General features: G+C 44.3%; 61 protein-coding genes and 2 pseudogenes (1 of these 63 running past the window's edge). 22 read left to right on the plus strand and 41 right to left on the minus strand.

Translation table 11 applies throughout. From position 1 onward, the window contains the following. Window positions 1–230 precede the first annotated feature (230 nt). Both FS736_RS05445 and FS736_RS05450 read right to left on the minus strand, forming a co-directional pair. Window positions 231–437: pseudogene (locus FS736_RS05445) on the minus strand (ABC transporter permease); the annotation flags it as partial. A 200-nt stretch (window positions 438–637) separates the two neighbouring features. Continuing rightward, on the minus strand, window positions 638–871 hold the full coding sequence (locus FS736_RS05450; RefSeq protein WP_144475340.1) for an ABC transporter: 234 nt from the start codon (window positions 869–871) through the stop codon (window positions 638–640). A gap of 165 nt (window positions 872–1,036) precedes the next feature. On the opposite strand from FS736_RS05450, the gene FS736_RS05455 reads away from it, so the two are divergent. Further along, a complete protein-coding gene (locus FS736_RS05455) occupies window positions 1,037–2,776 on the plus strand; it encodes an ABC transporter ATP-binding protein (RefSeq protein WP_144475341.1) in 1,740 nt (579 codons plus the stop codon). Window positions 2,777–3,078: 302 nt separating this feature from the next. On the opposite strand, the gene FS736_RS05460 is transcribed toward FS736_RS05455, so the two are convergent. Next, window positions 3,079–4,314, minus strand: coding sequence for a helix-turn-helix domain-containing protein (locus FS736_RS05460; protein ID WP_186326673.1), 1,236 nt, complete (start codon window positions 4,312–4,314; stop codon window positions 3,079–3,081). A gap of 198 nt (window positions 4,315–4,512) precedes the next feature. Here FS736_RS05460 and FS736_RS05465 point away from each other — a divergent pair, with 198 nt between their 5' ends. The 3 genes from FS736_RS05465 (at window position 4,513) to FS736_RS05475 (ending at window position 7,854) form a co-directional block, all read left to right on the plus strand. Continuing rightward, window positions 4,513–4,875, plus strand: coding sequence for a hypothetical protein (locus FS736_RS05465; RefSeq protein ID WP_144475343.1), 363 nt, complete (start codon window positions 4,513–4,515; stop codon window positions 4,873–4,875). Continuing rightward, on the plus strand, window positions 4,875–6,440 hold the full coding sequence (locus FS736_RS05470; protein WP_251543348.1) for a sodium/solute symporter: 1,566 nt from the start codon (window positions 4,875–4,877) through the stop codon (window positions 6,438–6,440). The genes FS736_RS05465 and FS736_RS05470 overlap by 1 nt, the downstream gene beginning before the upstream one ends. A gap of 184 nt (window positions 6,441–6,624) precedes the next feature. Further along, complete coding sequence (locus FS736_RS05475; RefSeq protein WP_144475345.1) at window positions 6,625–7,854, plus strand: DUF438 domain-containing protein; 1,230 nt, start codon at window positions 6,625–6,627, stop codon at window positions 7,852–7,854. A 37-nt stretch (window positions 7,855–7,891) separates the two neighbouring features. On the opposite strand, the gene FS736_RS05480 is transcribed toward FS736_RS05475, so the two are convergent. Beyond that, complete coding sequence (locus tag FS736_RS05480) at window positions 7,892–9,139, minus strand: MFS transporter (RefSeq protein ID WP_313959705.1); 1,248 nt, start codon at window positions 9,137–9,139, stop codon at window positions 7,892–7,894. A 383-nt stretch (window positions 9,140–9,522) separates the two neighbouring features. Here FS736_RS05480 and FS736_RS05485 point away from each other — a divergent pair, with 383 nt between their 5' ends. The 5 genes from FS736_RS05485 (at window position 9,523) to FS736_RS05505 (ending at window position 11,534) form a co-directional block, all read left to right on the plus strand. Continuing rightward, on the plus strand, window positions 9,523–10,020 hold the full coding sequence (locus FS736_RS05485; protein WP_144475346.1) for a DUF2269 family protein: 498 nt from the start codon (window positions 9,523–9,525) through the stop codon (window positions 10,018–10,020). Between the two features lie 64 nt (window positions 10,021–10,084). Next, a complete protein-coding gene (locus FS736_RS05490; RefSeq protein ID WP_144475347.1) occupies window positions 10,085–10,453 on the plus strand; it encodes a PH domain-containing protein in 369 nt (122 codons plus the stop codon). Between the two features lie 339 nt (window positions 10,454–10,792). After that, on the plus strand, window positions 10,793–11,008 hold the full coding sequence (locus FS736_RS05495) for a DUF1659 domain-containing protein (protein WP_144475348.1): 216 nt from the start codon (window positions 10,793–10,795) through the stop codon (window positions 11,006–11,008). A 36-nt stretch (window positions 11,009–11,044) separates the two neighbouring features. Further along, the gene (locus tag FS736_RS05500) at window positions 11,045–11,263 is read left to right on the plus strand and encodes a DUF2922 domain-containing protein (protein WP_144475349.1); all 219 of its coding nucleotides are present in this window, start codon (window positions 11,045–11,047) and stop codon (window positions 11,261–11,263) included. 70 nt (window positions 11,264–11,333) lie between these two features. Continuing rightward, window positions 11,334–11,534, plus strand: a complete 201-nt coding sequence (locus FS736_RS05505; protein WP_144475350.1) for a YvrJ family protein — start codon at window positions 11,334–11,336, stop codon at window positions 11,532–11,534. A gap of 125 nt (window positions 11,535–11,659) precedes the next feature. On the opposite strand, the gene FS736_RS05510 is transcribed toward FS736_RS05505, so the two are convergent. The 15 genes from FS736_RS05510 to FS736_RS05580 all read right to left on the minus strand — a co-directional run bounded on the left by FS736_RS05510 (window position 11,660) and on the right by FS736_RS05580 (window position 25,755). Then, window positions 11,660–12,274: a LysE/ArgO family amino acid transporter gene (locus tag FS736_RS05510; RefSeq protein WP_144475351.1), complete on the minus strand. Its 615-nt coding sequence runs from the start codon at window positions 12,272–12,274 to the stop codon at window positions 11,660–11,662. Between the two features lie 313 nt (window positions 12,275–12,587). After that, a complete protein-coding gene (locus FS736_RS05515; protein ID WP_144475352.1) occupies window positions 12,588–13,448 on the minus strand; it encodes an AraC family transcriptional regulator in 861 nt (286 codons plus the stop codon). Window positions 13,449–13,699: 251 nt separating this feature from the next. Further along, on the minus strand, window positions 13,700–14,428 hold the full coding sequence (locus FS736_RS05520) for a YwaF family protein (RefSeq protein ID WP_144475353.1): 729 nt from the start codon (window positions 14,426–14,428) through the stop codon (window positions 13,700–13,702). A gap of 212 nt (window positions 14,429–14,640) precedes the next feature. Further along, window positions 14,641–15,042, minus strand: coding sequence for a hypothetical protein (locus tag FS736_RS05525; RefSeq protein ID WP_144475354.1), 402 nt, complete (start codon window positions 15,040–15,042; stop codon window positions 14,641–14,643). Window positions 15,043–15,084: 42 nt separating this feature from the next. Continuing rightward, window positions 15,085–16,698 (minus strand): hypothetical protein, encoded by a 1,614-nt coding sequence (locus FS736_RS05530; RefSeq protein WP_144475355.1) that lies wholly within the window; start codon window positions 16,696–16,698, stop codon window positions 15,085–15,087. Window positions 16,699–16,700: 2 nt separating this feature from the next. Next, window positions 16,701–17,480 carry an ABC transporter ATP-binding protein gene (locus FS736_RS05535; RefSeq protein ID WP_144475356.1) on the minus strand — a complete coding sequence of 260 codons (780 nt, stop codon included), beginning with the start codon at window positions 17,478–17,480 and terminating at the stop codon, window positions 16,701–16,703. 151 nt (window positions 17,481–17,631) lie between these two features. Then, on the minus strand, window positions 17,632–18,030 hold the full coding sequence (locus tag FS736_RS05540) for a PepSY domain-containing protein (RefSeq protein ID WP_144475357.1): 399 nt from the start codon (window positions 18,028–18,030) through the stop codon (window positions 17,632–17,634). 60 nt (window positions 18,031–18,090) lie between these two features. Beyond that, window positions 18,091–18,825 carry a sulfite exporter TauE/SafE family protein gene (locus tag FS736_RS05545; protein WP_144475358.1) on the minus strand — a complete coding sequence of 245 codons (735 nt, stop codon included), beginning with the start codon at window positions 18,823–18,825 and terminating at the stop codon, window positions 18,091–18,093. A gap of 616 nt (window positions 18,826–19,441) precedes the next feature. Next, a complete protein-coding gene (locus FS736_RS05550) occupies window positions 19,442–20,419 on the minus strand; it encodes an aldo/keto reductase (protein ID WP_144475359.1) in 978 nt (325 codons plus the stop codon). Between the two features lie 112 nt (window positions 20,420–20,531). Next, window positions 20,532–20,798: a hypothetical protein gene (locus FS736_RS05555; RefSeq protein WP_144475360.1), complete on the minus strand. Its 267-nt coding sequence runs from the start codon at window positions 20,796–20,798 to the stop codon at window positions 20,532–20,534. Between the two features lie 25 nt (window positions 20,799–20,823). After that, complete coding sequence (locus FS736_RS05560) at window positions 20,824–21,363, minus strand: GNAT family N-acetyltransferase (protein WP_260983530.1); 540 nt, start codon at window positions 21,361–21,363, stop codon at window positions 20,824–20,826. 352 nt (window positions 21,364–21,715) lie between these two features. Further along, a complete protein-coding gene (locus tag FS736_RS05565; RefSeq protein ID WP_144475362.1) occupies window positions 21,716–23,041 on the minus strand; it encodes a hemolysin family protein in 1,326 nt (441 codons plus the stop codon). A gap of 154 nt (window positions 23,042–23,195) precedes the next feature. Then, window positions 23,196–23,951: a TerC family protein gene (locus FS736_RS05570; RefSeq protein ID WP_395883504.1), complete on the minus strand. Its 756-nt coding sequence runs from the start codon at window positions 23,949–23,951 to the stop codon at window positions 23,196–23,198. Window positions 23,952–23,985: 34 nt separating this feature from the next. Then, window positions 23,986–24,129 (minus strand): FbpB family small basic protein, encoded by a 144-nt coding sequence (locus tag FS736_RS05575; RefSeq protein ID WP_144475364.1) that lies wholly within the window; start codon window positions 24,127–24,129, stop codon window positions 23,986–23,988. A gap of 399 nt (window positions 24,130–24,528) precedes the next feature. Then, the gene (locus tag FS736_RS05580; protein WP_186326674.1) at window positions 24,529–25,755 is read right to left on the minus strand and encodes a globin-coupled sensor protein; all 1,227 of its coding nucleotides are present in this window, start codon (window positions 25,753–25,755) and stop codon (window positions 24,529–24,531) included. A 467-nt stretch (window positions 25,756–26,222) separates the two neighbouring features. Between FS736_RS05580 and FS736_RS05585 the strand changes: the two genes are divergently transcribed. From FS736_RS05585 to FS736_RS05615, 7 genes are all read left to right on the plus strand, one after another. Then, entirely contained in the window at window positions 26,223–27,365 is a 1,143-nt protein-coding gene (locus tag FS736_RS05585; protein ID WP_144475366.1) for a glycosyltransferase family 4 protein, read from the plus strand. 25 nt (window positions 27,366–27,390) lie between these two features. Next, window positions 27,391–28,374 carry a metal-dependent hydrolase gene (locus FS736_RS05590; protein ID WP_186326675.1) on the plus strand — a complete coding sequence of 328 codons (984 nt, stop codon included), beginning with the start codon at window positions 27,391–27,393 and terminating at the stop codon, window positions 28,372–28,374. 97 nt (window positions 28,375–28,471) lie between these two features. After that, window positions 28,472–29,863: a UDP-glucose dehydrogenase family protein gene (locus tag FS736_RS05595; protein ID WP_144475368.1), complete on the plus strand. Its 1,392-nt coding sequence runs from the start codon at window positions 28,472–28,474 to the stop codon at window positions 29,861–29,863. Further along, entirely contained in the window at window positions 29,832–30,356 is a 525-nt protein-coding gene (locus tag FS736_RS05600; RefSeq protein WP_144475369.1) for a phosphatase PAP2 family protein, read from the plus strand. The genes FS736_RS05595 and FS736_RS05600 overlap by 32 nt, the downstream gene beginning before the upstream one ends. Window positions 30,357–30,437: 81 nt before the next feature. Then, window positions 30,438–31,592 (plus strand): glycosyltransferase family 4 protein, encoded by a 1,155-nt coding sequence (locus tag FS736_RS05605; RefSeq protein ID WP_144475370.1) that lies wholly within the window; start codon window positions 30,438–30,440, stop codon window positions 31,590–31,592. A gap of 137 nt (window positions 31,593–31,729) precedes the next feature. Continuing rightward, window positions 31,730–32,467 carry an EAL domain-containing protein gene (locus FS736_RS05610; RefSeq protein WP_144475371.1) on the plus strand — a complete coding sequence of 246 codons (738 nt, stop codon included), beginning with the start codon at window positions 31,730–31,732 and terminating at the stop codon, window positions 32,465–32,467. Window positions 32,468–32,486: 19 nt separating this feature from the next. After that, window positions 32,487–33,470, plus strand: a complete 984-nt coding sequence (locus tag FS736_RS05615) for a diguanylate cyclase domain-containing protein (RefSeq protein WP_144475372.1) — start codon at window positions 32,487–32,489, stop codon at window positions 33,468–33,470. A 103-nt stretch (window positions 33,471–33,573) separates the two neighbouring features. Here FS736_RS05615 and FS736_RS05620 read toward each other — a convergent pair whose 3' ends face one another. The 7 genes from FS736_RS05620 to FS736_RS05650 form a co-directional block, all read right to left on the minus strand. Beyond that, window positions 33,574–35,508, minus strand: a complete 1,935-nt coding sequence (locus FS736_RS05620; RefSeq protein ID WP_144475373.1) for an ABC transporter permease — start codon at window positions 35,506–35,508, stop codon at window positions 33,574–33,576. Continuing rightward, window positions 35,498–36,259, minus strand: a complete 762-nt coding sequence (locus FS736_RS05625) for an ABC transporter ATP-binding protein (protein WP_144475374.1) — start codon at window positions 36,257–36,259, stop codon at window positions 35,498–35,500. Before FS736_RS05625 ends, FS736_RS05620 begins: the two co-directional genes overlap by 11 nt. Before the next feature lie 99 nt (window positions 36,260–36,358). Further along, on the minus strand, window positions 36,359–37,360 hold the full coding sequence (locus FS736_RS05630) for a sensor histidine kinase (protein WP_144475558.1): 1,002 nt from the start codon (window positions 37,358–37,360) through the stop codon (window positions 36,359–36,361). Beyond that, the gene (locus tag FS736_RS05635; protein ID WP_144475375.1) at window positions 37,360–38,049 is read right to left on the minus strand and encodes a response regulator transcription factor; all 690 of its coding nucleotides are present in this window, start codon (window positions 38,047–38,049) and stop codon (window positions 37,360–37,362) included. Before FS736_RS05635 ends, FS736_RS05630 begins: the two co-directional genes overlap by 1 nt. A 99-nt stretch (window positions 38,050–38,148) precedes the next feature. Further along, the gene (locus FS736_RS05640; protein WP_144475376.1) at window positions 38,149–38,439 is read right to left on the minus strand and encodes a hypothetical protein; all 291 of its coding nucleotides are present in this window, start codon (window positions 38,437–38,439) and stop codon (window positions 38,149–38,151) included. Window positions 38,440–38,460: 21 nt separating this feature from the next. Continuing rightward, window positions 38,461–38,754, minus strand: a complete 294-nt coding sequence (locus FS736_RS05645; RefSeq protein ID WP_144475377.1) for a hypothetical protein — start codon at window positions 38,752–38,754, stop codon at window positions 38,461–38,463. 74 nt (window positions 38,755–38,828) lie between these two features. Next, window positions 38,829–39,191 carry a hypothetical protein gene (locus FS736_RS05650; RefSeq protein WP_144475378.1) on the minus strand — a complete coding sequence of 121 codons (363 nt, stop codon included), beginning with the start codon at window positions 39,189–39,191 and terminating at the stop codon, window positions 38,829–38,831. A gap of 203 nt (window positions 39,192–39,394) precedes the next feature. On the opposite strand from FS736_RS05650, the gene FS736_RS05655 reads away from it, so the two are divergent. Then, entirely contained in the window at window positions 39,395–39,835 is a 441-nt protein-coding gene (locus tag FS736_RS05655; RefSeq protein WP_144475379.1) for a YtoQ family protein, read from the plus strand. Window positions 39,836–40,480: 645 nt separating this feature from the next. Here the strand turns inward: FS736_RS05655 and FS736_RS24170 are convergent. Together FS736_RS24170 and FS736_RS05660 are read right to left on the minus strand one after the other, a co-directional pair. Further along, on the minus strand, window positions 40,481–40,648 hold the full coding sequence (locus FS736_RS24170; RefSeq protein WP_186326676.1) for a hypothetical protein: 168 nt from the start codon (window positions 40,646–40,648) through the stop codon (window positions 40,481–40,483). 29 nt (window positions 40,649–40,677) lie between these two features. Further along, on the minus strand, window positions 40,678–41,334 hold the full coding sequence (locus FS736_RS05660) for a L,D-transpeptidase family protein (RefSeq protein ID WP_260983531.1): 657 nt from the start codon (window positions 41,332–41,334) through the stop codon (window positions 40,678–40,680). Between the two features lie 200 nt (window positions 41,335–41,534). Between FS736_RS05660 and FS736_RS05665 the strand changes: the two genes are divergently transcribed. Next, window positions 41,535–42,029 carry a hypothetical protein gene (locus tag FS736_RS05665; protein ID WP_144475381.1) on the plus strand — a complete coding sequence of 165 codons (495 nt, stop codon included), beginning with the start codon at window positions 41,535–41,537 and terminating at the stop codon, window positions 42,027–42,029. A 179-nt stretch (window positions 42,030–42,208) separates the two neighbouring features. On the opposite strand, the gene FS736_RS05670 is transcribed toward FS736_RS05665, so the two are convergent. Genes FS736_RS05670 through FS736_RS05680 form a run of 3 tightly spaced genes read right to left on the minus strand, consistent with a single transcriptional unit; the run spans window position 42,209 to window position 44,027 of the window. Next, on the minus strand, window positions 42,209–42,745 hold the full coding sequence (locus FS736_RS05670; protein ID WP_144475382.1) for a ferric reductase-like transmembrane domain-containing protein: 537 nt from the start codon (window positions 42,743–42,745) through the stop codon (window positions 42,209–42,211). Then, window positions 42,742–43,716: an FAD:protein FMN transferase gene (locus tag FS736_RS05675; protein ID WP_144475383.1), complete on the minus strand. Its 975-nt coding sequence runs from the start codon at window positions 43,714–43,716 to the stop codon at window positions 42,742–42,744. The genes FS736_RS05670 and FS736_RS05675 overlap by 4 nt, the downstream gene beginning before the upstream one ends. After that, window positions 43,638–44,027 (minus strand): hypothetical protein, encoded by a 390-nt coding sequence (locus tag FS736_RS05680; RefSeq protein ID WP_144475384.1) that lies wholly within the window; start codon window positions 44,025–44,027, stop codon window positions 43,638–43,640. The genes FS736_RS05675 and FS736_RS05680 overlap by 79 nt, the downstream gene beginning before the upstream one ends. 224 nt (window positions 44,028–44,251) lie before the next feature. Between FS736_RS05680 and FS736_RS05685 the strand changes: the two genes are divergently transcribed. Then, window positions 44,252–44,497 (plus strand): DUF2164 domain-containing protein, encoded by a 246-nt coding sequence (locus FS736_RS05685; protein WP_144475385.1) that lies wholly within the window; start codon window positions 44,252–44,254, stop codon window positions 44,495–44,497. 1 nt (window position 44,498) lies between these two features. Here the strand turns inward: FS736_RS05685 and FS736_RS05690 are convergent, their stop codons facing one another. From FS736_RS05690 to FS736_RS05715, 6 genes are all read right to left on the minus strand, one after another. After that, window positions 44,499–45,872, minus strand: coding sequence for a sensor histidine kinase (locus FS736_RS05690; protein ID WP_260983532.1), 1,374 nt, complete (start codon window positions 45,870–45,872; stop codon window positions 44,499–44,501). Beyond that, the gene (locus FS736_RS05695) at window positions 45,862–46,536 is read right to left on the minus strand and encodes a response regulator transcription factor (RefSeq protein ID WP_144475386.1); all 675 of its coding nucleotides are present in this window, start codon (window positions 46,534–46,536) and stop codon (window positions 45,862–45,864) included. Before FS736_RS05695 ends, FS736_RS05690 begins: the two co-directional genes overlap by 11 nt. A 115-nt stretch (window positions 46,537–46,651) precedes the next feature. After that, a complete protein-coding gene (locus FS736_RS05700; protein WP_144475387.1) occupies window positions 46,652–47,242 on the minus strand; it encodes a hypothetical protein in 591 nt (196 codons plus the stop codon). Window positions 47,243–47,262: 20 nt separating this feature from the next. Beyond that, window positions 47,263–47,694 (minus strand): hypothetical protein, encoded by a 432-nt coding sequence (locus FS736_RS05705; protein ID WP_144475388.1) that lies wholly within the window; start codon window positions 47,692–47,694, stop codon window positions 47,263–47,265. Continuing rightward, a complete protein-coding gene (locus tag FS736_RS05710; protein ID WP_144475389.1) occupies window positions 47,691–51,290 on the minus strand; it encodes an AAA family ATPase in 3,600 nt (1,199 codons plus the stop codon). Before FS736_RS05710 ends, FS736_RS05705 begins: the two co-directional genes overlap by 4 nt. Before the next feature lie 187 nt (window positions 51,291–51,477). Beyond that, the gene (locus tag FS736_RS05715; RefSeq protein WP_144475390.1) at window positions 51,478–52,668 is read right to left on the minus strand and encodes an MFS transporter; all 1,191 of its coding nucleotides are present in this window, start codon (window positions 52,666–52,668) and stop codon (window positions 51,478–51,480) included. 232 nt (window positions 52,669–52,900) lie between these two features. On the opposite strand from FS736_RS05715, the gene FS736_RS05720 reads away from it, so the two are divergent. Continuing rightward, a complete protein-coding gene (locus tag FS736_RS05720; protein WP_144475391.1) occupies window positions 52,901–53,242 on the plus strand; it encodes a winged helix-turn-helix transcriptional regulator in 342 nt (113 codons plus the stop codon). Between the two features lie 30 nt (window positions 53,243–53,272). On the opposite strand, the gene FS736_RS05725 is transcribed toward FS736_RS05720, so the two are convergent. Beyond that, window positions 53,273–53,689, minus strand: coding sequence for a GNAT family N-acetyltransferase (locus tag FS736_RS05725; protein WP_144475392.1), 417 nt, complete (start codon window positions 53,687–53,689; stop codon window positions 53,273–53,275). Further along, window positions 53,686–54,126 (minus strand): annotated as a pseudogene (locus FS736_RS05730) (GNAT family N-acetyltransferase). Before FS736_RS05730 ends, FS736_RS05725 begins: the two are co-directional and overlap by 4 nt. 212 nt (window positions 54,127–54,338) lie before the next feature. Here FS736_RS05730 and FS736_RS05735 point away from each other — a divergent pair. Further along, a complete protein-coding gene (locus tag FS736_RS05735) occupies window positions 54,339–55,226 on the plus strand; it encodes a DUF6376 family protein (RefSeq protein ID WP_144475393.1) in 888 nt (295 codons plus the stop codon). A 108-nt stretch (window positions 55,227–55,334) separates the two neighbouring features. Here the strand turns inward: FS736_RS05735 and FS736_RS05740 are convergent, their stop codons facing one another. Then, entirely contained in the window at window positions 55,335–56,120 is a 786-nt protein-coding gene (locus FS736_RS05740) for an SDR family oxidoreductase (protein WP_144475560.1), read from the minus strand. A gap of 14 nt (window positions 56,121–56,134) precedes the next feature. Further along, window positions 56,135–56,989 (minus strand): GRP family sugar transporter, encoded by an 855-nt coding sequence (locus FS736_RS05745; protein WP_144475394.1) that lies wholly within the window; start codon window positions 56,987–56,989, stop codon window positions 56,135–56,137. Between the two features lie 149 nt (window positions 56,990–57,138). Between FS736_RS05745 and FS736_RS05750 the strand changes: the two genes are divergently transcribed. Further along, window positions 57,139–57,671 carry the 5' portion of a magnesium transporter CorA family protein gene (locus FS736_RS05750; protein WP_144475395.1) on the plus strand. It continues 415 nt past the right edge of the window, so the window shows 533 of its 948 coding nt (coding positions 1–533); it begins with the start codon at window positions 57,139–57,141; its stop codon lies beyond the right edge, outside the window.

Here is a 57,671-nt window from a genome sequence, read left to right on the forward strand (position 1 = left end):
GATTAATATAGCGAGTTTTTCATTTTTATAGCGACTTTCTAATTAATATAGCGAGTTTTTCATTTTTATAGCGACTTTCTAATTAATATAGCGAGTTTTTCATTTTTATAGCGACTTTCTAATTAATATAGCGAATTGGAAATTCCCTGGTCTTTTTTTCAGTTAAAAATGCAGCGAGAACCTTTTCAGGCGTCCGCCGCACTTTTTCCAAATTCAACAGATCCGCATGTCTATTCATATCTCATAGATTCAATCGGATCGAGTGCTTGATGCTTTATTGGCCGGCAGCAGTCCGAAGACGACGCCAATGATCATCGAGTACAGCTTGGCGCCGGTCACGACTGGCCATCCTTCAAAATACGAAATCAATGGTGCCCACCCCAGCCGAACAGGATGCCAAGTACGCCGCCTATCAGTGTCAGTAAGTTGCTTTTCACTTCTTGTTTACGAGATTGATATATAAAAAGTTTCAATATCTTTAGAACTAAACCGGGAGATTAGGGTTATCATGTTGTGGGTGTTATTGTCCTACAACAAAAAAACGACAGACACCCCGATAGCATCGAGTTTGTCTGCCGTTTTAAACAACCTTAAATCAGTGATTGTTCATACGAATTTTTCATTTTCGCTCCTAGCACTAACCTCCGAAACAACAACGCCATAACATTCGAATGAGGCAGTAGGCAAACAGGATGACCACGATTAACCCAATGATGCCTACAATGGTATTTATTGTACCAGCCAATGCGCCAAGTCCGGCTAGGACCGCAGCGACTAAACCAAAAGTAGACAACAGGATCAATCCTACACCTACAAGGATTCCAAGAAACAAATCGAACACGCTGCATGCAGCATGAACACCGTTACTCATATGCTTCACCTCCAAACTATTGTTCACCTTTATGATATGCATGTACGTCATTGCTTGTTTATAAAAGGGGCGATTTTGTTACCTTTTTATGCAATGCACCCATATTTCCATCTATGCTGAAATTGGTTTATGATGGAATCATCCAGAACGAATAGGAGAATTGTAATGGAGAAAGAGAAACAGCCAACAAGTTTAAAGCCCTTCTTATCACTGATTCTATCCACGAATATTCCAAAGGGGGCTCTTTTTACGGGGATGGCTGCCAGTTTCATCACGACTCTGGCGGGCCTGGCCGTTCCGCTTCTGACTAAGAACCTCGTCGATGGTTTTTCTGTTGAAGCAATCAGCCTTCCGCTGATTCTCGCCATTGGAGCTGCCTTTATCATTCAAGCACTGATCAGCGGGATTTCGATTTACCTGCTTAGTTATGTTGGGCAGAAGGTCGTTGCCCGGCTGCGCGAACGGATGTGGTCGAAACTGATCCGGATGCCGGTGCGTTATTTTGACAAGCAGTCGAGCGGGGAAACGGTCAGCCGGATTGTCAATGACACCAGTATCGTCAAGGAGCTGATCACGAGCCATTTCCCGAATTTCGCCACGGGTATCATCTCGATCATCGGCGCTGTGGTGATCTTGTTTGTGATGGATTGGAAAATGACTTTGCTGATGCTCATTTCTGTTCCGCTGACGCTTGCCATCATGATCCCGCTGGGCAGGAAAATGGCGAAAATCGCACGTGGCCTGCAGGATGAGACAGCTATTTTTACCGGTCATATCACCCAGACGCTCGGAGAAATTCGTTTAATGAAGGCTTCCACTGCCGAGAAAATTGAAGAAGAGAACGGTTTTAACGGAATTGGCAAGCTGTTCAACTATGGCTTGAAGGAAGCGAGGATTTTTGCCTTGATTGGGCCAATCATGCAGCTGATGATCATGGTCGTCATCGTCATCATCATCGCTTATGGCGGCATGCGCGTGGTGAACGGAACCATGTCGACAGGCGCACTCATCGCCTTCCTGCTTTACTTGTTCCAGATAATCATGCCAATCACCTCATTTGCGATGTTCTTCACGCAGCTGCAAAAAGCAAAGGGAGCGACTGAACGCATCATCGAGATCCTGGACCAGCCACTTGAGGAAAATGGTGAGGGTGTTGAAATGGATATCAGCAACAAGCAGATCACGATTGAACAGGTTTCTTTCGCTTATAGTGAAGAGGAATCAGTCATTGAGAGAGTTTCGCTGGAAGCACAGCCCGGGCAGATGGTTGCCTTCGTAGGGCCGAGCGGCGGCGGAAAAACGACGATGTTTGGACTGATTGAGCGGTTTTATGAACCAACCCGGGGAGAAATCAGAATTGGCGATACGAACATCCAGCAGCTTTCACTGAATTCGTGGCGAAGCCAAATCGGCTATGTTTCACAGGAAAGTGCGATGATGGCCGGAACCATCCGCGAAAACCTTTATTACGGACTGGAAAATGGCGATAAAATCCCGGATGAAGTCCTTTGGGAAGTGGCAAAAATGGCGTATGCCGATCAGTTCATCGCAGATTTTCCGAAAGGGCTTGATACCGAAGTCGGCGAACGAGGCGTCAAACTGTCAGGTGGACAAAGACAGCGGATCGCGATTGCCCGTGCCTTCCTTCGCGACCCAAAAATTCTGATGATGGACGAAGCGACAGCCAGTCTCGACAGCCAATCAGAAGGCATCGTCCAGCAGGCACTCACCCGGCTTATGGAAGGCAGGACGACATTTGTCATCGCCCACAGACTTTCCACGATCGTCAATGCCGACAAGATCGTTTTTATCGAAAAAGGACGAGTGACCGGTATGGGCACACATCAGGAATTGATCCAGTCGCATGATTTATATAGAGAGTTTGCCGAACAGCAGCTGGCATAATATTAAAAGGAGTTTTCTTCCATAGTACTTTGGAAAGAAAACTCCTTTTTTCATCAGCTTCAAAACAAACATTTTTTTGCAGTTTGTATGAATTCCGAACCATATAGACTATCCTCATGAATGAATCCATCTATCTTTTGCCAGATTGCTAAATCTTTTGAAAACAAACCTGTTCAAGATCCACTATTTCCTTTTTGCTATGAAACTCCTCGTATTCTAATCAAACCGATCTTCTAAATGATCATCATACGACTGATTATAGTAGCCATCAAAAAAATATCTTAAATAATAAAATCTCTCATCTATACGAAAATAACTTCCTCAGTAGCACGATAGTCCCTTGGTGACAGCCCAACATATTTTTTAAAAGTGCCGCTGAAGTAGTTGGGGGTGTTGTACCCTAGTTCTTCAGCGATGGCTTCTATGGTGTGGTCGGTGTGGCGCAGCAGCCAGACAGCGCGCTGCATGCGGACGAAGGTGACATACTCGACGAAGTTCCGTCCGGTTTCTTGTTTGAAAATCCGGCTGAAATAGGGAACGCTGAGATTGATTTGATCGGCAACTTGCTTGATGGATAAGTCTTCTGTACAGAACCGGGAAATATACTCGGTGCACTTTGTAATTTGCACGTCATTCGTAATTTCCTCGAAGTAGCGAAGCTGAAGCCTTTCATATGGAGACGTCCGCCTGGCCTTGCATGCTTCCTTGTAGGAATGGTGCAGGAGCAGCGGTTCGCGGTAAACGGAACCAACACCAATATAAAGCTGGATACCGTATTCAGTTTCGAGTGACTCAATGGTCTCCAGGATACTGGCCTCTCCCTCTTTCCAATGCTTCATTGAGCCATATTCGGTCTGCAGTTGGAGCAGCATGAGCAAATGTTTTCGATAGGATAGGAAAGTGAGCTGTTGCCCTTCAAACTGCTTTTTAAAAGAATCCTGGATGACAATTGATGCCTGCCAGCCTTCTTCCCTCCGCTTAGCTGGACAGCGGACGAATCCCTGTATGAACAGGACTACGTTAGAAAAAGCTTCCCCCGGGAGGAAGAAACGCGATTGCAGCAGCTCCTCCTCAGTCTGCACATCACCTGATAAAAGCCTGCGCAAAAAGGCTTCTTTAAAAGGAAGGGTATTGCCTCCAACACCCGAATCCGCAACGATAGAATGAAATAATTCGTCGCTTTCTGTGAATCTATTGATTTCTGTTTCGATTTCATCGATCGCTCGCTTCAATGTGCGCAGAAAGACGCGCTGCTTAACTGATTTTACAAGAAGGTATGTCAGCTTGAACTCGATTGCCAGTGGAGAGGTGTGCAGCAAGGACGGGTCGAGCAGCGGAATGATCCGGCAGCCTTTATTCCGTTTGCGGAAACGGTGTATTTTTACCCAATCATGCCATTTGTTCACTTCAATAATGGCGATATGTAAATCATTCTCATGTTCTACAAGCTTGCAACTCTCCTTGCATTCTTCATGGATCCAGCCGCCAAGCTTCTGATATTCCCTCTCATCTTCAACGGAAAGCAATATACGATACAAAGCCCCCACCCCCTTTCGAACATTCATATCAATGTATAAAAATAAAAATAATCTTAAATATTTGTATATTTCTGATAATTTATTGTAAGGCATTGGACAATTCTCTGTCGTAAAATCAATTTAATCATATCACGGCTTGCTTAAAGGAGGGAAATGATTACCAGCGGCAGGCAAATTTTTTTCAAGGGGGAGTCATATTTGGCAGGGGATTATCGGGAGTATAATTATGTAGCGGCTGATACAATTGACGTTAAAGATTTAAAGCCGCTTGATCCGGAAACAAAGAAAATCATGAAAAGTGAATTCAGTACTGGCATTAAACTTACGCTCTTTTATTATGTTTTTATCCTTTCGATTCCTATTTTGAACTGGTATGCAGGGGATTTCATGTTCTCGCGCATGTGGGGCGGCATGACTTACAGCTGGTTCTTGACCTCGATCATCGCAATGGCGATGGCGTTTATCATTGCATTTATCCATACAAATTTATATGAAAAGCGTCTGAAGCAGCATCAAGCACAGCAATCTGCATCTTCTGCTGACGGAAGGAGGATCGGCTGATGTCCACTTTCCTTGAACCAAAATTCCTGTTAACCATGATTTTGATGGGTACTATTGTCTACATTACCTACTTGACCAAAAGAAGCGCGACGGCTTCCGACTACTTCGTCGGCGGGCGCAGCTTCGGCTGGTTCACGAACGGCTCGGCTATTGGCGGCGACTATTTGAGCGCAGCCACCTTCCTTGGAATTGCCGGCCTCACCTATCAGTTGGGCTACGATGGCGCGTATTATGCATTCTGCTTCTCAATCGGGCTGACATTGCTCGCGATTTTCGTCGCTGGACCGCTTCGCCGCTTTGGTGCCTATACTGTCGCCGACTTTCTGGCCTATCGCTTCCACAGCCGCCGGGCGCGTCTTGCAGCCGTGGCTGTTGTCCTGGCGATATCCGGTTTTTATGCAGCCCCTCAGCTGCTTGGTGCAGCCCAGATCCTGAGCATGTTCTTTGGGACTAGCTACGAATTCGGAATCATCTTCACCTGCTCTGTAATGATTTTCTATGTAGGAATCGGAGGCATGAAGGGAACCACGCTTAACCAGGCGCTTGAATTATGGATTCGCCTTGGAGCGTTCCTCCTTATGGTCGGTGCGGCCATCTGGGGCGGGCTCCATTACCAAGAAATCCTTGCATCTATTAATGAGTTCAAAGGGACGATCACGGGTACAGCAGGCTTCACGACTGACGGAAAAGATATCCCGTTCGATGGCTCCGTCTGGACTGGAACAGGCAACTACTTCCCGTCCTTCTGGCAGACCATTTCGATGACAATCGGGCTTTCCCTTGGAACAATCGGCCTGCCGCACATCCTTTTGCGCTTCTATACAAACCCAAGCGCGAAAGCAGCTCGCAGATCTGCCCTGATGGCCATCGGGATTGCAAGCGTATTCTTCCTGTTCGCTGTTTACCTTGGAGTAGTTGGACGCTCAATCTTCCTGACTGGTGAAGCGGATCCGGCTGTCATGAAAGACCTGATTGCCGGCGGAAACAACATGGTCGTTCCGTCGACAGCACAGGCACTTGGCGGAGAATGGCTGCTTGGCCTTGTCATCGCCGGAGCTTTCGCAGCTGTCTTCTCGAATCTTTCCGGGCTGTTCATCGCAAGCTCCGGTGCCCTGGCCCATGACTTGTACGCAACTTTCTTCCGTAAAAATATTACTGAAAAAGAGCGTGTCATCGCTGGAAAAGTCTCAATCATTGTCCTTGGTGTATTGTACGGAGCGCTTGGCCTGATGGTAAAAGAAGCCTCCATCGGCCACCTCGTCGCCCTCGCCTTCACGGTGGCGGCAAGCACCTTCACACCAATCTTTATCCTTGGCATCTGGTGGAGGGGAATGACGGAAAAAGGAGCAATTGCCGGCCTTGTCATTGGCCTTGCCGCATCCATGTATATGATTTTCTTCAAGACCACCCTGCCGGAATTCCTGCAATTCAACGTACCGGGAATCATCACAGTCCCAATCGGATTCCTGTCCGTGTACATTGTCTCGAAGCTTGATCGCAAGGTACCATCTGATGTAAATGAATTTATGAAGCAAGTCCATTCTAAAGAATCTGAGGCAGCATAAGCATTTCCAGGACCCCGGGAGATTTCCCGGGGTCCTTTCTTCTTTTTATAGTCCATACTCCTTCTAAGGATGAATTCTTTTTAAAGAAATGATTTACATCACTACTTCAAGTCTGGATAAGTGGTATTTTTACGATATGAAACATGATGAACTGCATCCTATACACTCTGGGAGGAGCATGGACATGAGTGAAATGATAAATAATCGTGAATTGAAAGCAATGGATCCTACAAAACGTAAGGCAACTTTAAAGCAGCTTTTTAAAGATCTTCATGATGGAAAAAATGTGAATGAGGTCAAAGCCCATTTTGATGCTTTTATTGGAAAAATAACGATCGATGAAATCGCCGGTCTTGAGCATGTTGAGCTGGCCGAAGGAGATTTGTCAGTGGCGGAAATGCAGCGGATCTATTCCGCTCATTCTGAGATGTTTAAAGGGGCGATCGAACAGGCCTACTCCATGAATGGACCGGAGCATCAGCCAGGACATCCCGTTCACACCTTCGAAATGGAAAACCGTGAGATTGAACAGCTTTTACAAAATAGACTTCGAGTTCATCTTGAACAATTTGCCATAGAAGACAGCACCGAGAATATCAATCTTCTGCTAGAGGATTGCAGCCTTCTCTATGACATTGACAAACACTACAGCCGCAAAGAAAACTTGATTTTCCCATACCTTGAAAAGTACGGGATTTACGGTCCAACGACAAATATGTGGAGAATTGACGATTTCATCCGCGACGGAATCAAATTAGCGAAGAAAAAATTGACCAATTATGATGGCGATCAAACTGGCGTGATCGAAGAGGTCCAGTTTGTCCTCAGAGAAGTAAGTGAGATGATTTACAGAGAAGAAAACATCCTTTTCCCGATGGCCTTGCAAAACTTTACGGAGGATGAATGGGTAAAAATCGCCCGTGAAAGCGATGCGATCGGCTATTGCCTGACAGCCCCTGCTGAGGAATGGAAGCCGGCCAGAAAACACATCGACGCAGACGCCATATCTGAAGGCTATATTAAAATGGAAACGGGAATCCTTTCCCTTAAGCAGCTCGAATTGCTGCTTAACCATCTGCCGGTCGATATCACCTTCATTGACCAGGATGATGTCGTCCGATATTTTTCACATGGAAAAGAACGAATTTTCGCTCGTACAAAAGCCGTCATCGGCCGGACCGTCCAGAACTGCCACCCGCCCAGAAGCGTCCATGTCGTCGAAGACCTATTACGCGATTTTAAATCAGGCAAAAAGGATACCGAAGACTTTTGGATTAAGGTCCGTGACAAATTCGTCTACATCCGTTACTTCGCAGTTCGTGGCGAGGACAACCAGTACATCGGCACCCTCGAGTTCACGCAGAACATCGACCCAATTAAGGCGATTGAAGGTGAAAAGAGGATTTTGTCGTAACAAGAAAAGGAGGCCCTTAAAAAGGACCTCCTTTCCCTTATACTCCCTCTTCCAGGCTTACCTTCGGAGTCTTTTTCATCAAAGGAACCAAAACGATAATCCCAATAAAGAGCAGGATTGCTGCAGTTTCATAAATGTAAACAATAGAAAGATGCGTTTTCAGCCATCCTGCTGCTGACATGGTGATGACCATCGCCCCCATAAAGACTGGGTTAAGGATACCATTCACGCGCCCAATGAAGGATTCTTCAGTGTTTTGTAAAATCATTGTATTGATTCCGATGTGAATGCATGGCATGAACAATCCGGAGAAAAATTGTGCCGTCAATGTCAGCCAGAATACGGTTGATAATCCCATCCCGATAAACCCGATTGCACTGGCAGCCAAACCGATCGCCAGCAGCACCTGCGGCTGAACCTTCCTCGAAATCGCAACTGTGATGCCCCCGCCCAGAATCATTCCCACTCCAAATGCGGCCATTAGCCACTGCAGCTCTTCCTTAGGCAATCCCAGCCTTTCGGTAATCAGGAATACGCCAAGCGGCTGCGTCAATCCGATGGCAAGACCTGCTGCCGCGAAACATCCTCCCAGCAATGACAACGCCCTGCTGTTCAATACATAGCGGAATCCTGCCTTCATCTCTTCCATCAGTGTCGTTTTTGGTTTTTCAGCGTCAGGTTCCTTGTCTGCAGGCAGCATCAGCAACACCGCCGCGGAGCAAATGAAGGCAACTCCCATGACAGCGACAGATGCGAGAATCCCGAAGCGCTGATAGACAAAGGTCCCAAGAACTGGACCAAGAATCATAAAGAGCGCAAAGACCGTCTGGTACATCGACATCCCCATCTGCACAAGCTCCATCGGTACATGCTGCTTGAACAGCTTCATTCCTGACGGCTGTGAAAATTGCGACAGGATGGAAGAAACCAATGTAGCGAAGAAAATCATTTTCCAGCTGCCAAAAAACAGCGTCAGCAGCACCGCAAAAACAGATACGGCACTTAACAGATCACACCAGATCATCGTCCTCTTCGGCCGCCAGCGATCCGCGAACGTCCCGCCTATAAACGAAAACAAGAAAATCGGTGCGAATTCAGCAACAGATATCAATGAAACCGCAATCGGGTTTTCGTTCGTCTTCTCAATCACATATAACAGTATCGAATAATTCCGGACCCAAATCCCGATTTGCAGAAACAGCACCGAAAGCAAAATTGTCCGGATTACCTGATTTTTAAACAATGCACCCATGCCCACTTTTTGGTCATGTGTCATTTCCGACATAAAAAAGCCCCCTATTCTAAACTGGATAGAGAGGCACTTCAACCACAAAAAGAACACAGAACATACCACGGCATATTCCTATTTAACATTGAGTTCTCAGAAGGGCAGGCCTAATCCTATCCAGAAAAATTGATGTATTCCAATTCATTCTCAAACAGGATTAGTTATTCATCGCCCCAAGTCACCCTTCCATAAAATAGTATTACCATACTACCCGAAAACAGAATTCAAATCAATACGGTAGGAAGCATAGAGACTGTTGCCTTTTTACGGTAAAAATAAGACCACAGTCGTACTGATGTTTAAGGCTGTGGAACATTATTGGATTGTCCCCCTCCTTCTATAATAAAAAAGCAGCATAAAGTAACCTGGAGGTATAGGACATGAAAAAAATAGGGCCTAAAGGCTTAAGATGGTTAAAAATATTGCACGTCTTTCTGGTGGTGTTATTCTTTGGAGGGATTTTGAGCTCCGTAGCGTTAAACCTCCATATTGATTTCACTCAATATGACGAGGCCTACCTTGGCTACAAAAATATCATCACGATCAGTGACCAGATTGTCAGATGGGGAGCGATCGGAACCCTTCTGGTCGGCTTCATATATGGCTTCTTCACCAATTGGGGATTTTTCAAGCATAGATGGGTTGGCGTGAAATTCGTACTGTATATCATTCAAACAATTGTCGGGATCTTTGTAGTGGACGCGCTGATGGTCGAAAATATGGAGTTACTCGAGACACAAAAGGAAGCAGCATTAAGCAATCCCATCTTCATGCAAAATCACGAAACAAGGCAAATTGCAGTCTATTTTCAAGTTGCCGTCACCATTTTCATCTTTATCATTTCCTTTATAAGACCCTGGAAAAAGAAAAAGATTTAGCAGGTATTCCCATTAAAATACAGAATTAAAGAAAGGAAGATACTTATTTCAGGAGGTTATCGTAATGGTCGCAACTCAAGCAATCTTAGCATGGACATTCATCTCCGAATGCCCAATCCCAAACGATGTGGATGAACTTTTAGTGGAAGGGGAGACAGCAGTCGCCGCCTATAAAACCATCCGCGACAGTGCAATTTTCACCAACAAGCGATTGATCGTCCGGGACGCTCAGGGACTTACCGGCAAAAAAGTCGAAATCTACTCCCTGCCTTACTCTTCCATCAACATGTGGTCCACCGAAAACGCCGGCAGCCTGTTTGATGTGAACGCCGAAGTGGAACTATGGACCAGGGCAGGCCATATCAAGGTCAACCTGAAAAAAGGCGTCGACATCAGGAAGTTCGATAAGCTGATTGCCGAGGCGCTTCTGTAACAGGAGATGGGAAAGCATTCCTTGTTTATGAACAGGAGTGCTTTTTTTTTGCCTGAATAATAAAATCTTCTTTTTTATTCCCTCAGGAAAATCCTATTGAGCCTTCTTTTTCCTTCTTCGCCTTTCGGTTTGTCCGATACAGCCCTTCTTTCGGACACTTTTCCCTTCTTCTCCTTCCGTTTTGTCCGATACAGCCCTTCTAACGTACACTTTTTCCTTCTTCTCCTTCCTTTTTGTCCGATAGCAATCAATCTCTCTACTAGATTCCCGAAAAAATTTTCTCACCCTGTCCTTTTCTCTTCCCCATCTGTATATAGAAGGTGAAAGGAGGTGAGTAAGATGGCAATGGCGATGTTGAAGGATTCGAATATGAGGCTTGTGTTCGAGGCTGGTCTTGATGAAAAGGGCGAACCGATCTTCAAGGGCAAGACGTACCGCTATGTGAGAAAGGAAGCGACTCCTGATCAGGTCCAGCAAGCGGCTGTGGCTCTTGGCGGCCTGAGCGCAAACTTGTTAAGCTCTGTGGAGCGTAACGACAGTTTCGATATCATCTAATCTGGCATTCTATCAATCTAATAGGAGGTGAAATACATGGCTAAAACTCTTGAGTTGCAATTCGCTACTGATCTTGGCAAATTCGCCAAGCTGACGGTTGATAACCCTACAGAGCCTGTCGATCCAGCGGCAGTCAAGCTGGCAATGGAGCAGATCATCGCTTCCAACGCGTTCCTGCTAACGAATGGCACCCTTGTCGCCGTTGACAGTGCTCGTATCATCGAACGCAATGTAACAGACTATGAACTGATCTAATAAAGCTTGAGCCGGTCTACTAACTGAGACCGGCTCTTTTTATAACAACTAAAGAAAGGAGGAATCGCAAATGGAGCAGCTGATTCCGTTCATCAGCGACGTGGGGTTCCCGATTGTCGTGACACTCTACTTGCTTCACCGGATTGAAGCCAAGTTAGATACCGTCGTCCAATCAATCCAGAGCTTGCCGGCGAGATTGCAGGAAAGGCCTGACCCTGAGACGATGTATCCAGTCAAAGTCAACCAGGATCCAATTCGCGAAATAAACTGACCCATCGGCCATCTTTCAAAGATCCGTTTAGGTTGCATCTTTAAAAAATAATGAATGGCGTGCAAACTGACATCAGTTTTGGCACGCCATTTTTGTGATTTTTTCATTTTTTAGTTTCACTTGTATTATTGATTAAAAGACAAAAAAAGATACCCTGCCGCCGCCCACATGACCAAGGCTGATATCTTATTCAGTATCAGCAAGACTTTTCCGGACTTATCAATTTTTCCAGTGATCCTCCCAATATAGGAAATCGCAAAAAACCAAATCCATGAAACCAAAATCGCTGTAACCGTAAATATTACTTTTTCTTCCCCCTCGTATCTGATGGAGCTTGTTCCAATTACCCCAACAGTGTCCATAATGGCATGTGGATTCAGTAAAGAAACAGAAGCTGCAAATAATATTTGTTTCTTAATAGAAAATTCCTTTGCAATTGAACCTTTTTCATTATTTGGTTTACTGTTCCATGTGATCCATCCCATATAGACTAAAAAAATTATTCCTCCACCGACTAAAATAACTTTAAACCAAAATGAACCCAGAATGAGCAAGGATACTCCTAAAACAGATACCGAAATTAACAGGGTATCGCATAAAGCAGCTGTTATTACAGCTGGAAGTACATTCATATACCTTGGCTGTAATGCCCCTTGATTAAAGATAAATACATTTTGAACACCAAGCGGCAAGATTAATCCAAGTGCAAGTATAAATCCATGAATAAATGCTTCTAACATCAAAAGCTCTCCCATTTGTTTCATATTATTAATCTTATTTTATTTTGAAACTGTTCCTATGTCTCCAACCAATCAGAGGAATCCAATTCAACAAAGCTTTAGAAAAAGGTTTATTTTTCACCGAAATTGCCCGAAAAGATGACTCCCTGCCTGTCATTTATATGATGGTTAAAAAGCTAATTATTCCCCTTTGAAAAATACGCTGGCAAAATAGGGAAATGGCGTGGGTAATACCCTCGCCATTTGCTATGCCCCCTCGGACTTATCGGTTTCTTTTCATTTAATCAAACGATTGATTAATAAGCAAAAAAAGCTATTTTACCGGTATCCAGACCTCTGAATAGTAATCTGGAGCAGCTGAATTCCCTGCTGTATAAACCTCCAGCTCCGGGGTGCCGGCATGCTGGTAGCCACTGGATGGAAACCATTCTGTAAAGATTTGCTTCCATACATTTTGCATGGCGTCCGGCATTGGACCGTGGACTTCGAAGATCGCCCACTTGGAAGCAGGAATCTCCATTTTCAAATAGCCATCAGGTGTTTCTCCATCATATGCCGCAGCGACCCAATAATCCATCTGCTTTTCCTGTATTTTGCTTTGGTCTGCACAGACACCAAGAAGACCTTTTACATGCCCATTGTTTTTACTTAACAAGAAATCGCATGTTCCATCCTGGTTTACCCTGTCCCACAGTTTAGGAATACCGGCTAGATTTTCACCATTCGCATAAGAATATTCCTCTTTAATTCCAATCACTTCAAAACCTTCCTGTTCCACCACTCTGTACTGCATCGGTTCCGCTCCCTTCAGACTCACCTGGATTCCCAGGCGGCTATATGATTTCAGCTTCCCAGTGTACTTTCTCGCTTCACTTGGCGAAATGCCATGCTGCCTGCGAAAAGCCTTCGTAAATGCTTCGGGAGTGTCATAGCCATATTTCAGCGCAAGGTCAATAATCCTGGCATCGCTGCTGCACAGTTCACCTGCTGCCAGCGTCAGTCGTCTGCGCCGCAAGTACTCACCGACAGATATATCTGTCAAAAGGGCAAACGTACGCTGAAAATGGAATGGAGATGAATTGGCCTGTCTGGCAATCTCCTCCACCGTTATTTCCTCGAGCAGATGCTCCTCCATATAGTCAATCGCCCTTTGCAAAGCTTCAATCCACGCCATACAACTCACTCCCTTAAAAACATCCTATCAAGTTTCCATTCAGCAATCCGGTCCATTTGTGCTCACTTATGTCAGTAATTTTCTATAAAAAAGTGCTGTTTCCCTTCCATTCTAAAAACTTTTATTAAGAAGGATAACTTGAACATTGTCTTCATAAAAAAAGACAGATCTTGTATGATCCGTCTCACTTGGCACAATTCTTTAACTTTTTCAGATGTTAACGAGAACTGCATTCTCCACTGCTGCTGACTCTACTTATGGAACATGCCAACCAATTGCTTGCGATTCTCCCTTTTGATCAGCTGCCACATCGGGATATACGAGAAGCTGAACACAATCAGCGCGGCCACTTCTAGATTCAGGTAGTACATAATACCGCTTCCGAAAAAGGAAAGGATCGTTTTCGATTCAGTTGGACTCGCCAGGTAGAAGAAATTCGTGTCAAACAGGAAGTTGAAAGTGAAGATGGGAACGGCAACGATATTCACAACAAGATAAGAGAATAGAATGGCTTTGCGGGGGACTCTGTAGCCTTCATATACGATGAAATACAATACGGCAATCGGGATGGCCGAGTGATTGAGGAAATACTCGATAAAATCAATATGAGGAAATGTATAAACCATTTCAGGCGTCACCATCGCCAGAATCGCTGGCAGGGAGCCGATAAAATAGAGCACATAAAATGCTTTTACATTCTTCCTCAAAAAGATATACATCGCCAAGAAGGAACTCATCGAACACAGTTGCAGAGGAAGATCACTGATTTCCCACTGGCCAGTCAGGATCAGCCAGGATTGATGTGTTAACTGGCATGCCACCAGCGTCCAGAAAATGGTCCATTTCAAAACATTTTTATGCGGCCTGATCTGCCTTCTGAACAGCACCAGTCCAAGACAGACAGCAAAGAACAGTCCCAGAGTAACCAGATGCTCAGCAGAAAACAACTCAAACCCCTGCATCCCCGTAACGGAAAACATGATGTCATCACCTCGCTGTATTTTAAAAGTCGGTTAACTATAAATATATGCGCGGGATGATTTTTTGAGCACAGGAGTAGAAAATATGGGTGTAGCATGCGACATAGGGACGGTTCCAGCATCTCAAGTTTGCGCACAGTATATCAGGTGCTCTATATGTATAAAAATAAAGCACAGGATACGTCCCTGTGCTTTATTGCCAGTTTGAACTATCAGTAATCATACACATTCAGAATCAATATATAGAACGGGTAAGCGGTCAAGCCTGTTATCACCATAAGACCAGTAACGGGGTTGGGGGCATCTCCGCCATAAGTTATCGGAAATAAAAAGGCGAATAGATAAATAAAAAGAGCAAAATACAGTACCCAAAGGAGAACGGTCCAAAGTTTTGCTTTTCTTCCGCTCAGCCATTTTTTCGTTAAATGAGAAATCAGCAATGTGCCAGCTATAATTTCAACTATGAATGTTACACCAGTCAAAATATTGACCGTACCGATTTCCCAATCCGTCATCCTGCTGATCCTGTATACATTCACCAGTAGTTCAATTGGAATAAATACCATTAGAGCATAAAGCAAACTAACAGCATTCAATTTAATGAAATACTCCATTGTTACCCCACCCTCGGGAATTTTCCCTTGCTTAAACAAGCATTACCTCAATCTCTTCCACAACACCAAATTGGCAATCAGCAGCAAAACCGCATACCCTAATACCCCAAAAGCCAGCTTCATTGCAAAATAGTGCAGTCCTGCAAAGACCGGGATGATGAGGAACAGGAGAAATATCCCAATATCTCCGCTCTGTTTTACGGCGTCAAACGGCTGGGAAAAGGCTAGTTCCTTTTCGCTTGTGAAAAAGCATAGCACTGTATAGATCAAGGCAGCCAATAGTACCGCAAATAGGTCGTCTGCAATCCTCAGCCCGAACAGGAAACTGAATATGACCGACACGAACAGGAACAAGGGCAGGAACAGCTGGAACAAAAATGCTTTTAATGCTGCTTTATTAACATTCGCAGGATTTTCCACAGGAGCGACCTGATAGATCCAGCCTCCTTTATAGGAGCCAGAATGCGCGAGCATCATGACGGAAGTCGGGATGACAAGCATGACGGAATAGATGGTCAAATAATAGCCGCTCTCCCTGAATTCCTCGAAAGTCATCATCGAATAGCTGTTGAACATGAACACGAACGGAATCACCACTGCAAACCCGAGCGAAGGATAGACCTTCAGCTTGAAATCGCGCTCATTTTTCATCATGATTCTGGCGAACCGGAAAAATGGCAGTTCCTCTTTGGAGACCAGCATCGGCATGGAACGGAACAGCTTCCATTTGCTGTCTGCCTTTTTCTTTCCAGTCTGGGCCGTAAGTTTTTGCAAATTGCGTTCGAAGTCCGGAATCATTTTCACATACACAGAGATGGACACAACGGGGCCAAGCACTGCAAAAATCATCAGCACAACGTTCCCGACACTCCTACTGGCCCCAAGCAATACTTCGAATAGGCCGCCGAACCACATCGGCGGAAGCAGCAGCTGCCACCAGGCAAAATTAAGCTGATAATCGAGGTTCACCAGTTCAAATGAACGCGCCACAACCTGATAGCCAATCATGACGCCAACCGACAGGGCAATTTGGACGTAATTGATGATATCCTTAAGCTTTTCCCCGTCAAAATATTGCAAAATGAACAAGTACAGCAAAGCCGTAAACGCAATGATGAAGATGTCCGCCAGCACAAATGAAACGACCAGCAGCAAGCTGAACATCGGTCCCTTGACGAACAGGCTGACAACCAATGGGATCAGCGCGGTTGCCATGGTTATATACAGCATGTAAATCGTCACATGCAGCAATTTTGCCATGCTCACCGTCTTCGAATTCAGCGGTTTCGTACCGAGTACGCTTTTATCGCGCAGATCCAGCAGGACCGAGGAAAAATCGGAAATCAGCGTTGTCATGATAATGAACATGAAAATGCTGAACAAGATGGACGCTTGAAACAGATAATTATCTTGTAAAAATAAAAACGGGATCAGCATCAGCCCAAACAAGCCATAAATCCACAGCGATTTGAAGAATTCGTTCTTCTCTGGCCTATCCTTCTTCTTCCTGGACTGGTTAAACACCGTCGGCTTCCTGCGCTGGTCCATCGTCAGCTTGACCTGGAGAATCCGCCGCATCGTCTTGTAGTCAACGTCCATTTTTAAAAAGAAAGGCCTGAACAAATCCAGCATCCTTAAAATGAAAAAGTTCTCCATCGTCACCCCTCCCTGACAATGGATACAAATTCAGAGGCGCGCTCCTCATGCTCATGGAACCCGGTCATCTGGTTGAAGATATTCTCAAGCGATCCCTCTTTGCTCTGAGTCTTCAACTCTTCAAAACTGCCATTCGCGACGATATGCCCCCCGTGGAGCAGGACAATCCGGTTGCTGATCTTCTCGACGACATCCATGATATGGGAGGAGTAGAAAATCGTCTTTCCTTCAGCAGCAAACCGGGCAAGAATCTCCTTGAACACCATCACACTGTTCGCATCCAGCCCTGTCAAAGGCTCATCCAGGAACAGCAAGTCAGGATTATGTAAAAAACTCGATACAATCAGCGTCTTCTGCCGCATCCCTTTCGAAAAAGAAGAGATCCTCGAATGGTAGACATCACCCAGTCCGAACACATCAAACAGCTGCTCCGCTTTCCGGTCCGCATCTTCATAATCTATCCCATACAGCTCGGCAACAAACGTCAAATATTCCTGGGCCGTAAGCGAATCATACATTTCTGAGGTCTCAGGAATATAGCCGATTCTCCGTTTGTAGCCAGCACCCTGCCCGGCGATATCCTCCCCAAAAATCTCGATTTTGCCCGAATACCCTTCCTCAAGCCCAAGCATCAGCTTCACCGTCGTACTTTTTCCAGCACCATTCGGCCCAATGTATCCAATGATTTCCCCTCTATCAACCTTCAAATCTATGCCTTTAAGCACTTCTTTGCTTCCATATGATTTAGTCAAACCGGTAATCGATAATATTTCAGAAGACATGACTTTCCCCCTCATCCATAAATGGTTTAAAATACCATATTTATATCTTAACATAGATGCAGAAGGAGGATGCTTTTGTCATTCACATCTCTAAAAGTCTGGGAGCTGATTTAAACAGAAAAGGTTGCAGGTAATGCTTAGCCACAACTCTCTAATTCAAAATAGTGACTTTCCCATTGTCCGGGTTTACCCTGACTCTTAAGTCCGTATCCTTAGATTTAACCTTGAAAGAATAAAAATGTGTGAGGGCGAATGGATGATATCCGGTTCCTTTAACGGGGACGATCGGTATCTTTTCATCTATAATTTCATATTTCTTCAGGACGATTTCCTTTGCCTGTTGGTAGGTGAATTTCGGGAGTGAAAAATAAAGGATTGAAAAGAATAGCAGAATAAATAACCAGTATGGCAGCCTTCTTTTTTGCTTCGTGTCTTTTCTAAAATAGAGAGAAGTGGACGGCCAGACGCCTTTATATATTGTCTGGTCAATAATGGTGATCGCCATAAAGGAAAAAACCAAAATGACCCACCCCAGCTGTGCTTTTATCATATCAATTCCTCCAGGCAGGCTATAAATATTCAGTTAAATTTTACCAGAAATCCAGAGTTCTCACACCACTTTTTCCAAAAAGATTTGAACGACCAGCGCCACTGTCATCACCCGCAGTATTGGTTTTACATAGCGGGGGTTGAGCTTGCTGGCAATCCTGACACCAATCTGCGCTCCTGACACTGAACCTAGCATCAAGGCGATGGTCACTGGCCAGATCACCGCTCCTGTTGAAATATAGGTAATGGCTGCACCTAGGCAGCTTGAAAACGTAGCAAGCCGGACATATCCGACTGCCCGGATATAGGCGATGTTCAAATAGCCAAACAAATACAGCATCAGCGTTCCCTGTCCCGGTCCAAAAAGCCCATCATAAATCCCAATCGCATATAACCCCGGGATGCTTTTTCCTGAAGGCTTCAGTGGCTGATCCCCTGACATGTCCCCTTTTCCCAAAAAAGAGGCAAAGAAGGCAAAAATCAGCAAGCCAATTGCCACGACATACATATCTTCACTGGAGATTTTCGATGCAATGAATCCGCCGGTGACACCGCCGCCAAGGCTGACTGGAATGAGCCAGAAGGACTCCTTGAAAGTGATTTTCTTTTCCCTGTATAGATGGAAGAAGCTTGAGAAGGAGCTGATCGTATTCGAAACCTTATTCGCAGCAATCGCCGAATGCACCGGGATTCCCAAAACAAGCATAGATGGCAAACTGATCAGGCCTCCTCCACCCGCCAAAGTTCCAATCGTAGTCGCTAAAATGCCAATAAAAAAGAGAATGATATAATCCATAATTTTACACCTCCTGACTTTATTATATTTCTGTTTTCGTAATAAGAATATTCGATGTTTTCGATGGTTGATGATAAGTAATAGTTATCAATAAAGCATATTATGATGCATCGTGACTAAGGAATCACTTGTCAGTCAGAACCTCTTCCGTTTTTAGGACATAAACGGAGCACAGTTATACTTCCCTGTGCTCTTTTTTGCCTAAAGGTACCCTTATGCGCTCTTCTCTCCCTCATAAGGGTGTCTTTCTTGGCTAAAGGTACCCTTATGCTGCTCTTTTCTTTCCCATTAGGGTGTCTTTCTTGGCTAAAGGTACCCTTATGCTGCTTTTCTCTCTTTCATAAGGGTGTCTTTCTTGGCTAAAGATACCCTTATGCTGCTTTTCTCTCTTTCATAAGGGTGTCTTTCTTGACTAAAGATACCCTTATGCTGTACTTTTCTCTCTTATAAGGGTGTCTCTCTTGACTAAAGGTACCCTTATGTTGAATTTCCCCCTCTCATAAGGGTGTCTCTCTTGACTAAAGGTACCCTTATGTCGCCATTTTCTCTCTCATAAGGGTATCTTTCCCCAACAAAAACAGGGACAGCATAATGCCCGTCCCTGTTAGTCTTTTGATTATGGCAATTTCACGCCGCGTGAGCTCACATACAATGAATACCATTCATCGCGGCTGAGGTTGATGTTGACTGCGTCTCCGCATGCTTTGATCCGCTCTGGATTCACGGTGCCGATGACAGGCTGGATGGCGGCAGGGTGTCTCATCAGCCAGGCGAGCACGATCGCTTCTGGTGTCGTTTGCTTCTCTTCGGCCAGCCTTTGCACCATCGCTGCGGTCTGCTTGACACTTTCACATTCATTATTGATATTCTTTCCAGTATAAAGCCCTTTTGCTAGTGAACCCCAGGATTGAATCTGGATTCCCTCCATTTGCAGGAACTCGAGGGTCCCGTCTGGGAAGGTGTTCTGGCTTGCAGCTTCTTGGTTCACATGGACGCCGGTATCAACCCAGCCTATTTTATGCAGGCTCATTTCCAGCTGGTTGACGATGATTTTTTCATCGGTATGCCGCTGCAGCAATCGGATTTGGCCAGCGCTCATATTGGAAACACCGAATGATCTCACCTTGCCTGAGGCTTTTAGCTGATGAAAGGCTTCCCCCACCTCGGCCGGTTCCATCAATGCATCGGGACGGTGCAGCAACAGGATGTCCAGGTATTCGATGCCAAGCCTTGAAAGGATGCCATCCACACTGTCGAGTATGTAGGATTTTGAAAAATCATACCTGCCTGGCAGACCAGATTCCTGGTCACCAAAACGAATGCCGCATTTCGACTGGATGATGATTTCCTCGCGAAGACCGGGCTTTTCTTTTAAAACCTGTCCAAAAACCTTCTCTGCTTTACCCAGCGTATAAATATCTGCATGGTCAAACATATTGATTCCTGATTCTAACGCAGCTTCCACTGCTTCATGTGCTTGTTTCACATGCTCTGGCTCGATCGGACTGCGATCCCAGCCTCCGCCAAGACCCATGCAGCCAAAAACAAGCTGCGAAGCATTCAATCCATTTTCATTAATAGGCAGCTTTTTCATTTCTCTGTACCTCCTTTAAAACTCTTTGCAAGACATTTTACCATACTAAAGGGCAAGGCCGTAAATCACAGGGGCTGATGCCACAAAAAAGAAACACAGGATAATCCATGCCTCAGCTCTCCTTACCTTTCATCAGTTTGTACGTTGTTAAAGCCGTCAACACTAGCCCAAATCCGAGCATGACCCCTCCGCCGACCAAAAAAGAATCAATATAACTTTTTACAATGATTTGATAAAACCCTGTATCGGCCCCGCCACGGTCTGCCAGCCAGGAGTCAGCCATCGATATGCCAAATGAAACGCTATTAAAAGTCAAAATTCCTCCTGCCAAAATGCATAAAGCACCAATGATCACAAAGCCTTGCAAATTTTCTTTCATCCCCGTCTCACTCCCTTCAAAAAATTCATTTGATGATTCCGTAACAGACAAGGTCTTCAAATTGATCCTCTTTCTTCACCTGTTGAAGTAAAATCCCCTCTTGCTTCATGCCCAACTTTTGCATGACTTTTCCGGAAGCCGGGTTCGACTGAAAATAGCGAGCATACACCTTGTGATAGCCCTTTACCTCAAACGCAAAATCGACCATGGCCCTGGCTGCCTCCGTCGCATATCCTTTCCCCCAGTATTCTTCTCCGATCCAGTAGGCGATTTCACCATTACTGTACTTCTGGATATTAGACAAGGCCACTGCTCCATATAACTCGCCGCTTTCCCTGTCTGTTACAGCAAACTCATATAATCGATCGGCATCAAAATGCTCCTGATGTGTTGCCATCCACCCCAAAGCATCCTCGATCGAGTATGGATAAGGCAGGTTCAGCGTGCTTTTATAAAGATTATAATTATTGCAAAGCCTGGCGACAGCGGGTGCATCCGACTCTTGAAATAACCTTAGCAAAAGTCGATTAGTCGTAATTGTCCTGTTTGTTGCATCAAAAATCACGGGAAATCCTCCATTCATGTAAAAAAGAACCATCTTCCGCCTTAATTAGGAAAGAATTCAACAAAAACCTGTCATTCTCCTTTTCACATGGAGTGGTTTTCCTGGTTATTCCGCGAGTTTAGTTACGAATCCCGCGAAACTAGCTGTCAATTCCGCGAAAATCTACATGAATTCCGCGAATTCACACCGGAATTCCGCGAACTGTAAATGCCTGGCTGAATTAAGAGAAATCCTTTTTCATTCTACTAAAGCAACGTAAACAGAAAAAGCACAGGAGACAAAATCCCCTGTGCTTGCTGTTCAAATATCTACTTGCTCTGGACACCGGCCAAATCAGGCAGCAGATCCGCTACTATTCTGATATTCCGGCAGAATCTTTAATACGTACATTAACCCGTGCAATCCTTCTGTCATCCATTTCGGCAACTGCAAACACAATATCCTTATATTCCACCTCTGGCCGTTCATCATGTCCCGGAATATATCCAAGCTGGCCGAGTACAAATCCGCTTAATGTATCATAGTCTTCACTAGGAAGTTCTATCTTTAAAACTTCCTCCACCTCATACAGATTGAGGGTACCATCCATTGAATATTGGTTGGTATCAATCTGTTCGATCTCGGCGATATCAAGTTCCGGTTCATCATACTCATCGAAAATATTGCCGACGATTTCCTCAATCAGGTCTTCAATTGTCACTATTCCATCGGTCCCGCCATATTCATCAATGGCAATCGTCATATGAATATTGCTCTTCTGCATAACCTTGAACAACTGATCAAGCCGCATCGATTCCAGGACAAAGCTTGGTTCACGGAGCATGCTTCTCAAGTCGAACTCTTCCTGGTCCGCACATTCTATGAACGGAATCAAATCCTTCGTATGAAGGATACCGATGATATGATCGATGTCTCCATCGTAAACAGGCATTCTTGTGTATTTTTCGAGGTTGACGATCTTGACCGTCTCTTTTAGGCTGGTGTCAGCTGAAAGCGCGACAATATTGGTCCGGTGGGTCATGATGTCGGACACCGTCTTATTATCGAATTCAAAAATATTGTTGATCATTATTTTTTCTGAATCCTGTATCGTTCCTTTTTCCCTTCCGACATCCACCATCATCCGGATTTCTTCCTCTGTCACATTCTCTTCTTCTGCATTGGGATCGACCCCAAACAGCCTGACAATCCCATTAGTGGAGAGTGTCAGTAACTTTACGAAGGGTGACGATACCTTGGATAAGAATGTCAAAGGTGCAGCAGCAAACATGGCAATCGGTTCTGCTTTTTGAAGCGCAAGCCGCTTTGGAACCAATTCTCCCAACACGAGGGTAAAATACGACAACACCAGCGTAATTGTAATGACAGAAACCAATTCAAGCATGCTTTGAGAAAGCGGTACTCCCCATTCGTTCAATAATGCAGCCATTCTTCCCGCAAAGCTTTCGGCTGCGAAAGCACTCGCCAGGAAACCTGCCAGCGTGATGCCAATCTGGATGGTCGCCAAAAATCGGCTTGGTTCTGACGTTAGATTTTCCAGCATTTTTGCCTTTTTATCTCCGCTTTCTGCCATCAGTTTGATTTTATTATCATTTAAAGATATTAACGCGATCTCTGATGCCGCAAAAAATGCATTCAGGACAATCAGGATCAATAACACGACTATCTCGGTTCCCAAAAGGGATCGACCTCCAAATTTATCTTTTTCATGATTGTATCACAAAGATTGAAATAACAGGGCATTCGGAGCATTTCAGCTAAACTGCCTTCAACCAATAAATAGATGCTCATCTATATCCTTTGCATTGACATTTTAAAATCCCCTGCCATATTTAGACAACCTGCTTTTCCGACTTATCCTTAGTCAAGAACCAGCCAGCTGCTGCAATGCCAACAAGGACAGTATAGAAGAACAGCTTCCACTCAACTGAATGAGCGAAATCGTAGGAAAGGACTCCGATTTCAGGATGCCCCAGCGTCAATACAGTCAGTTTGACTCCTACCCATCCAACAATCGCAAACGCGGCGATTTCGAGGCCTGGCCTTGATTTGAGCAGTTTCACAAACAGGTTTGCAGCGAAACGCATGATGATCAAGCCGATCAATCCTCCGGCAAAGACGACCAGGAACTTGCCGCCATCCATTCCGCCAATTTCCGGCAGGCTGGTGTTCGGCAGAGTCATGGCCAGTGCTACAGCCGCAAGGATTGAGTCAACCGCAAATGCGATATCTGCCAGCTCGACCTTAAAAACAGTCGCCCAGAAACCGGATTTCTTTTTCTCCTCAGCTTCGCGATCGTCTTCCACTTTCTTAAAATAAAGCTTCCTGACGATATGATTGATCGCGATGAATAACAGGTATAGCGCTCCGATTGCCTGCACCTGCCAGACATCGACAAGGAAAGAGATGATAAACAAAGATGCAAAGCGGAATACAAACGCTCCTGCCAGACCATAGAATAATGCCTTTTTCCGTTCCTCTTCCGGAAGATGCTTGACCATGATTGCCAATACTAATGCATTATCAGCTGCCAGCAAACCTTCCAGAGCGACTAACAGCAGCAATACCCATCCATACTCAAATAACATTGTCAGTTCCAATCGCTTATCCCCCTTTTAAAAATTAATAAGATGCGTTTCCAGCTTTTTGATCCAGACGTCTCGCTTCGATCCGCTCTTCGATTTTTTCCATCTGCTTTTCATCCTCCAATAGCTCACGCCTGTTAGCCTTCAGCAATTCCTCAAAAGTCACTTTTTTCTTTTTCATCTGATCCAGCTCCTTTCAATCGTTTGATTGTGAAAGTTCCTGTTCGTCTGGTTCAGGTCTGTAAAATATAAAAAGGACCTTCGCCAGACACGGCAAAGGTCCTATGACAACAAAAAAGACCTTTACCAAAACGGTAAAGGTCTTGCTAACAACGTCAAAGTTGCCAACAAAGCCGGGAGATATCAAACCTCCGAAATGACGACTCTGCTGTAAAAGCTACTCCCCTTTAGGAGAACTATTCAATTAATTACATACAATATAATTCATGGACAGGGTATCTGTCAAGAAGTAATGGGAACCGGTGAGTGGTTCCCATCCATACCCTCATTGCTCTCACATGTACGAAAAGGCGCCCTATGTACCAGGGAACACCTGAACTGCCCTGGAATTTGCCTATTATCAGAGATCTTGAGTAATGTGGGTCAGATTGTCTGTCGTGATGGCCAGGTGATCTACAGCCCGGTTAATTTCCTCGAAGTATTTTGAGAAAGTTTCAAGTTCTGCTTCAATCAGTTGGCTTTGATTTTTGCTTTTGTCCACTTCCTCCAGGATTCTATTGAAGAAGTCTGTGATTTGATCCATTTTAGCAGATCCGCTTCTCACTAATTCATTTACTTCAAATGACTTAGAGCTCACATTCTCAATCTGTGCATTCGTTTTCTGGATAAGGTCGCTAACATTCACTACAGAGGCCTTTGTTTGTTCCGCCAGTTTTTTCACTTCATTGGCAACGACCGCAAAGCCTTTCCCATGTTCTCCAGCTCGTGCTGACTCAATGGAAGCATTCAAGGCAAGAAGATTGGTCTGCTCGGCAATTCCCTTCACCAGTTTAACCACTTCATCAATCTCCTGGGAGATACTTTTTAAATCCTTGATCTCAGTGTTGATCGTGGACATATGGTGCATAATGTTTTGCATCTGTGCCTGCTGAAGATCAATTCCCTCTTTTCCTTGACTAGAACGGTTATGCACTTCCTCTGCTGATTGGACACCAAATCCAGCCAGCTCGACCATCATTCTCGTTTTTTCCATAAGAGTCGTTACAGAAGCACTCGTTTCTTCAGTGACGGCAGATAATTCCTGGGCAGTAGCTGCTACCCTCTCGCCAATTTGCTTCTTGCGCTGCTCTTCCTGTTTAATTCTCTCTACTTCTTCCTCATATGCCTCCAGCACCAGCTGTTGCTCAAGGTTGAGGATTTTCGAAACAACATTAATCGCTTCCAAAAGTTCTTCTTTATCAGCGATATAATTGTTCAGGATTGAAACAAAAGTTGTAAAAAGACTCTGGAATGCAGCCATATACCACTTGGTTTTCAATCCGATTCTTACATGAACATGTGCTATCGTGTTTCTTTCCCGGACAAATTCACGATCGATTTTCCCATCAAACATTTCATGAATATGCCTGGACAGCGTATGCTTCAGTCTTTCGACACTGCTGTTATCATCTATGATTTTCAACAGGCTTGCTTCTTTGCGAATTTCTGTATAATAGTTTTCCGTAATTGTCTCAAGATGCTCTGCAATGAAAGGCTGGATTATCTTAGCAATCGCAAGGTCTCTCCTGGTCAAGCTGATGATAGAAAGCTGGTTAGCGAGATCTTGGTTAAAAGAAGTATCCAGCACAATATCGTTCTCCAGGTCCTCAATAACATTAAAAATGTGGTTTATGTGACTTTTTCTCTTTAGCAATATTCCCGATACCTCTTCCCCTAAATAGTAATGACAATATGATTTTCTCATGGAAAAGGACTATCTTCCTGTATGAGTGTGTGAATTTTACAACAAATTCACAATACAAGACACAATTTCGACAATTTTCGCCAATAAACAAGGAGTATAGGAGGGTTACTCGCTCTCATGGGTTACCTCTTTTTCCCATTAAAATGAATTTTGAGGTGCAAGCACTTTTAGGAGAAATTCTGTCTAGCTGTTTCTTAATCAACTATTGCCTCCACCTCCTGCCCTTACAAAAAGTTAAAACAACTTTTACATTGGCAAAATAAAAATCTGAATATTCACCATATAGAATAGAAGCAACGGGACAATGAGCTTTAAATATTTGAATTCTAACCTACAGGAGGCTTTAATCTATGAGAGTTGCCATTTTCACTGATACCTTCTCCCCGGATATCAACGGGGTTTCGATTACCTTGAGCCACTTTACCAATTACCTGGAGAGCCAGGGGATCGTGTACAAGGTTTTTGCTCCTGATTCACGCTCGGGTGAATATATTTCCGAACATATCCGAAGATTCAAGAGCTTTTCCCTTTTCCTCTATCCAGAGTGCCGTTTTGCCTTTCCGAATGTGCGCAGCATCAAAGCAGAGCTTGAAGCTTTTGCTCCAGACATCATTCACATCGCCACTCCCTTCAATATGGGACTTTGCGGTCTCTATCTCTCGAAAAAACTGAACATCCCGGCAGTTGGCTCATATCACACAAATTTTGACCATTACCTGAAGTTCTATAATCTTTCTTTTTTATCTTCTTCACTATGGAAATACATGCAATGGTTCCATAAGCCACTTAGAAAACTTTTTGTTCCTTCCCATGAAACAATCCGGCAGCTCAAACGGCGCGGCTTCAGAAATACGGTACTATGCCCTGCCGGTGTCGATTGCACCCTTTATCAACCTGGATATGATCAAGATTCAACCAGAAAAAAATACGGTTTATCTAAACGCTTCACTTTGAGCTTCGTCGCCAGGCTCGCTCCTGAAAAAGACCTCCACACCCTGATGAATATTGCCTCCTCCATTCCGGCCGAGCTGAATGAACAGATAGACTGGATCATCGTCGGTGATGGACCGATGCGGGAGGAACTTGAGGAAAAGGCTCCTTCTAACATGAAGTTCACAGGATACCGTACCGGAAAAGACCTGGCTGAACTCTACTCGATATCTGATGTTTTCGTGTTCCCTTCTCCTACCGAAACATTCGGCATGGTCGTCCTTGAAGCACTCGCAAGCGGAACGGCTGCTGTCACTGCCAATTCGGGAGGAGTTAAAAACATCATCAAATCCGGAAAAACAGGGTTCACTTGTGAACCTGGCAATGTATCAGCTTTTACAGAAGCGATCGTCCACCTTTTAAAAAATGATCATCTCAGAAAAAAGTTTCAGGCAGAAGCAAGGTTATATGCGCTGGAACAAAGCTGGGAGGTTATTTTTGAAGAAATGCTCTGGCATTACCGCGATGCCACTGTCGGAAATGATATCTCAAAATTCGCTTAGACCATCTTTTTAAGGAGTGATGGAAATGGATACTTTTTCGCATATTGTCATTGGATTGGGGCTCGGAGCGCTTGCCCACATGGATACTGCAGTGTCTTCAAGCGAATCGATGGCCCAGGCGGTTCTTATCGGGACGGTACTGGGTTCTAATTCACCAGACTTGGATATAATCAGCCGTATAAAGGGGAAAGGATGTTATTATCGAAATCACCGGGGAGCATCACATTGTTTGCCCGCACTGCCAATTTGGGGCCTTGCCATCTCTTCAGCCCTCCTCCCCTTCTTTCCCGGCGTAAACTTTTTCAGTCTATTCTTCTGGATCTTTCTCTCGGTCCTCCTGCATGTTGTTTTCGATCTATTCAACATGCATGGAACACAAGTATCACTTCCGTTTTCAATAGAATGGATTGCTTTTGACGCCATTCCTCTTATTGACCCATTTATTCTTCTAGTCCATTTTATCGGATTTTTCCTTTTAATCTGGTTCAATCCAGGACCAGTCTTCCTGCTTATTTATTTCTTCATTTCGTTTTACCTGGCAATCAGAGCGCTTTCTTCCTTCCTGACCAGCAACCGCCTGGGGAAGCATTTTAACAATGCAGAAAGGATAAAACTCATTCCCCATGCCAGGTGGTTCAGTTGGGATGTCATCATTGAAACCGACACTGACTTTATCTTCGGAAAGCATACTTTAGACAGCCTTATAATTGATCATACACTTTCGAAAAAAATCAATTTCCCGGAACTTGTGCTCTCTAGCAGAAGCCATCAACATGTTTCCGACTTCCTCTCAAGTACTCATTACGCTTACCCTTTTGTTGAAAAAAGGAATGCAGGATATTTTGTTTTTTGGAAAGACTTGAGGTTTCGATCGAAGAAGTTCTTTCCCAACTCCGCCATCCTTTTTTTCACAGCGGACCAAAAACAGCATGGGAGTTATATCGGTACTATGAATTCTTTAAAACACTACAAAAATGTCATCACAAACTTGAAAAAGATGACATCGTAATTCGGTCTCAATTCTTTACATTTATTTTACAACAACTCAAGAATGCCTTAAGTTTGTTCCATTATGATTAAAGAAAGAAACTTTTAGGAGGGATTGGATGAAGATTGCTGTTGCTGGAACTGGGTATGTTGGATTGATAACTGGTGTATGCCTTGCTGAGATGGGTTATGATGTCGTCTGCTCGGACATTCGTGAAGACAAAGTCCTCCTTCTTCAATCTGGGAATGCACCAATTTATGAGCCTGGAATCACTTCTATGCTGAAAAGGAACCTGGATGCTGGCCGCCTTCTTTTTACAGCGGATCCGAAAATCGCTTATAAGGATGCAGACATCATCTTTATTGCAGTAGGGACTCCGGAAAATCCAGATGGAACAGCAAATCTTGATCATGTCTTCGAAGCAGCTTATACGATTGGTCTGAACCTCGATAAAGATTCTATTATTTGCACTAAGAGCACGGTGCCAGTTGGCACTAACGAGCGAATCAAAGAAATCATCCATAGCGTCAAACCCGCCCATATTGAAGTACACACGGCATCTACCCCCGAATTCCTGCGTGAAGGCAATGCGATATATGATTTTTTCCATGGCGACCGTATTGTCATTGGAACCGAGTCGGAGTATGCCGTACGAACAGTTGAACAGCTTTTTCTTCCTCTTAAAATCCCGATTGTCAATACAGACATCAGAAGTGCTGAAATGATTAAATACGCATCCAACGCATTCCTGGCCACAAAAATCAGTTTTATCAATGAAATTGCCGCTATTTGCGATAAAGTCGGAGCGAATATTGAAGAAGTGGCCTTTGGAATAGGCAAGGACCGGCGGATTGGCCCTCAATTCCTGCAAGCTGGCATCGGGTACGGCGGCTCCTGCTTCCCAAAGGATACGAAAGCACTTGTGCAAATTGCTGGCGATGTCGAGCATCAGTTTGAACTGCTTGAAGCGGTCATCAAGGTCAATAGCCGCCAGCAAGCAATTACTGTGCAGAAGGCTAAGGAATTGTTCGGTTCACTCGAGGGCTTGAGAGTTGCTGTATTGGGGCTTGCATTTAAGCCGGACACGGATGATATTCGTGAAGCAGCCTCACTCACGATTCTGAGGGGCCTGCTTTCGGAAGGCGCTTCAGTCATCGCCTATGACCCGGTTGCCGTCCCAAATGCCCGAATTATTTTTGAAAATGCGATCGATTACACGACTAATATCGAAACAGCCATTTCAGGTGCTGAATTAGTGATAATCGCAACGGAGTGGGATCATATTAAGCACCAGCCACTTGAAAAGTATGTACAGCTGATGAAAAAACCTATTATTATCGACGGCCGCAACTGTTACTCTCTGAGGGAAGTCAGCAAGCATTCCATTACTTATTATTCAATAGGGAGATCCTCAACCCAATCAAAAATGGCTGAATGGCATCACAAGTCCCCAATTCTGACCAGGGAAGGACGATTCGATGAAACTTTTACTAGTATTCTACCAAACTGATCAAAGGATTTTCCGGGGAATCAACCGCCATTATCAAAACAAATTCCTGAATGCCTTTTTCCGTACAATCACCCATGCAGGCGGTGCAAGGTTCACGATTTCATCCATCCTGCTGCTGGTCCTGTTTTTAAACGGACCGATCAGGCAGGCAGCTTTTGCAAGTGCAGCTGCTTTAGCGCTAAGCCATCTCCCGGTACATTTCATTAAAAAATGGTACCCGCGGAAACGGCCCTATATCATCCTGGAGAATGCTTTTTTCCCGTCGAACCCGCTGCAGGACCATTCATTCCCTTCCGGACATACGACGGCAATCTTTTCATTGGTCCTGCCTTTCATATTATTCATGCCAGTCTTATCGGCTGCTTTGGTTCCCTTGGCCTGCATGGTCGCCCTTTCGAGGGTATACCTTGGTCTGCACTACCCAACAGATATTCTCGTCGGTGCCCTGCTTGGGACAACAGCCGGTATACTCAGTTACTCGTTCCTTCTTTGAGAATCCGAGGATTGCATATGTACGAAGAAAACGTGAGAAAAGCTTAGTCTGAGTATGTTTTTATCAAAGGAGGGGCCTGGCATGAAAATCGCATTTTTCACTGATACCTTTTATCCAGAGATTAATGGAGTCGCCCGTACATTGAAAAGATTCACAGACTATCTGGCAGAAAAGGGACATTCCGTCAAGGTGTTCGCCCCCGAGAATCCAAGCGGAGAGTATGTTCCGTCCCATATCCATCGATTTAAAAGCGCATCCTTCTTCCTGTATCCAGAATGCCGGGTCGCTTTCCCTAACTATTTTAAAATCAAGGGAGAACTGGAAAAATTCAATCCCGATCTCATCCATGTCGCAACACCATTCAATCTTGGCATCATGGGTTTATATTGCGCAAAGAAGCTGAAAATTCCGCTGGCTGGCTCGTATCACACCGATTTCGACCAGTATCTGCAATTCTATGACCTAGGTTTATTATCCAGCCTGCTATGGAAATACATGAACTGGTTTCACCAGCCACTGCAGAAAATCTTCGTTCCGTCTCATGATACAATGGCTCAATTGACAGAACACGGATTGAAGAATCTGGAGCTCTGGCCAAGGGGCGTTGACTGTGAGCTGTTCCACCCATTTTATGACAAGCTCGCTGTCCGGAAGAAATACTCTTTTAGAAAAGAATATATCTTATCCTATGCAGGCAGGCTGGCTCCGGAAAAAAGTGCCGGACTCCTGCTGGAGATTGCTAAAAACATGCCGCCCCAGATCGCCGATAAGGTTCATTGGCTAATCGTGGGTGACGGGCCAATGAGGGAACAACTTGAAAAAGAAGCACCTGCTAATATGATCTTCACGGGCTACCTAAAAGGCGGTCAACTCGCTGAAGTCTACTCAGCATCCGACCTATTCATCTTCCCTTCTGCTACAGAAACATTCGGAAATGTCGTTCTTGAATCACTTGCCAGCGGCACCCCTGTCATAGGAGCAAACTCTGGGGGAGTAAGAAGCATCATTGAGGATGGAGTGACAGGACGCTTATGTACACCACATGATATCCATCATTTTGCTGAGGCTATCATTAGCCTCCTTACATCAGACAGCAAGAGAGTTCAAATGGGCTACGAAGGCAGAAACTATGCACTCACCCAAAAATGGGAGAGGATTTTCGATAATTTAATAAGCCATTATCTTCAAATAATAGAAACAAGCATTCAGCCTGCACCCTTCCAAAAAGAAGCGTAGTCCTTACGCTTCTTTTTTAATTTGAAACAGGACTATCTTCTTAGTTTTTTAAGAAAAATTTACGAAAATCTTACAATTTATTAATAGTAAAATAGTACATTTGGATTATAAATCATATTTTAGGATGGGATTATATAATGACAGCGATGATATTAGATTCTTCCAGAGACCGTTCTTTCCAGTTATTTAACTTCCAACATGCATTTCAGCCAATCTACAACTTGCAGGATGACTATGTTTTCGGGTATGAAAGCTTGATCAGACATCCTGAAATCCCGAATCCCGAAGTTCTATTTTCACTTGCCATGCAGCAGAATCAGCTATTTGATTTAGATTTTCACTCCATCGCCAATAGCATACATACATTCGAGCAACAGTCCAGGTACTTAAATCCTCCTCGTTTGTCTGTCAATGTCTTTCCATCCACACTTTTAGACCCTGATTTTCTAAGGCAACTGAATCGATTAATGAACAAGGTAGCTTTAGCACCGGAAAGCATTATTTTTGAGCTGAATGAAGCAGAATCAGTTATGTCATTGGGCAAGCTGACAGATGTGATTCACTGCCTTAGATCCCTTGGTTTTAGATTTGCACTAGATGATCTTGGGAAGGGACAATCCTCCCTGCGGATTGCTTTAGAGCTTGAACCTGACATTGTAAAACTTGATCGATATTTTTCAATGGATTTGGGACGATCCATCAAGAAACAAACGTTCCTGAATTGGATTTCTTCATACTTTATTAATGAGGGTGTCTCAGTCACACTTGAGGGTATTGAAACTGCAGAGGAGTTGACCATTGCCAGACAAGCAGGCATCCAGTTTGGCCAGGGCTACTTCCTAGGCAGGCCGGAGCGTTATCTTCTGCATACATAAATGAAATGAAGGTGTAGTTATGCAAGTGACAATTGGGGAGATTGCAGAGAAAGTGATGGTGGTTAATCCTTCAACCAAATGTGAATACATCTATATGATATTCAAAAACACACCGGAGATCGAAGGAGTCGTGGTTTGTTCAGAAGACCGTCCAATCGGGTTAGTGACGAAAACGAAATTTTACCAGAAGTTATCGATCCAGTATGGGTTCGACCTTTTCATGAAAAGGACTGTTGATTTGGTGATGATCACCGATCCGCTCATTGTTGACCATTCAGTACCGATTACTGAAACAAGTGCACAAGCGATGGATCGCGCACAAGAACATCTGTATGACTATGTGATCGTCACTAGAAAAGACCGCCTGGTCGGCATTGTCAGCATCCGGAATTTACTAATGAAACTGGCTGAAGAGCAAATCAGCATTGCCCGCTATTCTAACCCACTAACAGGACTGCCAGGCAATTTCGAGATAAAAAATGCACTCAAGAAGGCGATTGCATCCGAAAATTACACGGTCCTATATATAGATATCAATCTATTCAAATCATTCAATGATACATTTGGATTCAAGCTTGGCGATGAAGTCATTCAGCACACTGCGACAATTCTGAAAGAAACAGTACTAGAAAGCCACAACAAACTGGATACTTTCGTCGGTCATATCGGAGGAGACGATTTCCTTGCCATCCTTCCCCATCATGATTACAAGGATATCTGCCAAACCTTAATTCATCATTTTGAACAATTTGCCCACCAATTCTACACGACTGAAGAACTTGAACATGGCTATATCCATGGAATCAGCCGAATGGGTGTACTAGAAAACATCCCGCTCGTCGGATTGTCCATCGCTGTAATCCAAAACAAGGACTTCAGCTTCAGTACAATAGAAGAAATAAGCAAGGAAGCAGCACGCATCAAAAAACGCTGCAAATCACTCCGCAGAAGCGTTTACCTTACGAGCGAGGATAAGGTGACTGGAGGCTTTCCACAAACTTGAGAAGATAAACAAGGGCCTGGCCTTCCTTTTCAACAGATTTTTCAACTATCATTTAAGTATGCACCAAAAAATCAAAAGCACAGGGCAAACCCCTGCGCTTCTGTTAAAGAGATTCCCGAATAACTCTCTTAGAATGAACCACTGAAAGTATCGCGAAAATGGAATACAATGCTGTATAAAGTCCCATGACAATCAGCATCGGCCACCATAACTCGGTGCCGAAAAAGAACCAGCCGGATTTGACGGCGAAGTAGCTGTGCAGCAGGCCGATTGATAGTGGGATACCGAAATTGAATGCCTGTTTTGCCTGGATTCCCTTTAGTAGATCACCCTGTGTGAAACCAAGCTTTCTTAAAATCGTATAATTCGGCTTTTCGTCTTCTGTCTGATCCATTTGTTTAAAATAAAGGATGCAGCCCGACGTGACGAGGAAGGTCAGCCCAAGGAAACCGACAATGAACATGACAAGCCCCATTTGTTTCTTTTGGGTATTTTCATTATCCAGGCGAGATTCATTGAGATCATTTTCCTGATTTTCATTGAATAGTTGATTCGCCTTCACTAAATCATTCTCGTTTTTAATATCAACCCCAATATACAATGAATAGTCTCTTTGGATGGAAGAGTCCAAATCACTCTTTAATTTCTCAAATACGGACTCATCGACAACGGCCACAGGAGAACCACCGAAATACCGGGAAACAGGATATTCCTTTTCCATTCCAATGTACTGCAATGGAATAGCATGATTTTTTCCGATGATCTCAATCGGTCCTGAATCTTTCATGGAGATGAATTTCATCATAATGTCACTGTAACCTGTCAGATAGGTTTCATCCTTACTCACTTCACTTTGACCTTCCGTCTTTTCGCTAATGACCGAGACCCCCATCGATTTAGGATCCTGGGTGTATCCATCCATTTTCAGTCCGATGATTTCCTCTGCGTTCATTACCGCCTGGAGAACCTCAATCCTTTTCTCCGCATAACCGATATCCTGCGACTCCAACTTCTCCATAAAATCAGCAGCAGAGTCAGCATCAACAAAAGCAAAGTTATCTGGAACATTATTTTTGGCACTCTGTTCTGCAGAATAATAGGAGATATAGCTTAAAGACAATAAGCCGATCGCAAGCGCTGATACCGTGGTGATGATCGTTAACACCAACGCATTCGACTTCATCCTGAACATGATGGAGGATAACGACAGCACTTCATTTATATTTAAATACCCATCCTTCTTTTTCCGGATGAGATTGGCAATGAAGCTGACAGAACCTTTGTAAAATAGATAAGTCCCGATGATGACCGACGCTAAAATGAACACCATGGCGAAGAAGAGTTCGTTCACGGTTGTAAAGTCCCCTTCGAACAGCTTGGATGACACATAATACCCGATCCCAATCAGTGTAATGCCAAGAATGCCTATCATCATCTCCCAGAAAGAAATCTTTTTTGCCCGGCCTTCAGCACTTGAAATGACCCTGAACAGGGATAGAATGCTCTGCCGTTTAATGAAAAGATAGTTCAACAGCAGCATCAATACATAGATGACCGAAAAAACGATCAGTGTCTGCACGAGGGCTGTTCCGGAAAAATGAAGCTTCGCAATCCCTTCAACCTGAGTGATTTTGAACAGAATCATGATGATTAGCTTGGATACTGAAAATCCAAGGAAAACACCCGCCAGCAAGGAGCCATAATAAAGGAGGAAGTTTTCAACACTCAGGATCCGAAAAATCTTGCCCTTTGTCATTCCGACAAGCTGGAATAGGCCGATCTCCTTGCTTCTTCTTTTGATAAAAATGTTATTGGCGTAGGTCAGGAAAATCGTCACGATGGCCACGAGTAGAACAGATGCCGATTTAATAGCGGCCCCTCCTTTAATCGAACCCTTCGTTTCATGCATGGAAGGATCATATTGAAGGGTGACGAAGGCGAAATAAAGGCCGACACTGAACACCAATGCAAAAACATACAGATAGTAATTTTTAAGGTTCTTCTTCAAATTACGAAGAATCAGCTGATTAACGCTCATGGTGCACACCGCCCAATACGCTCTGGGTTTTCATGATGTCCTTGAAAAATTCCTGTCTCGTCTGGTCACCTTTATTCAGTTCAGTATAAATAAGACCATCCTTTATAAAAATTACCCTGCCACAGTAGCTTGCCGCAACTGGATCATGAGTGACCATCAGAATCGTTGCCTGTCGTTTTTGATTCAAGTCACTTAGTTTATTCAAAAGGTCTGAAGCTGATTTCGAATCCAGCGCGCCCGTTGGTTCATCGGCAAAAATAATGCTCGGGTCATGGATGAAAGCTCGTGCAGCAGATGTGCGCTGCTTTTGCCCGCCGGAAATTTCATTTGGATATTTATTCTTCAACTCCAGAATTCCGAGTTCCGCGGCAATCGCTTCGAACCGCTGATCCGCTTCCTTTTTGGGCGTCTTGCTGACCGAAAGTGGCAAGAGGATATTTTCCTTCACTGTCAGTGTATCGAGGAGATTGTAATCCTGGAACAAAAAGCCCAGGTGCTGCTTGCGGAATTCCGCCAGCTGCTTTTCCTTCATCCCGGTAATCTCGTTCCCTTCAATCTTGATCGAACCATTGGTGACCTTATCGATAGAAGAGAGGACATTCAAGAGCGTCGTTTTACCCGATCCAGAGGCACCCATGATGCTCACGAATTCCCCTTTGAAAATTTTAAGGTCGAGCCCTTTCAATACTTCCTGTTTATTAAACTTATTTCCATATGTTTTATGAAGTTTGGCCGCTTCCAATAAAATCATGTTCACACATCCTTTCTATGATAAATTCATTATAAAATCCTGCCTGTATTCTTTCCTTCGATTCAGGTAACAAATCAGCAAAGGCATGTGACATTTTTGTCACATGCCTGTTATCCGGACAAAATCATTGCTTTTAGGGAAGGTCAGCTTGAACGTACTCCCTTTGCCTGGCGCTGATTCCACATCAATCTTGATTTTCAGTGAGTCCGCTGCTTTTCTCGCCAGGTACAGTCCCATCCCCGTTGCTGCATTGTCCTGATGATGAGCAGTTGAAGTAAATCCTTTTTCAAAAATTCGCGGGAGATCCCTGGAATCGATTCCCCTGCCAGTGTCGGCAACTTCGAGGATAGTCTGTCCGTTCCGCTGGTCGCTGGTGATCAGAATATCAGATCTTTCGCTATATTTAACAGCATTTGTCAGCAGCTGCCTGATGATAAAGGCAAGCCATTTGGCATCGGTCATAACCTCTTTCGACTCCAGGTCAAAGTCGAAGCCGATGCCTTTTTGGATGCACCAGGACTGCAGGGTTTTAACCTCGCTGAAAATCACACTCTCCAAATCAGTCTGCTCTATGTATAAGTCATTTTCCATGAAAGGAATCCGTCTTTGATGCAGCTGTTGATCCAGTAAAAGGTGAATCCGCAGCCACTCATAGGTCATTTCTTTTTTCAGCGTCTGATTCTCAAGCCGATCAATCATCAAGCTCAAAGCTGTCAGCGGAGTTTTCACCTCATGGATCCAGGAAAGCAATTCATCCTTTTCCTCGTCTAGCATCCGCTCATTCTCGGAAACTTTATTTCTCAGCCCTTCGAAATGGCGAGTGATGCTTTCTGCTGCCATCCTTTCAAAAGGACTGAGGAATTCCCTGTGTGAAAAATCCATGGTATCTTGCGCTTCTTCAAGCTCTTGATAAAATTTCATTTCCTTTTGATAACGCATCACTAAAAAAACCATAAAAATAATGAGCGATAGAAAGACATAATAAAGAATTGACGTGAGTGATACTGCCGAATCTATATAAGCGATGAAAACAGCGAGGAACTGAAGCAGCAAAAATAACAAGATCCAGCTTCCCCGTTCCTTCAAGTATGTAGTAAACATCATCCATGATCCTCTTCAACAGCCATATATCCCTGCCCAATCTTCGTTTCGATTTTATGGCCAAGCCCGATTTCATCCAGCTTTTTCCGCAGCCGATTGACATTGACCGTCAATGTGTTATCGCTAATGAACCGCTTATCATCCCACAAGCTGTTCATGACTTCATCACGGCTGACAATCTTATTCTTCTGTTCAATCAGCAATTTTAATATGAATATTTCATTCTTCGTCAATTCGATCCGGCCCAACTCATTTTCAACGATATTCTTATCATAATCAATCGTCGCCCGGCACCATGTTTTCAACTGGTTCTGCGTCGTATTATAATTATAGGCACGGCGAAGGATTGCCTGGATTTTCGCAATCAGCACATCAAAATGGAACGGCTTCTGGACAAAATCATCCGCCCCCATCTGCATCGACATCACCATGTCTGTTGGATGGTCCCGTGAAGAAAGAAAAATAATCGGCACATTCGAATGGGACCGAATCATCCGGCACCAATGAAACCCGTCAAACCTCGGCAGCTGGATATCGATGATCACCAGGTCAGGTTTGATATTGCTAAAATCACTCATCACATCGCTGAAATCCGTCACCCCATAAACCTCATACGACCATTGCGTCAGACGGTCCCGGATCTCATTGAATAACGACGCATCATCCTCAATCAATAAAAGCTTTAACAACTAGATCACCACATTTACACTTCAATATCACTATTGTATAGGAATATTTTTCTATATGCCAGATACAGACTGACCGGAAGCCAGCCCTTTCTCAATCATCTATAACGAAACCGACAATCTCCACAGAAAAAATATCGCCGCAACTGCCAATCCTGAAAAGACGGTCTTTTTACTGATTTTATCGCCTTTTTCATTCATGGCCCTTAAAGCAATCGATCCTGTTATCAATCCAGTTATAGATAAACCCAGGAATAAGTAGGCATAGGGTTCATTGCCCTCCAAATGAATAGTTCCATCTTCATCTGCTGCATTGAAAGCCCATAGGATGCCCCAAATTAAAGTAACAGGAATAACTATTGCTGTTATGTAAGTCAACACCTTCTTCGACATACCATCACCAGCTTATTTTAATTAGTTTAAAGACCTTACAACACCCCAGGCAATAAAGAGTAAACCCATAACAATGCCTGTAAACACAGCTTTCCTAGTTATTTTGCTGCCCTTTTCTTTTACACTATTAAAACCAACTCCCGCCAAAACCACGGCTATTAACATGAGGCCAATAAATAGAATAAGAGGCATCTCATGTTTTGTCGGGTCGATCACTCCCTCTTCTTTTTCCACAAGATATCCCCATATACTAAAACTTCCGAAAACCAAAATGCTGTATATGTAGGAAATGGCTGTTAAAGTCTTTTTCTTCAATGATTTCACCTCTATATTTATCTGCTTAATGACATTCTCTCAGAAGAAGGATGACACCCACTGACAAACCGAAATTATCTACTGGTGAAACTATCATCCTTAATCAATTTCTCCCTTCTCTTTTTAACGATAAAATGAAAAACAGGTAAATAGATGACTTTCGCTGGTATCACAATGATTTGCAGCATGAAATAGATGACATATAACCAGCCGATTCCCTGGCCAGTCTGGTCTGATACGATATCAAATTGTGTCATTAGGAAGAGCGATAAAGCTACCACCGCGATGGGTCCCAGTACCAGCAACAATATGTTGCCGAATATCTTCCACCCGACATAAGATGTTGGTTGAACTGAAAGTTTATATTGAAGGACACTGCAGCCGTACCATATCCCCCCGATTGCCGTTATCACGAGCACAAACAATACAAATCCCATTTGGTTTCCTCCATACATTCATATTCTTTTTCATGTAATACGGACTTTTTTAAAAGAAGTTCCTGGGTCTTTCGTACCCTTTGCATGTTTTTTCCAAACAGCCATCCTTTGAACAAAATCGGGACGACAACCTAATCCCTTTGATTCCTCAGCAAAATTCTTTATGATGAAGTTAGAATTTATTTCATTAGGAGGGTGTTACGATGGAATTAACTGTATATCTAGCAGGTCAAATTCATGATGATTGGCGCGACCAGGTGGCCCAGAAAGCAAAGGAGCGAAACCTGCCCCTCACCTTCGTCGGACCGCAGACAAACCATGACCGCTCCGACCAGATTGGCGAGGAAATCCTCGGCACACAGCCAGGCAACGTCTACAAAGATGACGCCGCATCAGATATCAACAACTTCAGGACCCAGGTCCTTATGTCCAAATCCGATATCGTCATCGCCCTGTTCGGCGAAAAATACAAACAATGGAACACCGCAATGGACGCAAGCACCGCGATTGCCCTAAACAAACCAACCATCATCATCAGGCCAGAATCCTTGATCCACCCGTTAAAAGAGCTTTCCAATAAGGCTAATGTTACGGTAGAAACGGTCGAGCAGGCACTTGATGTCATCAGTTATATTTTTGAATAATTGCGAAAAGGACGATCCTGGTGGAATCGTCCTTTCGTTTTTATTGGTGACCTCTTTTTTCATTTTCAGGCGTTTTAGGGCACCAATACGCCTTATTGTTGATGCTATTATCCATTTACTGGCTTTCCAGTGCTCCAATGCGCCTTATTGGTGACCCCATTATCCATTTACTGGATTTCCGGTGCTCCAAGACGCTTTATTGATAATCTAATTATCCATATACTGGATTTCCGGTGCTTCAATACACCTTATTGATGACCTCATTATCCATTTACTGGATTTACAGTGCTCCAATATACCCTTTTGGTGACCTCTTTATCCATTTACTGGATTTACCGTGCTCCAATACATCCTATTGGTGACCACTTTATCCATTTACTGGATTTAGCGTGCTCCAATACATCCTATTGGTGACCCCTTTATCCATTTACTGGATTTGCCGTGCTCCATTACACTCTATTGGTGACCCCTTTATCCATTTACTGGATTTGCTGTGCTCCAATACACTCTATTGGTGACCCCTTTATCCATTTACTGGATTTGCCGTGCTCCAATACGCTCTATTGGTGACCTCATTTTCCACTTAATGGATTTACAAAAAGAGGGACGGTTCAAAAAAAAAAATCGTCCACCTCTCCACTTTTGTTATAGTCCACCACAGTTGGGAGAGTTTTTTTGATCACCCTCTGCGAAATCAGCACCTTCTGCAACGGATTCCAGCCCGTAACCTGTTTCGCTGATTTCCAATACCTCTTTGTTTTGTAGGTTAGTTAGGTTTTCGTTATACATGGCGTTCTCTTTATTTTTCCTCATGACAATCCTCCATTTTTTGGTTGCTTTTTTTACTCCAGCAATCCCAATAATGTATATTCACGAATCGATACCCCGCCAGTAACAGGCAAATGATTTAGTTTCTGAAACTGTTTGACAGCATTCTCCGTCCCTTTATCATATATCCCGTCAATCGGCCCAAAATAGAGCCCCATGACTTTCAGCCTATTTTGAACAAGCTGGACAAGATTGCCTTTTGATCCATAAGCGATATTTTTAAACTCTCCCTCTCCGACTCCAGTAAGAGGACCTTCGATATAAACCCTTGTCCCTTGAGGAATCATATCGAACAGCTCTTCAACATCCTTATTGCGCATCCGTATACAGCCGCTGCTGACATTTTTGCCGATCAATGTTGGTTTATTGGTGCCATGGATACCGAAATCTCCCCAGGGAACATTTAATCCGAGCCATCTCGAGCCAAATCCCCCACCCCAGCCACTGGATTTGCCCACAACCGTGAACATTCCAATTGGTGTAGGAGTTTGCTCATTGCCAGGAGAAATGTCGTACTGTCTGGTTACTTCATTTTCTTTAAAAACCAAAAGCCTGTTTGTCCAAAGATCGATTTTTATGTAGATGTCATCCTGTTTTTCTCCATACGTCCTTACTTGTGAAAATAACAAAAGAATTGCAATAAAGGTCAGTGTTTTAATAATAAACTTCAAGCCCGTCCCCTCCGAAAGCAACTTACCGTCATTAGATTTAACGACAGGAAACGTAAATATACAGACATTTTTTGGCGGTTAAATCATATGGCTTTGCTGCCTCGTTGAATACTGTAAGAATACAGTAGAACTGCTTGACGAGGAGGATGAATAATCCATAGGGAATTTCAAACACTAAAAAAAATAAAGGGGTGAACAAGTTGCTTGCCAATTTCTTTAGAATTTTTAATGCAGTAGTATTATGGACAATCACTTCAATCTTTCTTCCTAAACAATCCTTCAAAAGGTATTTACCTGTCACTTTATTTTGCTCTTTTCTATTACTAACTGTAGAAATGATAAGTCCAATATTTAATTGGTGGGTTGTAAAGGGTGGTTACAAATATAGGGTTTTTGACGCATTGGCTTTTATTTTAGGTCCATTTTTCACAGTTAATTTATGGGTGTTTCATTTTACATTCGGTAAATTCTCTGTATATGCCATTTCAAATCTAGTTATGGACTTAATTTTTGCTTATATATTCGTGCCGATTTTCCAGAAAATCGGACATTTTAAATTCAAAAATTTCACTTCAACTAAAATATTTTTGCTTTACTACTCATTTGGTTTACTAAATTATGCATTTCAAAAGTACTTCGAGAAACCTGCTGCCAAAGAAAATACACCCATAATCTCAGAACACGTTTCCCCTTAAAACTCTTTAGTTAAATCTAGAGAGTTTTTTCACATATACTGTCCCGGTGCACTGATTATTCAATTGCTAAAAAATCAACAAAAAAAGAGATGCGAATTAGCGTGCTAATTCCATTTCTCCAAAAGGCGTCTTATCTGTTTTCAGAGTGAGATTCACTCATTCCCCTAAAACAAAAGCATTCACGTTGCAACCGGCCGCGCTTTCCTCTTTTGGCTTACTTTTTTCAATACTAGAAAAATGGTTGCCATGCTGACAATCAAAACAGAGCCTCCATATAAAGCCACGGCCCACAATGATTCTGTATCTGTTCCAAGAAAAAGGCCGTGAATCACTGATAGGAACCAGAGCGGGAACACGAGATAATGTGCTTTTTTCCAGGCTGATCGCCCGACTTTTTTCATGAAATCAGATGTTAAGATCACAATGATCAATAAATAAACCGCGATTGTTCCCAATCCTGACAGGATCGGTTCATACGATGCTGAAAAGGGGATGAGCAGTTCCGAAACAGAAAAAGGCTCATAGTTATCAAAAATCAGCAGGTATGCATGGATTCCGATGAATAAAAGGGCTACCTGGCCAATAATTTGATGGAAACCAAGGATTGAACCTCTTTTCCGCGGAATATGGCTGTATATGCCCATCAAGAGTGATAATGTCAGCAAAAAATATCCTGTCAATCCTGTGGCGCGGATCGCAATCCAAATCCAATTCATTTCGCTGCCTCCAGTCGTTTGTAAAGTCGTGTATCCCCGCCGATGGCAATTTTGTCCTTTTCAAAGTAAACAAAATAAGCTATTCGCGGAAAATTCCTGTAAAGCAGTGCTTTTGCTTCATCAAATGGAAGGATGCATAAAATCTTCGCCGCGGTTTCAGCTTCCATCGCGGTATTGGCAATGACGCTTGCCTGCAGCACTCCGTTAAAAGCAGGCTCACCTGTCCGGCCATTAAGGATATGGTGATATTCCTGATTCCCTCTTGTCCATCTCCGATAATTTTTCCCTGAAGTGACAAGTGCTTTATCGGTGATCGACAGCTTGATCATGTCCTCTCCCATTAAAACGGGATGTTCGATTCCGACCTCATGGGATCCGAGCACCGCGAGATCTCCCCCGGCATTGATCAGAAAACGATTCACACCCTTCTGTTTGAGATGTTTAATCCCTTCATTAATGATGTATCCTTTTCCAAAGCCTCCGAAGTCAAAAAGAAAATCCCTTTTTTTGATTATCCAGCTTTTCGATAGCCTCTCAATCGGTTCCCGGGAAAAATGCTTTTCGGCAAACCCGGTAAAAACAGGCTGATATTGTTCATGAAACGACTCGGAATACCCATTCGCCATCATCTCTTTTCCAAGGAAAGGATGGACATAAAAATCTGATCTCCTTGCGAGCTGAAGCGATCGATCAAGGAGGTCTGCCAGGGTAGAATCCAAATAAATTGGAACATCTAGTGGACTGTGATTGACGAATGCAAGCTGATTTTCGGGAATGAACCGGCTAGCCTTTTGCTCGAAATCTACAATCATTTTCTTTATCTGTAAATGAGCATCGAGATCCATTCCTGAAAGCAGGATGCTGCTATTCATCGCTCTGAACTTCGTCTCAATCATCGTGATGTCCTCGAGCTGCTCTGCTCCTGCCGGAAGCCTCTTTCCGGAGCATTCACGATTTGGTCTTGTCCCCATGAAGTCCCTTGTTCCTGCTGTTCACTTCTGTAGTGATCGTCATCATCGTCTTCATAACCTTCATCATCATGCTCTTCATACTCATCATCGTCATCATGATCTCCGTAATAACGATCGCCCTCATCATCGCTGTATTCGTTTTCCTCATAGCCTTCTTCATTAAATGCTGAAAAATTTTCACGAAGCCAATCCTTTTCCGGAACTGAATTTTCATTGCCTGCAGCCTTTTCGTTATTCATCACCAGGCCGCCAAACGTCAGAGCCGTAATTGTACTGACAGAGATCACTGACCACTTTACTTTTTTATTCATGCAGGAACTCTCCTCCTTATATCCTTTTATGAGTATCACTATATCCACGGATGGTGAAAATACGGTGAAAAGGAAGAGTTAACAAAACAAAAAAAGTATAAACCATGGTTCGGTTCATACTTTTTATTTGTCTTGTACATAAAAAAAACTTTTTTTAAAGTCTGCAATTTGCTGTATTCAGTTTGTATAGTTACAAATGTAAATACATTAAAGGAGTGGTTTCAATGTTCATAAAACTATCAAAAGAACAGCAAGAGACGATGATTGCTGACATCCAGGTTTTCTTTTCACAAGAAAGAGGGGAAGAGTTAACCGAATTTGCGGCTGAAAGAGTTTTAGACTTTGTCAAAACATCGCTTGCTCCTCATTTTTACAATGCTGCGATTTCAGACGCCAAGATTGTGTTGGAACAACAGTTTTCATCGCTGGAGGATGAGTTGCTCACTCTGGAACGGCCTATACAACGATAAGTTAACTTCTATTGGCGAAAGGCAGCTGCACCACAAACGTACTGCCTTTCCCATATTCACTGTTCACTACAATTGTGCCTTGATGAATGTCAACAATCCATTTGGCGATCGAGAGCCCCAGTCCGTAGCTTCCTTCTTGCCTTGACCTGGCCTTGTCTGCGCGATAAAAACGGTCGAAGATGAACGGCTGCTCCTCGGGACGGATTCCGATTCCTGTATCACGGACTTTAATCGTCAGTTCATCTTGTTTTCTTGATAGAGCCAGCTCAACTTCCCCGCCATCAGGGGTGTATTTTAACGCGTTATCCAACAGGATATAGAGAAGCTGCATCAATCGGTGCTCGTCACCCTTGCCAGGAAGTGTTTCAGGTGCATGGAATTGAAGTTTAATTTGCTTCTCATGTGCTATTGGATTCATCGCGTCCACTGCCTTTTGGGCCACTTCTGTAAAATCAAAAACTTCATCATTCCGCTCGATTTTACCTGAATCTGACCGGGCAAGTGTCAGCAGATCGCTCACCAGTCCTGTCATTCTTTTCACTTCATCCTTCATATTAAAAAGCATTTTACGGACCATATGATCCTGTTTATCATCGATCGTCATCTCGATCGCATCGATGGAAGAAAGCATGACACTTAAAGGCGTCCTGAGTTCATGTGAGGCATCCGCGACAAATTCACGCTGTCTGTCAAACGCTGAACTAATCGGGACCATCGCCTTTTTCGACATCCTGCTGCTCAGGAACCAGGCGACCAGTAAGAAAACAAGCAGCAAACCAATCAGGATACCGAACAGCCAGGTAAACATCTGATAGACAAAAGAAATGTCCGTGCCGACATACAGGTTTCCGATTTCACGATCGTCAACCGATACCTCTTCCTTTGCAATCAAGAGGCGGATGTCCTTCCGAAATAACTCACTATGATCCTCGTGCTCGTCTTCTTCGTCCTCCTCGTAGGATAAATCGACCTTCACTTTCCGCTGGAAAAGTTCCTGAGGATCAAGTGCAGACAATAACTCCGGCCGAGCCTTCGGAAATGCTTCATTCCCTGCAAGCAAGTCACCTTCCGGACTGATGAGATAGACAAAAACCTGGCCGGGACCTCTTAATTCCAGTTCATGCTCCTGAAACTCGCCAACTCTTTCAGGGTTCCTCTCAAGGAATCTTTCCAATCTTTCAGCTTCTCCTTTTGCCAGGGTCTTCACTTCCTGCTCGTGGTCCTGCATGATCACCAAATAAAGCACAGCGAACATGACGATGGAAAACAGCAGCAGGAAGCTCATCAACTGGCCCAAAAATCCCTTCGTCAGCCGCCGCTGGGTCCGTTTGAAGATATTCTGCTCTCTTTCACGGCGCAAGGACTTAGTTTTCAATTTTATACCCTACCCCTCTGATGCTTTGAAGCAAGTCATACTTGCCAAAGCTGTCCAGCTTTTTGCGTAGCAATTTTACCGTCGCATCGATCGTTTTCGTTGATACATCCGCGTCCAACCCCCAAATCCGCTCCAATATAAGCTCCCGGGGCAAAACCTGGCCCCTGTTTTGCAGCAGCAAATCGAGCAGCTGGAATTCACGGGGACTTAGCTGGATCTCCTTGTTTCCATCACTCAACACCTGGCCGATCCGGCTTAACACAAGATCACGATAATGTACCTCATCTTCCACAATCGGAGCAAAGTTCCTCCTTGTCAGTGCCCTGATCCTGGCAAGGAGTTCGTCAATCTCGAACGGTTTGATCAGATAATCATCCGCACCGGCATCAAGGCCATTGATCCTGTCCTCGACCGAATCTTTCGCCGTCAGCATCAATATCGCCCCTGCATATCCCTCTTTCCTCAAGCGGCGGCAAACCTCCACACCAGACCCATTCGGCATCATCCAGTCCAAAATCAGCACATCATAATGGGAAGAAGTACTGTAAAAATAAGCATCCTCCCCTTCCTTCACCCACTCAACCTGATAACCAGCTTTCTTCTTTAACATATAACTGATCAGCTCGCCAAGCTTCAGGTCATCTTCCGCCAGTAAAATATTCATCGCCCTACCCGCCATTCCGAATACTATATTTACTTTTATTTTACCTCTTTTTTAAGCAAAGGGACGTACCCTTTGCTTCCGGAATTGGATGCAATAAGTACGTCCCCATGCTTCACTACAGCGGTTTTACCGTATAAGTATTCCCGGCATTCACGCTTACGACGTTATAGTAGGTGATTTTATCATTCGGGAATTTGACGGCGTATGAGATGCCGCCTCCAAAATCCTTAAGCCCCTTGATTGTCACCGTGCTTGGGACCGGGATGGAAATGGCAGCGGGATTATTCGCCAGGATAAGTTTTTCTTTCACTGGCTGTCCATTGACCAGGATTTGAACTTCATCATTGTCTTCACTGTTGAAATCCCAGATCAGCATTTTTGCTTCACCACCGGAATCTCCTACGGTCACTTCAAAATCCTTAGCAGTGATCCCTGCGTTCGTTTCGTCTGTCATAAGGCTTTCTCCTGCAATCGTAGACTTGCTGATCCGATTGGCGACCACTTCTTCCGAGCTTCCTTCTGATGAATAGCCGCCAGAAACCATGCTTAAGCCAATCGCCAATACAATCGCTAAAATGGTGCCAAAGAATACTGGCTTTCGATGGCTATGTTCGTGGTAAATGATTTCCGGCTCCGCTTCTTCCTCATCGCCGGCCCATTGATTGTCCAGTTCATACTCAGCATCTTTTTTGAATTTTTTCCGCATCGCTAATCCCTCCTCCTCCGTCAGCGCACCATCTTGTAGCTAATCGGGTATTTATAATACCAGTACGATAGAAATGCTCTTCCTAACAGGATTGATAGCACCGATAAAACGATCGCGACCGTTTTTCCGATCATCATTTGATCTGCCCACAGGTTGGCAAATGTCAGGCTGAGTTCCATCACGATAAAGCTGACAAAGCACATCTGGAAAAAAGGAAGCAGCACCGGGAATTTGCGGTAGAGCCACGAGTGATACTTCATCGATAAAAAGAGAAGGAAGCCAAGCAAGGCAATCCCGCCCAAGCCCAGACCAAGTCGCGGCGCTCCTAATTTATAAACATCTAGAAGATCAAAGAAAGTCATCAGCGGTCCAAAAACGATGACGAGTGCAGTGATTGGAAATAGAAAAACGTAGAAAAACAAAGACCATAAAAATTTTATGATTTTTTTCATCTAGCAACACCCCCGGCCTGTAAAAAATCCTCCTGCATAAGCAGCGTCAAATCCTCTAATGTTGGCTCGTCGATTTCACTCAGCCTCAATGCATGCGCACGGATGGCGGCTTCGCAAATATTCCTTGCCAGACGGCCATTCCCTGCAGAAGCGTTTCCTTCTGCACTCTCAAATAGTGCTTTGAGTGCCTGGGCTCCGTCAGGGCTCAGCTCGTATCCCTTCGGCTTCAGCAGGCGTCTGCTGATTTCCACAAGTTCATCAACTGCATAATCAGGGAAATTGATCACATTCGGGAATCTGGAACGCAAGCCTGCATTTGAATCCAGCAGCTGTTCCATATCATCCTCATAACCTGCTAAAATCACAATGATATTCTCGCGGTGGTCATCCATGAACTTCACAATCGTATCAATCGCTTCCTGCCCGAAATCCTGTCCGTCGCCAAATAAAGCATACGCTTCATCGACGAATAGAATGCCGCCAAGTGCCTTCTCCAAAACTTCCCGTGTTTTCAGGGCAGTTTGGCCAACATACCCGGCCACCAGTCCGGAACGGTCCGTTTCCACGATATGATCCAGTTTGATCACACCAAGTTCCTTCAGCCTTCTGGCCAGAATCCGCGCAATCGTGGTTTTACCAGTACCCGGGTTGCCTTTGAACACCATGTGCAGCGATTGCGCACCCATATCTGGCAGACCCATCGCCTTCCTTTTATTCGCCACTTCGATCTGCGCTGATAGTGAGCGCACGAAGGTTTTGACCTCATCCAGGCCAACAACAGATGCCAGCTCCTGCAATGCATTTTCCTTCGGCTGATCCTCCAGCAGTCCAAAATCAGCCAGGGTCAATCTGTTCAATTGATCCGGCCCGACATTGTCAGTTTCAACGATCCTGACCGCCTGATTCCTGATGGCCGCCTCAAGCGTATTCCTGACAAGACGTCCGTTGCCGCTGTCGTTTTTTCCTGGAATCTGTTTCTTTCCATAAAACTCAGCCAATCCCTGTTTCACACCTGCATCCAGGATGAAGCCTTTGCTCTTCGCCTGTATATCAGTGATTTGCGTAAGCTGTTCCTGTGTATAGTCCGGGAACTCAATTTTCAGCGGGAAGCGCGAGCCCAACCCCGGATTGCTCCGTAAAAACTGTTCCATTTCATCGGTATATCCAGCCAGAACCACGACTAGGTCATTGCGGTGATTTTCAATCAAGCGAACAAGGGTATCAATCGCTTCTTTGCCAAACCCTCCGCCTTGAACTCCTTCTTCCACAAGACTGTACGCTTCATCGATAAATAACACTCCGCCTAATGCAGACTGGACGACCTCGGTAGTTTTGACCGCTGTCTGCCCCATATATTCGGCGACGAGATTGCTGCGGTCCACTTCGATCAGATGGCCTCTTTTTAAAAGGCCCATTGATTTCAGCATCTCAGCAAGCATCCTCGCCATTGTCGTCTTGCCTGTCCCTGGATTTCCGGAAAAGACGATATTCAGTGTCTGCGACTGTTCCGTCAAGATGCCAGCCTTTTTCCGCTTTTCATTCGCGAGGATTTGTTTTTCGAGACTCCTGATAAAATCCTTCACATTCTCCAGGCCAACGACTTTTTCAAACGCTGGCTCGAGCTCAAACTTTGGCCGTTCGGCAATTCCGAAATCCTCGGCTGTTAAAAGCTTATAATCCCGGGCACCTGTTTCCTTGTTGAGACGCACCGCTTGCTTGCGGATTGCATCCTCCAGCATGTTTCGGACAAGACGGCCGTTCCCGGCATCATTCCGTCCGGAAATCTGCTTAGAATCAAATAGTTCAAGCAGCTGTTCCTTGATGCCTGGATCAACCATGAAGTCCTTCGCCTTTGCCATTCCCGTCAGAATCTCATACATCTCCTCGGAAGAATAATCCGGGAATTCGATAATATAAGGGAATCTCGATTGAAGGCCAGGATTCATTTTCAGAAACCCATCCATCTCATTCGTGTATCCGGCCAGGACCATGACCAGATTGTCCCGGTGGTCCTCCATTCCTTTTACCAGAGTGTCAATGGCTTCCATGCCGAATGGGTCCTGCTTATTCCTGGACAGAGCATACGCTTCATCAATGAACAACACGCCGCCAAGCGCACGTTCAATCGCAGCATTGGTTTTTGGAGCAGTCGAACCAAGGTATTCCCCGACCAGATCCTGCCTTGCAGCCTCTACCAATTGCCCCTGGGAAAGCAGCCCCATTGCTTTGAGAATCCGAGAGACGAGCCTTGCAACGGTTGTTTTACCTGTGCCAGGATTCCCGGTGAACACCATATGTATTGCCATTTTACCAGCCGTTTTGTATCCGGCCTCCTGCCTCATCTTTTCGGCCTTCACCGTTTCCAGCAGTTCATGAACCGCTCTTTTTACTGTATGCAAACCGGTCAGGCGATTTAGTTCATCCAGCAAGTCTTCGATTTTTTCTTCTGCCACCATCGGAATCGATTTTAACAGGAAGCTTTGCTCATCCTTTACAGCCAGCAAATCATCCTGCTGCAGCTGAATCGTAATAAGATCTCCCGCAAGGAAAGTCCCCCTTGCCCTTAAATCGACAAGTGCCTGATAAAAATCCTTTTCTGCCAGACTCTCGATGGCCTCGCCATATTTCTTCGTTGCCAGAATCCGTTCTACTAAACCAGCAAACAGTCCATCGTCGAATTTTACCGTCAACTGCGTCTGGCTCTCGAGCCTGCGTGCTGCAGCCTGGAACTTGCCCCTTAAGATCGCCTCTACATCCTCGGGCATAAGCGGTGCCGAAATCGCATAGGATTGAATCCCTTTTAAAATAGGAGCTGGTATTTTGCTCGCTACCTCTTTCGGAAGCTGTCCATGGACTTCTTCCTTCAAATCGACGTCGCTGTAAAAGACAAGAAAATAATTCGAAGCATCGACCATCACACTGTTGGACGTCCGGAAAAAGCCATGCTGCACCAGCCTGGAAACATACTGCAGAACCTCAGCATCAGCCTGCTCGATCCCCAAGAAGCAAACCGTTCCGACCCCATACTCAAAGGCCGCGGAACAATCGAGGACGAAATTGCTGTGGATATCCTTCTCGGTGTAATTCCGCAAATCAATCGTCGCAACCTTCTTATAAGGTACAAGCTTTTTCTTATAGAGCTGATCAATCAACAGCTGCAAAGTCGTAAACTTACCTGTCCCAGCTGGACCCGCAAGCAGGATGGCATTTTGCACCTTGCCTTTTTCCCTTTTGAAAAAAGCCTTTTTATAGGAAACCAGCAATTCATCAATGAACGCACCCTGGCGCAGGATCCTGCCGTTCAGTTCTTTTTTGATTTCCGCGAAAATCGTATCCAGTTCGTCATTGGATCGATTCAAGCCCATTTGCTTGATGCCATACTTCGCATCCTTGACCACTTCCCCGACCGCACCAGCAGAATGGGGAACATGCTGCGGATTGCCGCCAACCGATTCCGTCCTGAGCGCACCCGAATGAGTCATCGTCTGAGCCTGCGCGCCCATCCGCTGCTTTTTGCCCCTGAATCCCTTTGCCTGGACATAATCCACCAATTGAAGCTCAGGCAGTAAAATACGAAGCCATTTTTGGAAACCCATAGTTAACCTCACCTTACGAATGATTTACTTTCATTTTAAACCAGTTTATAACATTTACAATTGATTTTTCCAAAAATAAGAAGTACAGGGGTGTACCTTTCATTCTTGATTTGGAAGCAAAAGATACGTCCCCGTGCTTTAAAATAAAAAAAGACAACGGGGGTACCGTTGCCTCAATGTTTTACACTTAAGCTCTCTTTTGTTCAATTGACATACTCCATCTGGTCAAAAGGATGGCTCCCATCACCATCACTCCCCCAATCCACGGCGTGTGGATCAATCCGATGGAGTCCACAATCAGTCCGCCAACAAACGCTCCGATCGCGATTCCGAGATTGAATGCGGCTATATTCAAGGCGGATGCGACATTCACAGCTGCCGGGACATAGCGTTCTGCCAATCGTACAACCAGAACCTGAAGCCCCGGCACATTCATGAACGCAAACATGCCCATCAAGAAGATTGTGATGACGCCAGCCACCTTGAATGGCGCTGTAAACGATAGAATCACGAGTATGATCGCCTGGGCTATGAACATCCATAACAATGCCTTCAACGGATTCTTGTCGGCGGCTTTTCCTCCGATTGAATTGCCGATGGCAACAGCCACTCCATAGACAAGCAGGATGATGCTTACCACTTTTGGAGAAAACCCTGATATATCCTGAAGGATCGGAGTCAGGTAAGTAAAGGCGACAAAAGTGCCGCCATATCCCAGGGCGGTAATGGCGAAGGCCAGCAGCAACGGCCCATTGCCCAATATTTTTAGTTGATCACTGAATTTTGCCGGTGGTGCAGGCTTAATATTTTTTGGTATAAGGATTGCACTTGCGATAATTCCTACAACACCTAATAATGCCACTCCTCCAAATGTTGCCCTCCAGCCGAACAGCTGGCCGATGAAAGTCCCAAGCGGCACGCCAGTTACAGTGGCGACGGTTAAACCTGTGAACATAAAGGCGATTGCGCTTGCTCTTTTATCCTCAGGGACAAGGTCAGCGGCAATCGTCGAGCCAATCGAAAAGAAGACTCCATGAGAAAAAGCAGTGATGATCCTTGCTGCCAACAGCAAACCGAAGCTGGTCGAAATCGCTGCAATTGAATTTCCGATGATGAAAATAACCATTAAAGCCATAAGCAAGGTTTTGCGGCTCATTTTATTGGTCAAAGCTGTTAAAATCGGTGCTCCAAATGCTACACCCATTGCGTATCCGGAGATTAACAACCCGGCTAAAGTGATCGAGATATGCAGATCTTCAGAAATCGTTGATAATAATCCAACAGGTACAAACTCAGTCGTACCAATGCCAAATGCACTGATTGCCAAAGCCAAAAGGGATAATGGTCCCTTGTTATTATTTCGTGTATGTGAACTCATAAAAAGGTTTCCTCCATTGCAGATTATTAAGTTGACCCGCGAAGGCGCCTTTCACGTTTGGCCAACATGAATGCAATTATGAAGGATACCTGATCGCTTGAGAAGTACGCACTTTAAAGTTCCGTAGGCACCCTCAGGTGATATAGGCACCAAAAAGTGCCCTATACTACTTATAGAAATGTAAGGTTATAATGACACTACAAATAATCAGAAAGACAAGGAGGGTGTTTTTTTGAAGAAATATAATATACCAGTCGAAGCAGCCCTCGAGGTAATCGGCGGGAAATGGAAAGTCGTCATTCTTTGCCATTTGATCGAAGGCAAGAAACGGACAAGTGAATTAAAAAAACTCATGCCCGGCATCACTCAAAAAATGCTCACACAGCAATTGCGTGAGCTGGAAGAAGATAATGTCATTTTACGGGAGGTCTATAACCAGGTCCCTCCTAAAGTCGAATATTCATTGACAGACTATGGCTGGTCCTTGAAAGGGATTCTCGATTCACTATGCGCCTGGGGAGAACAGCATATTGAGAAAAATCAATCTGCCGAACCGGAAACAAAGGAATTTTAGAGAAACAGCGGAGAGCTCTGCTGTTTCTCTTTATTTCAATTTGAAATAGATGATCTCCGGATCGCCTTCATCCAAATTCTCGACGATACCACTCTCAACAAACCCATTCGCTTCAAATACCTTCTGCATACTGAGATTAGAACGATTGGCAGATGAAAAAACTTTTTCAGTAGGCGAAGTTCGAACCAATTCATTCAACAGTTGGCTTGCATATCCCTTACGTCTTTTTCCAGGTGACACAATCACCAAGGATATAAACGTACATTCAAAAAAGTTCGTATCATAAATAGCAAATCCGGCAGCTTCGTTATTTTCTTTTACAAGAATACAATGTTTCTGCTTAATTGCATTCTCAATCATGTTCCGTCTGCTGGTGTTACCGATCATTTCACTGTCGATTTGGACAATCGCCTGTAAATCTGGCATTTGTGCTGCAACAATATTCATAACGATTCCCCTTTTAATAGGTCCTTTTTTAAATAGAAATGCTTAAATTCCCTTCCCACATTGTCCAATGTCCCATAAACTTCATAACCATTATTTTGATAAAAATCCAGCGCCTGAAAGCTCAGGGTGTCCACCTTAATAAAATCACATTGACTCTCTAACGCGGCTTGTTCAATCTCTGCTAACAATTTCGTTCCATATCCTAACCCTCGAATGTCTTCATCAATCATAAGCGTATGGATCTCCAGCCAGTTTCAGCAGATTTCTCCCAGAATGCCTCCACGGATATTCTCATTCTCATCTAGTAGAATGAGGTTCACTTCTTGGTATCTTCCTCTTAAATCTTCAGGAAAATGGCTTAAGTTATATTCATACAGTTTGTGATTAATCTGGTTTTTGTAGCTTTCGTTCAACTCTTTGGTAATGCGGTAGTTCATTTTACTTCCTCCCCAAACGTTTTCATTTAAAGCTTAACATACGTTTCGTTTATTTTCCCTTTGTCCCATGAGTAAAAAGACTCAAAAAGTGGTAATGCGGTGGTATTTACTTTACATATTTTTCCTATCCCTCTATTATGTAAAAAGTTCCATCTCGGAAAAAGCAATCATGGTAAAAAAGCAATCTTTGAAACTATGGAGGTATTTTAAAAATGAAACTTAAAACGTTGGCCGTTTCCTTACTGACGATGATCACAATGGCAGGCTGCAGCTCCGAGCCCACCGCTGAAAAGAAAGAATCACTTAAGGTTGAACCAGTGGAAGTAACGGAAGAAGACTATCCTGACAAAATCGATGAACTGAACACCAGCCTGGATGAAGGGTTCAGAAATTTAAATGCGGTGGCTGAAGAAGACTCTGGATCCAAAGAACGCGAAAAACGGCTGATTGAACAAGTTGATAACATCGAAAAGACTGTAAACGGTTATAAAGCCATTATCGCCCCTGAAAGATACAAGGAGGTTCATGATCAATATCTATCGGCCATGGAATTTTATACCGAGGGCATTGATACAATTCGCAAAGCCATTGAAAAGAAGGATCAGAAGCTTTGGCAGAAAGGAAATGAGCCCATCAAGGAAGGCTTTAATGTATGGATTGAGGCACACTCCAAGCTCGCGGATTCCGTTCCGGTCGGTGACGGCACGATCACAGCAGCAGACCTGAAACAGCTGGATGCATTGGCTGGCATTGACCGTGATTCAGTGCAGGAGAATATCTCCAAAGACGGAAAAGAATTAGTCGGAAAATGGGGCCTTGCCGGCTCACCCCCTTCCATCGTTCTGAATGCAGATGGCAGCTATGAGGGATATGCAAACGGTACTTACCCTTCAAAGGATCATATGTCAAAAGGAACCTGGAAATACGATTCCGATAAAGGAGCATTGTACTTCACTCATGATGAAGCCTATGCAGACGGAAAACCACTAACCGACTTCCGCAAATCGATGATCATGGGAATCCAATCCTTCAAGGATGGAAACATGAGGTTGCTGGATGTGGAATCGTTGAATGAATTTCTTTATGAAAAGATGGAGTAAATAAAAGGGAGGGAGTTCTTGTGTTGAGAACTCCCTCCCTTTGCTAGCTATGGGCACACACTTCAAGTATGGATCAGATTAGTGATCATCTTTAAACCGTCCCCACCGTTACCCTTTCCCAGCCTGAAACCCAGGATATTGCGTCATGCCGCCATCCGCAAACAGGGTGAGTCCTGTGACGTAGCTAGCTTCGCTCGAGGCGAGCCATACTGCACATGCGGCGATTTCTTCAGGCTTGCCGATATAACCCATCGGAATCAGCTCGATGACTCCTTTTTTCAGTTCAGGGTCATCGAACTTCTCGGCATTAATAGGTGTGTCGATCGCACCCGGCGCTATGCAATTCACCCGAATTCCATGTGGAGCAAATTCGAGTGCGAGCGTTTCGGTCATGAGCTTGACTCCACCTTTGCTGGCTGCATAATGGACAAAATGAGGCCATGGTATTTCCTGATGGACGGATGACATGTTGATGATGGAACCCTTGATTCCATTCTCCAGCATATAGTCAAGAGCTTCCCTGCACCCCAGGAATTGCCCTGTTAAATTGGTGGAAATCACCTTATTCCAGTCTTCGAGGGAGAGATCTTCCGATGGCACTTCATTTTCAATGCCGGCGTTATTGACCATAACATTCAATGACCCGAATGTTTTCACCGCATGATCGATCATCCTTTTGACATCTTCTTCTTTCGTGACATCTCCCTGAATCGCAGTGGCACTGCCGCCCGCTTTTTCAACTTCATCTATAATGGCTTGCACTTCCTGCTCTTCGTTAAAATAGTTAATGACCACCTTTGCTTTCTCAGCGCCGAATCTCACCGCCATTGCCCTTCCGAGACCAGTGGCAGCACCTGTAATCACAACAACTTTTCCTTCAAGACTTGGATACATCATGTCAGCTCCCTTTATCGTTTCGTTACACCCAGTAACACACCGCCTGCAATTATGAGCACACAACCCAGCAGCACTCGCCAAACTTGTTTCTTGCTTTTACGCTCATTTAAAAAGAAAAGCCCGCCAATCGTTGAGATGACAATGCCTGTCTGGGAGAGTGAAAAACTGGTGGCAACCCCGATTCTCGGCAGCGCCAGCAATAACCCCAGATTACCCGTACTCCAGAGGAGCCCGGTTAAGATGTTCCGGACCGCGTACTTGTTGAATGGCTTATCGCGGAACGTCAAAATCAATGCCCCCGTCACCATCCCAATTGCCTGCGGGAGGATGGCGGCCCAACCATCAATGTTGAACCAGCGGATCAAGACCACATATCCAACAAAACCAACAGTTGAAATGAGCAAGACAAGCAGCCCCTTTTTCAGGCTCTTCGTCTCTCCCCTTTCACCTCCTTGTTTAAGCGAAGTGAGCAGAGCCCCTGCAATGATCAGGACAAGCGCCGAGATTCCGACGATGTAATTCATTTTTGTCTGCCATTCTTTAAAAATAAACACTCCGAAAAAAGTGGTCCCGAGCAGCTGTAAGCCTGTCGACATCGGCGCCGTTTTCGCAACACCCAGGTAGCGGACAGCACCGAACTGATTCTTCTGTCCAAGTGACCAAAACAACCCAGAAATAAACCCAACCACCCATACAAGCGTAGGCATGTCCGGGTTTTTGTAAAAAAAGACAGCTAAGGCAAAGATCAAAGCTCCGCCCGTCGTCCCAAGCGTCTGGCTGTCCTCATCACCGCCCAGCTTATTGCTGACAAACACAATACTCCCCCACGAAACCGCCGCAAGCAAAGCTAACAAAATTCCTGACATAAACGCAAACCCCTATCTCATTCGTGACTGTCTTTTACTATTAGACTGAGATAGAAAGGCAAATCTTATTCCGCAAGAATACACCCCAAAATAAAATTGCCGTGACTAACACAAAATAAGTTTAAATCAAATTCAGGAGACAAAAACCGATGCTCGTATACTCAGCAAATAATAAAACAGTTACCAAAAAAGATGAGCTTTCCCTTCCCGACTCCAACGAAGAGATCGCATGGATTCATTTTCATTCATCGAATGCCGATCAATTTGAACCGTTTATCAATCAATTGAACATCCATCCTTTAGCGTTGAAAGGACTGCGCGAATTCAGTGATATTCCAAAGATTGATGTTTTTAAAAATGAGGCGATCATTTCGTTAATTGCAATCCAGCCGGATTACTCTCGAGTGAAAATCACGATATTGGTTGGCCATAACTATGTGGTATCAAAGGCTGAAAAGGACCTTTATCTCGCAAAAAATTTGGAGAAACCTTTTATTGAAAATCCACAGCAGATGTCCCATGTGGGAATGGTTCTTTTTCACATACTCGATGAAACAATTGCCCAGGATTTAGAAATGATTGATCAGATATCAGATGAAATCCAAAGTTTGGAGAAGAGGGTTTTTAAAGATCCCTTTGAGAACAAAATTGCCAGAAGTGTATACCGGTGGAAAGCAACCCT

The sequence above is a fragment of the Cytobacillus oceanisediminis 2691 genome, assembly GCF_007678455.1.
GTDB lineage: Bacteria > Bacillota > Bacilli > Bacillales > Cytobacillaceae > Mesobacillus > Mesobacillus oceanisediminis_A.

Coding starts and splice junctions, on each gene's coding strand:
- FS736_RS05530 (WP_144475355.1), bottom strand. CDS start 16,698: ATGGAGAACTTTTTCATTTTAAGGATGCTGGATTTGTTCAGGCCTTTC.
- FS736_RS05675 (WP_144475383.1), bottom strand. CDS start 43,716: ATGGGGACAAGACCAAATCGTGAATGCTCCGGAAAGAGGCTTCCGGCA.
- FS736_RS05680 (WP_144475384.1), bottom strand. CDS start 44,027: ATGAATAAAAAAGTAAAGTGGTCAGTGATCTCTGTCAGTACAATTACG.
- FS736_RS05610 (WP_144475371.1), top strand. CDS start 31,730: ATGACAGCGATGATATTAGATTCTTCCAGAGACCGTTCTTTCCAGTTA.
- FS736_RS05525 (WP_144475354.1), bottom strand. CDS start 15,042: ATGGAGTATTTCATTAAATTGAATGCTGTTAGTTTGCTTTATGCTCTA.
- FS736_RS05485 (WP_144475346.1), top strand. CDS start 9,523: ATGAAAAAAATAGGGCCTAAAGGCTTAAGATGGTTAAAAATATTGCAC.
- FS736_RS05640 (WP_144475376.1), bottom strand. CDS start 38,439: ATGTCGAAGAAGGTGTTGACTTACATAACAGCAATAGTTATTCCTGTT.
- FS736_RS05480 (WP_313959705.1), bottom strand. CDS start 9,139: ATGTCGGAAATGACACATGACCAAAAAGTGGGCATGGGTGCATTGTTT.
- FS736_RS05550 (WP_144475359.1), bottom strand. CDS start 20,419: ATGAAAAAGCTGCCTATTAATGAAAATGGATTGAATGCTTCGCAGCTT.
- FS736_RS05715 (WP_144475390.1), bottom strand. CDS start 52,668: ATGAGTTCACATACACGAAATAATAACAAGGGACCATTATCCCTTTTG.
- FS736_RS05475 (WP_144475345.1), top strand. CDS start 6,625: ATGAGTGAAATGATAAATAATCGTGAATTGAAAGCAATGGATCCTACA.
- FS736_RS05500 (WP_144475349.1), top strand. CDS start 11,045: ATGGCTAAAACTCTTGAGTTGCAATTCGCTACTGATCTTGGCAAATTC.
- FS736_RS05615 (WP_144475372.1), top strand. CDS start 32,487: ATGCAAGTGACAATTGGGGAGATTGCAGAGAAAGTGATGGTGGTTAAT.
- FS736_RS05620 (WP_144475373.1), bottom strand. CDS start 35,508: ATGAGCGTTAATCAGCTGATTCTTCGTAATTTGAAGAAGAACCTTAAA.
- FS736_RS05570 (WP_395883504.1), bottom strand. CDS start 23,951: ATGTTATTTGAGTATGGATGGGTATTGCTGCTGTTAGTCGCTCTGGAA.
- FS736_RS05450 (WP_144475340.1), bottom strand. CDS start 871: ATGAGTAACGGTGTTCATGCTGCATGCAGCGTGTTCGATTTGTTTCTT.
- FS736_RS05595 (WP_144475368.1), top strand. CDS start 28,472: ATGAAGATTGCTGTTGCTGGAACTGGGTATGTTGGATTGATAACTGGT.
- FS736_RS05545 (WP_144475358.1), bottom strand. CDS start 18,825: ATGGATTATATCATTCTCTTTTTTATTGGCATTTTAGCGACTACGATT.
- FS736_RS05630 (WP_144475558.1), bottom strand. CDS start 37,360: ATGTTTACTACATACTTGAAGGAACGGGGAAGCTGGATCTTGTTATTT.
- FS736_RS05655 (WP_144475379.1), top strand. CDS start 39,395: ATGGAATTAACTGTATATCTAGCAGGTCAAATTCATGATGATTGGCGC.
- FS736_RS05740 (WP_144475560.1), bottom strand. CDS start 56,120: ATGTATCCAAGTCTTGAAGGAAAAGTTGTTGTGATTACAGGTGCTGCC.
- FS736_RS05510 (WP_144475351.1), bottom strand. CDS start 12,274: ATGTTAGAAGCATTTATTCATGGATTTATACTTGCACTTGGATTAATC.
- FS736_RS05590 (WP_186326675.1), top strand. CDS start 27,391: ATGGATACTTTTTCGCATATTGTCATTGGATTGGGGCTCGGAGCGCTT.
- FS736_RS05725 (WP_144475392.1), bottom strand. CDS start 53,689: ATGAATATTGTTGCAGCACAAATGCCAGATTTACAGGCGATTGTCCAA.
- FS736_RS05625 (WP_144475374.1), bottom strand. CDS start 36,259: ATGATTTTATTGGAAGCGGCCAAACTTCATAAAACATATGGAAATAAG.
- FS736_RS05605 (WP_144475370.1), top strand. CDS start 30,438: ATGAAAATCGCATTTTTCACTGATACCTTTTATCCAGAGATTAATGGA.
- FS736_RS05735 (WP_144475393.1), top strand. CDS start 54,339: ATGAAACTTAAAACGTTGGCCGTTTCCTTACTGACGATGATCACAATG.
- FS736_RS05515 (WP_144475352.1), bottom strand. CDS start 13,448: ATGGCGTGGATTGAAGCTTTGCAAAGGGCGATTGACTATATGGAGGAG.
- FS736_RS05745 (WP_144475394.1), bottom strand. CDS start 56,989: ATGTCAGGAATTTTGTTAGCTTTGCTTGCGGCGGTTTCGTGGGGGAGT.
- FS736_RS05495 (WP_144475348.1), top strand. CDS start 10,793: ATGGCAATGGCGATGTTGAAGGATTCGAATATGAGGCTTGTGTTCGAG.
- FS736_RS05555 (WP_144475360.1), bottom strand. CDS start 20,798: ATGAAAGAAAATTTGCAAGGCTTTGTGATCATTGGTGCTTTATGCATT.
- FS736_RS05600 (WP_144475369.1), top strand. CDS start 29,832: ATGAAACTTTTACTAGTATTCTACCAAACTGATCAAAGGATTTTCCGG.
- FS736_RS05520 (WP_144475353.1), bottom strand. CDS start 14,428: ATGTTTTCCGTTACGGGGATGCAGGGGTTTGAGTTGTTTTCTGCTGAG.
- FS736_RS05490 (WP_144475347.1), top strand. CDS start 10,085: ATGGTCGCAACTCAAGCAATCTTAGCATGGACATTCATCTCCGAATGC.
- FS736_RS05505 (WP_144475350.1), top strand. CDS start 11,334: ATGGAGCAGCTGATTCCGTTCATCAGCGACGTGGGGTTCCCGATTGTC.
- FS736_RS05695 (WP_144475386.1), bottom strand. CDS start 46,536: ATGAATATTTTACTGGCGGAAGATGACCTGAAGCTTGGCGAGCTGATC.
- FS736_RS24170 (WP_186326676.1), bottom strand. CDS start 40,648: ATGAGGAAAAATAAAGAGAACGCCATGTATAACGAAAACCTAACTAAC.
- FS736_RS05575 (WP_144475364.1), bottom strand. CDS start 24,129: ATGAAAAAGAAAAAAGTGACTTTTGAGGAATTGCTGAAGGCTAACAGG.
- FS736_RS05685 (WP_144475385.1), top strand. CDS start 44,252: ATGTTCATAAAACTATCAAAAGAACAGCAAGAGACGATGATTGCTGAC.
- FS736_RS05700 (WP_144475387.1), bottom strand. CDS start 47,242: ATGCGGAAAAAATTCAAAAAAGATGCTGAGTATGAACTGGACAATCAA.
- FS736_RS05670 (WP_144475382.1), bottom strand. CDS start 42,745: ATGAATTGGATTTGGATTGCGATCCGCGCCACAGGATTGACAGGATAT.
- FS736_RS05535 (WP_144475356.1), bottom strand. CDS start 17,480: ATGTCTTCTGAAATATTATCGATTACCGGTTTGACTAAATCATATGGA.
- FS736_RS05540 (WP_144475357.1), bottom strand. CDS start 18,030: ATGATAAAAGCACAGCTGGGGTGGGTCATTTTGGTTTTTTCCTTTATG.
- FS736_RS05705 (WP_144475388.1), bottom strand. CDS start 47,694: ATGAAAAAAATCATAAAATTTTTATGGTCTTTGTTTTTCTACGTTTTT.
- FS736_RS05470 (WP_251543348.1), top strand. CDS start 4,875: ATGTCCACTTTCCTTGAACCAAAATTCCTGTTAACCATGATTTTGATG.
- FS736_RS05710 (WP_144475389.1), bottom strand. CDS start 51,290: ATGGGTTTCCAAAAATGGCTTCGTATTTTACTGCCTGAGCTTCAATTG.
- FS736_RS05455 (WP_144475341.1), top strand. CDS start 1,037: ATGGAGAAAGAGAAACAGCCAACAAGTTTAAAGCCCTTCTTATCACTG.
- FS736_RS05650 (WP_144475378.1), bottom strand. CDS start 39,191: ATGGGATTTGTATTGTTTGTGCTCGTGATAACGGCAATCGGGGGGATA.
- FS736_RS05585 (WP_144475366.1), top strand. CDS start 26,223: ATGAGAGTTGCCATTTTCACTGATACCTTCTCCCCGGATATCAACGGG.